The 57,671-nt window shown below is 31.9% G+C and carries 54 protein-coding genes (2 of these 54 only partly in view); 52 read left to right on the top strand and 2 right to left on the bottom strand.

Translation table 11 applies throughout. The annotated features are described in order from the left end of the window. The 13 genes from secY to ctlX all read left to right on the top strand — a co-directional run. A protein-coding gene (secY, locus tag FNW21_RS07760; protein ID WP_144256167.1) for a preprotein translocase subunit SecY crosses the window boundary here: on the top strand, window positions 1-771 show its 3' portion. The gene continues 576 nt to the left of window position 1, outside the view; 771 of the gene's 1,347 nt are visible here — the last part of the coding sequence; the start codon falls outside the window, past its left edge; it ends in the stop codon at window positions 769-771. A gap of 3 nt (window positions 772-774) precedes the next feature. Next, window positions 775-990 carry a translation initiation factor IF-1 gene (infA, locus tag FNW21_RS07765; protein ID WP_007136545.1) on the top strand — a complete coding sequence of 72 codons (216 nt, stop codon included), beginning with the start codon at window positions 775-777 and terminating at the stop codon, window positions 988-990. An 11-nt stretch (window positions 991-1,001) separates the two neighbouring features. Beyond that, window positions 1,002-1,118, top strand: a complete 117-nt coding sequence (gene ykgO / locus FNW21_RS07770; RefSeq protein WP_073370549.1) for a type B 50S ribosomal protein L36 — start codon at window positions 1,002-1,004, stop codon at window positions 1,116-1,118. Window positions 1,119-1,120: 2 nt separating this feature from the next. Next, a complete protein-coding gene (gene rpsM / locus FNW21_RS07775; protein ID WP_073018962.1) occupies window positions 1,121-1,495 on the top strand; it encodes a 30S ribosomal protein S13 in 375 nt (124 codons plus the stop codon). A gap of 9 nt (window positions 1,496-1,504) precedes the next feature. Further along, complete coding sequence (rpsK, locus tag FNW21_RS07780) at window positions 1,505-1,888, top strand: 30S ribosomal protein S11 (RefSeq protein ID WP_024981527.1); 384 nt, start codon at window positions 1,505-1,507, stop codon at window positions 1,886-1,888. A 92-nt stretch (window positions 1,889-1,980) separates the two neighbouring features. Continuing rightward, the gene (gene rpsD / locus FNW21_RS07785; protein ID WP_144256168.1) at window positions 1,981-2,586 is read left to right on the top strand and encodes a 30S ribosomal protein S4; all 606 of its coding nucleotides are present in this window, start codon (window positions 1,981-1,983) and stop codon (window positions 2,584-2,586) included. Between the two features lie 21 nt (window positions 2,587-2,607). Continuing rightward, window positions 2,608-3,600, top strand: a complete 993-nt coding sequence (locus tag FNW21_RS07790) for a DNA-directed RNA polymerase subunit alpha (protein WP_144256169.1) — start codon at window positions 2,608-2,610, stop codon at window positions 3,598-3,600. Between the two features lie 36 nt (window positions 3,601-3,636). Next, window positions 3,637-4,125 (top strand): 50S ribosomal protein L17, encoded by a 489-nt coding sequence (gene rplQ, locus FNW21_RS07795; protein ID WP_144256170.1) that lies wholly within the window; start codon window positions 3,637-3,639, stop codon window positions 4,123-4,125. A 166-nt stretch (window positions 4,126-4,291) separates the two neighbouring features. After that, window positions 4,292-5,401 carry a glutamine-hydrolyzing carbamoyl-phosphate synthase small subunit gene (gene carA, locus FNW21_RS07800; protein ID WP_144256171.1) on the top strand — a complete coding sequence of 370 codons (1,110 nt, stop codon included), beginning with the start codon at window positions 4,292-4,294 and terminating at the stop codon, window positions 5,399-5,401. A gap of 110 nt (window positions 5,402-5,511) precedes the next feature. Next, window positions 5,512-6,804, top strand: a complete 1,293-nt coding sequence (gene eno / locus FNW21_RS07805; protein ID WP_144256172.1) for a phosphopyruvate hydratase — start codon at window positions 5,512-5,514, stop codon at window positions 6,802-6,804. 153 nt (window positions 6,805-6,957) lie between these two features. Next, window positions 6,958-8,241, top strand: coding sequence for a citrate synthase (locus FNW21_RS07810; RefSeq protein ID WP_144256173.1), 1,284 nt, complete (start codon window positions 6,958-6,960; stop codon window positions 8,239-8,241). A gap of 66 nt (window positions 8,242-8,307) precedes the next feature. Further along, on the top strand, window positions 8,308-9,222 hold the full coding sequence (locus FNW21_RS07815; protein WP_144256174.1) for a dimethylarginine dimethylaminohydrolase family protein: 915 nt from the start codon (window positions 8,308-8,310) through the stop codon (window positions 9,220-9,222). Window positions 9,223-9,265: 43 nt separating this feature from the next. Further along, window positions 9,266-10,204: a citrulline utilization hydrolase CtlX gene (gene ctlX / locus FNW21_RS07820; protein WP_144256175.1), complete on the top strand. Its 939-nt coding sequence runs from the start codon at window positions 9,266-9,268 to the stop codon at window positions 10,202-10,204. Between the two features lie 49 nt (window positions 10,205-10,253). Here ctlX and FNW21_RS07825 read toward each other — a convergent pair whose 3' ends face one another. Then, complete coding sequence (locus FNW21_RS07825; RefSeq protein ID WP_144256176.1) at window positions 10,254-10,883, bottom strand: MarC family NAAT transporter; 630 nt, start codon at window positions 10,881-10,883, stop codon at window positions 10,254-10,256. Window positions 10,884-11,035: 152 nt separating this feature from the next. Between FNW21_RS07825 and FNW21_RS07830 the strand changes: the two genes are divergently transcribed. The 37 genes from FNW21_RS07830 to FNW21_RS08010 all read left to right on the top strand — a co-directional run bounded on the left by FNW21_RS07830 (window position 11,036) and on the right by FNW21_RS08010 (window position 54,992). Then, window positions 11,036-11,401, top strand: coding sequence for a CoA-binding protein (locus FNW21_RS07830; protein ID WP_144256228.1), 366 nt, complete (start codon window positions 11,036-11,038; stop codon window positions 11,399-11,401). Between the two features lie 687 nt (window positions 11,402-12,088). Further along, window positions 12,089-13,039, top strand: coding sequence for a GDP-L-fucose synthase family protein (locus tag FNW21_RS07835; protein ID WP_144256177.1), 951 nt, complete (start codon window positions 12,089-12,091; stop codon window positions 13,037-13,039). A gap of 33 nt (window positions 13,040-13,072) precedes the next feature. Beyond that, on the top strand, window positions 13,073-14,170 hold the full coding sequence (gmd, locus tag FNW21_RS07840) for a GDP-mannose 4,6-dehydratase (RefSeq protein WP_144256178.1): 1,098 nt from the start codon (window positions 13,073-13,075) through the stop codon (window positions 14,168-14,170). A 151-nt stretch (window positions 14,171-14,321) separates the two neighbouring features. Continuing rightward, entirely contained in the window at window positions 14,322-15,650 is a 1,329-nt protein-coding gene (locus tag FNW21_RS07845) for a lipopolysaccharide biosynthesis protein (protein ID WP_144256179.1), read from the top strand. A 58-nt stretch (window positions 15,651-15,708) separates the two neighbouring features. Next, complete coding sequence (locus FNW21_RS07850) at window positions 15,709-16,902, top strand: O-antigen ligase family protein (RefSeq protein WP_144256180.1); 1,194 nt, start codon at window positions 15,709-15,711, stop codon at window positions 16,900-16,902. An 89-nt stretch (window positions 16,903-16,991) separates the two neighbouring features. Then, window positions 16,992-18,353, top strand: coding sequence for a lipopolysaccharide biosynthesis protein (locus tag FNW21_RS07855; RefSeq protein ID WP_144256181.1), 1,362 nt, complete (start codon window positions 16,992-16,994; stop codon window positions 18,351-18,353). Window positions 18,354-18,405: 52 nt separating this feature from the next. Beyond that, entirely contained in the window at window positions 18,406-19,308 is a 903-nt protein-coding gene (locus FNW21_RS07860; protein ID WP_144256182.1) for a polysaccharide pyruvyl transferase family protein, read from the top strand. 534 nt (window positions 19,309-19,842) lie between these two features. Beyond that, a complete protein-coding gene (locus tag FNW21_RS07865; protein WP_221932057.1) occupies window positions 19,843-21,450 on the top strand; it encodes a hypothetical protein in 1,608 nt (535 codons plus the stop codon). Between the two features lie 170 nt (window positions 21,451-21,620). Then, entirely contained in the window at window positions 21,621-22,784 is a 1,164-nt protein-coding gene (locus FNW21_RS07870) for a glycosyltransferase (protein WP_144256184.1), read from the top strand. 13 nt (window positions 22,785-22,797) lie between these two features. Then, the gene (locus FNW21_RS07875; RefSeq protein ID WP_235889605.1) at window positions 22,798-23,970 is read left to right on the top strand and encodes a glycosyltransferase; all 1,173 of its coding nucleotides are present in this window, start codon (window positions 22,798-22,800) and stop codon (window positions 23,968-23,970) included. Beyond that, window positions 23,971-24,519: an LbetaH domain-containing protein gene (locus FNW21_RS07880; RefSeq protein WP_144256185.1), complete on the top strand. Its 549-nt coding sequence runs from the start codon at window positions 23,971-23,973 to the stop codon at window positions 24,517-24,519. A 21-nt stretch (window positions 24,520-24,540) separates the two neighbouring features. Then, window positions 24,541-25,371 (top strand): glycosyltransferase family 2 protein, encoded by an 831-nt coding sequence (locus tag FNW21_RS07885; protein ID WP_144256186.1) that lies wholly within the window; start codon window positions 24,541-24,543, stop codon window positions 25,369-25,371. Between the two features lie 30 nt (window positions 25,372-25,401). Further along, the gene (locus FNW21_RS07890) at window positions 25,402-26,148 is read left to right on the top strand and encodes a glycosyltransferase family 2 protein (protein ID WP_144256187.1); all 747 of its coding nucleotides are present in this window, start codon (window positions 25,402-25,404) and stop codon (window positions 26,146-26,148) included. Window positions 26,149-26,229: 81 nt separating this feature from the next. Beyond that, on the top strand, window positions 26,230-27,648 hold the full coding sequence (locus FNW21_RS07895) for an undecaprenyl-phosphate glucose phosphotransferase (protein WP_144256188.1): 1,419 nt from the start codon (window positions 26,230-26,232) through the stop codon (window positions 27,646-27,648). 141 nt (window positions 27,649-27,789) lie between these two features. Next, window positions 27,790-28,341: a DUF3575 domain-containing protein gene (locus tag FNW21_RS07900; RefSeq protein WP_144256189.1), complete on the top strand. Its 552-nt coding sequence runs from the start codon at window positions 27,790-27,792 to the stop codon at window positions 28,339-28,341. Between the two features lie 76 nt (window positions 28,342-28,417). Then, complete coding sequence (locus FNW21_RS07905) at window positions 28,418-29,251, top strand: polysaccharide biosynthesis/export family protein (RefSeq protein ID WP_235889606.1); 834 nt, start codon at window positions 28,418-28,420, stop codon at window positions 29,249-29,251. Between the two features lie 14 nt (window positions 29,252-29,265). Continuing rightward, window positions 29,266-31,686: a GumC family protein gene (locus FNW21_RS07910; RefSeq protein ID WP_144256190.1), complete on the top strand. Its 2,421-nt coding sequence runs from the start codon at window positions 29,266-29,268 to the stop codon at window positions 31,684-31,686. 147 nt (window positions 31,687-31,833) lie between these two features. Beyond that, a complete protein-coding gene (gene recR / locus FNW21_RS07915) occupies window positions 31,834-32,454 on the top strand; it encodes a recombination mediator RecR (protein WP_144256191.1) in 621 nt (206 codons plus the stop codon). 69 nt (window positions 32,455-32,523) lie between these two features. Then, window positions 32,524-33,315: a polysaccharide biosynthesis/export family protein gene (locus FNW21_RS07920; protein WP_144256192.1), complete on the top strand. Its 792-nt coding sequence runs from the start codon at window positions 32,524-32,526 to the stop codon at window positions 33,313-33,315. Between the two features lie 15 nt (window positions 33,316-33,330). Continuing rightward, entirely contained in the window at window positions 33,331-35,793 is a 2,463-nt protein-coding gene (locus tag FNW21_RS07925) for a polysaccharide biosynthesis tyrosine autokinase (protein ID WP_144256193.1), read from the top strand. Window positions 35,794-35,814: 21 nt separating this feature from the next. After that, a complete protein-coding gene (locus FNW21_RS07930) occupies window positions 35,815-36,792 on the top strand; it encodes an SDR family oxidoreductase (protein WP_144256194.1) in 978 nt (325 codons plus the stop codon). A 57-nt stretch (window positions 36,793-36,849) separates the two neighbouring features. Continuing rightward, window positions 36,850-38,241, top strand: coding sequence for a UDP-glucose 6-dehydrogenase (locus FNW21_RS07935; protein WP_144256195.1), 1,392 nt, complete (start codon window positions 36,850-36,852; stop codon window positions 38,239-38,241). Between the two features lie 283 nt (window positions 38,242-38,524). Continuing rightward, window positions 38,525-39,808: a nucleotide sugar dehydrogenase gene (locus tag FNW21_RS07940; protein ID WP_185963900.1), complete on the top strand. Its 1,284-nt coding sequence runs from the start codon at window positions 38,525-38,527 to the stop codon at window positions 39,806-39,808. 30 nt (window positions 39,809-39,838) lie between these two features. After that, the gene (rfbB, locus tag FNW21_RS07945; protein WP_144256232.1) at window positions 39,839-40,885 is read left to right on the top strand and encodes a dTDP-glucose 4,6-dehydratase; all 1,047 of its coding nucleotides are present in this window, start codon (window positions 39,839-39,841) and stop codon (window positions 40,883-40,885) included. A gap of 32 nt (window positions 40,886-40,917) precedes the next feature. Next, window positions 40,918-41,388 (top strand): UpxY family transcription antiterminator, encoded by a 471-nt coding sequence (locus FNW21_RS07950; RefSeq protein ID WP_144256196.1) that lies wholly within the window; start codon window positions 40,918-40,920, stop codon window positions 41,386-41,388. Window positions 41,389-41,541: 153 nt separating this feature from the next. Continuing rightward, complete coding sequence (locus FNW21_RS07955) at window positions 41,542-43,965, top strand: SLBB domain-containing protein (protein WP_144256197.1); 2,424 nt, start codon at window positions 41,542-41,544, stop codon at window positions 43,963-43,965. A 15-nt stretch (window positions 43,966-43,980) separates the two neighbouring features. Beyond that, on the top strand, window positions 43,981-45,039 hold the full coding sequence (locus tag FNW21_RS07960) for a Wzz/FepE/Etk N-terminal domain-containing protein (protein WP_144256198.1): 1,059 nt from the start codon (window positions 43,981-43,983) through the stop codon (window positions 45,037-45,039). Between the two features lie 56 nt (window positions 45,040-45,095). Beyond that, window positions 45,096-46,523, top strand: coding sequence for a lipopolysaccharide biosynthesis protein (locus FNW21_RS07965; protein ID WP_144256199.1), 1,428 nt, complete (start codon window positions 45,096-45,098; stop codon window positions 46,521-46,523). 3 nt (window positions 46,524-46,526) lie between these two features. Further along, a complete protein-coding gene (locus tag FNW21_RS07970) occupies window positions 46,527-47,114 on the top strand; it encodes an LbetaH domain-containing protein (protein WP_144256200.1) in 588 nt (195 codons plus the stop codon). A 58-nt stretch (window positions 47,115-47,172) separates the two neighbouring features. After that, window positions 47,173-48,267: an EpsG family protein gene (locus FNW21_RS07975; protein ID WP_144256201.1), complete on the top strand. Its 1,095-nt coding sequence runs from the start codon at window positions 47,173-47,175 to the stop codon at window positions 48,265-48,267. Window positions 48,268-48,317: 50 nt separating this feature from the next. Next, the gene (locus tag FNW21_RS07980; RefSeq protein WP_144256202.1) at window positions 48,318-49,190 is read left to right on the top strand and encodes a glycosyltransferase; all 873 of its coding nucleotides are present in this window, start codon (window positions 48,318-48,320) and stop codon (window positions 49,188-49,190) included. Window positions 49,191-49,207: 17 nt separating this feature from the next. Further along, on the top strand, window positions 49,208-50,233 hold the full coding sequence (locus FNW21_RS07985) for a glycosyltransferase (RefSeq protein WP_144256203.1): 1,026 nt from the start codon (window positions 49,208-49,210) through the stop codon (window positions 50,231-50,233). Further along, window positions 50,217-51,251 carry a polysaccharide biosynthesis protein gene (locus FNW21_RS07990; protein WP_144256204.1) on the top strand — a complete coding sequence of 345 codons (1,035 nt, stop codon included), beginning with the start codon at window positions 50,217-50,219 and terminating at the stop codon, window positions 51,249-51,251. Before FNW21_RS07985 ends, FNW21_RS07990 begins: the two co-directional genes overlap by 17 nt. 44 nt (window positions 51,252-51,295) lie before the next feature. After that, entirely contained in the window at window positions 51,296-51,712 is a 417-nt protein-coding gene (locus tag FNW21_RS07995; RefSeq protein WP_144256205.1) for a cupin domain-containing protein, read from the top strand. Window positions 51,713-51,730: 18 nt separating this feature from the next. Further along, on the top strand, window positions 51,731-52,612 hold the full coding sequence (locus FNW21_RS08000) for a dTDP-4-dehydrorhamnose reductase family protein (protein WP_144256206.1): 882 nt from the start codon (window positions 51,731-51,733) through the stop codon (window positions 52,610-52,612). 19 nt (window positions 52,613-52,631) lie between these two features. Beyond that, complete coding sequence (wecB, locus tag FNW21_RS08005; protein ID WP_144256207.1) at window positions 52,632-53,753, top strand: non-hydrolyzing UDP-N-acetylglucosamine 2-epimerase; 1,122 nt, start codon at window positions 52,632-52,634, stop codon at window positions 53,751-53,753. A gap of 36 nt (window positions 53,754-53,789) precedes the next feature. Further along, the gene (locus FNW21_RS08010) at window positions 53,790-54,992 is read left to right on the top strand and encodes a glycosyltransferase family 4 protein (RefSeq protein ID WP_144256208.1); all 1,203 of its coding nucleotides are present in this window, start codon (window positions 53,790-53,792) and stop codon (window positions 54,990-54,992) included. 4 nt (window positions 54,993-54,996) lie between these two features. Here FNW21_RS08010 and FNW21_RS08015 read toward each other — a convergent pair whose 3' ends face one another. Beyond that, window positions 54,997-56,127 (bottom strand): glycosyl hydrolase family 28-related protein, encoded by a 1,131-nt coding sequence (locus tag FNW21_RS08015; RefSeq protein WP_144256209.1) that lies wholly within the window; start codon window positions 56,125-56,127, stop codon window positions 54,997-54,999. A 203-nt stretch (window positions 56,128-56,330) separates the two neighbouring features. Between FNW21_RS08015 and FNW21_RS08020 the strand changes: the two genes are divergently transcribed. Further along, window positions 56,331-57,227 (top strand): NAD-dependent epimerase/dehydratase family protein, encoded by an 897-nt coding sequence (locus FNW21_RS08020; RefSeq protein WP_144256210.1) that lies wholly within the window; start codon window positions 56,331-56,333, stop codon window positions 57,225-57,227. 59 nt (window positions 57,228-57,286) lie between these two features. Then, window positions 57,287-57,671, top strand: partial view of a dTDP-4-dehydrorhamnose 3,5-epimerase gene (rfbC, locus tag FNW21_RS08025; protein WP_144256211.1) — the 5' portion only. It continues 167 nt past the right edge of the window; only the first 385 of its 552 coding nucleotides appear in the window; the start codon lies at window positions 57,287-57,289; the stop codon falls past the right edge of the window.

The following is a 57,671-nucleotide window of genomic DNA, read 5'->3' on the forward strand; positions in this document are numbered from 1 at the left end:
GGAATTTTAGCTAGATTGCCACAAGCTTTTATTCAAGAATTTACGACTAGAGTTACAAACAACAATGGAGGTCCAATGTTATTGGTTGTTGAAATTATTGTTTGGTTATTGGTTATTATTTCTTGTGTATTATTAGTTATGGCTGTTCGAAAAATCCCAGTACAGTACGCTCGTCGTACAACATCAGGCGATTTTGAACAAGATATGATGGGTGGAAATAGACAATGGATTCCTTTGAAACTTAATGCTTCAGGAGTTATGCCAATTATATTTGCACAAGCTATTATGTTTATTCCAGCTGCTGTAGCAGGTTTGTCTAAATCAGATACTTCACAATCTATCGTTGGTGCTTTTAGTAATATGTTTGGGTTTTGGTATAATTTTGTATTTGCAACTCTAATAGTTGTATTTACTTTCTTTTACACTGCCATTACTGTTCCTACTAACAAGATGTCTGATGATTTAAAGAGAAGCGGTGGTTTTATTCCAGGGGTTAGACCTGGTGCAGAAACTTCTGATTATCTTGATAAAGTGATGTCCTTGATAACCTTTCCAGGATCTTTATTTCTTGCTTTGATAGCTGTGTTCCCAGCAATTGTTGTAAGTATTATGGATGTACAACAATCTTGGGCAATGTTTTTCGGAGGTACTTCATTGATAATTATGGTAGGTGTTGCCATTGATACAATTCAACAAATTAATTCATACCTGTTAAATAAGCACTATGATGGTTTGATGAAAAGTGGTAAAAATAGAAAAGCAGTAGCTTAACTTATGGCAAAACAATCAGCAATAGAACAAGACGGATCCATCATTGAAGCATTATCGAATGCGATGTTCCGAGTAGAATTAGAAAACGGGCATATTGTAATTGCTCATATTTCTGGAAAAATGCGAATGCATTATATCAAATTATTACCTGGTGATAAAGTGAAACTAGAAATGAGCCCTTATGATTTGTCTAAAGCAAGAATTACTTATAGGTATTAAAGATATTCAAAATGAAAGTAAGAGCATCAGTTAAAAAAAGAAGTGCCGAGTGCAAAATTGTACGAAGAAAAGGCAGATTATACGTAATCAACAAAAAGAATCCTAGATTTAAACAAAGACAAGGATAATTATGGCAAGAATAGCAGGGGTAGATATCCCAAAAAACAAGAGAGGTGTTATAGCACTTACCTACATCTTCGGATTAGGAAAAAGTAGAGCTATTGAGATTTTAGAAAAAGCTCAAGTTAGCCAAGATAAAAAAGTTCAAGATTGGAATGATGACGAAATCGGAGCAATTCGTGAGGCGGTATCAACTTTTAAAATTGAAGGAGAATTACGTTCAGAAGTTTCTTTAAACATCAAACGTTTAATGGATATTGGTTGTTACAGAGGAATTCGTCATAGATCTGGTCTTCCTTTAAGAGGACAAAGAACTAAAAACAACTCTAGAACAAGAAAAGGTAAAAGAAAAACTGTTGCTAACAAGAAAAAAGCAACTAAATAATAAGTAGATATGGCTAAAGCAACTGCAAAAAAACGTAAAGTTATCGTTGAATCAACGGGAGAAGCTCACATTTCTGCTACCTTCAATAATATCATCATTTCTTTGACAAACAAAAAAGGTGAAGTTATTTCTTGGTCTTCAGCTGGAAAAATGGGTTTTAGAGGTTCCAAAAAGAATACTCCATACGCAGCCCAAATGGCAGCAGAAGATTGTAGCAAAGTAGCTCTTGAGGCTGGACTTAAAAAAGTAAAAGTGTATGTTAAAGGACCAGGAAACGGACGTGAGTCTGCTATTCGTTCTTTACATAACGGTGGAATTGAAGTTACAGAGATTATCGATGTTACTCCAATGCCTCACAACGGATGTCGTCCTCCAAAAAGACGTAGAGTTTAATACTCAAAAAATATTATAGTATAACCTAGATTGAATATCGATTATTGAAGGATAAGACCTGAATTCATAATCTCAATCTTAAACAATTTAAAATGGCAAGATATACTGGTCCTAGTACAAGAATCGCTCGTAAATTTGGCGAGGCAATTTTCGGTGATGATAAAGCATTCGAAAAAAGAAATTATCCTCCTGGTCAACACGGGATGGCTAAAAAAAGAGGTAAAAAATCTGAATTTGCTGTTCAGTTAATGGAAAAGCAAAAAGCTAAATATTCTTACGGAATTTTAGAAAAACAATTTAGAGGTTTATTCAAAAAAGCATCAGCTACCAAAGGTGTTACTGGTGAAGTTTTGTTACAATTGTGTGAAGCAAGATTAGACAATGTTGTTTTTAGAATGGGGATTGCTCCATCTAGAAGAGGTGCTCGTCAAATCGTTTCTCACCGTCACATTACTGTAAACGGAGAAAATGTTAATATTCCTTCTTACCACTTGAAACCAGGTGATGTAGTAGGTGTTCGTGAAAAATCTAAATCTTTAGAATCTATCGAACGTTCTTTATCTAATTCAAGTCATGTTTATGAATGGATTACTTGGAATAATGAAACTAAATCAGGTACTTTTGTTACTGTTCCTGCTAGACTTCAAATTCCAGAAAACATCAAAGAACAATTAATCGTAGAGTTGTACAACAAATAATAATTGACTTAGTCGAAATTTATGGCAATATTTAATTTTCAGAAGCCCGATAAAGTTATCATGATCGATTCAACCGATTTTGAAGGTAAATTTGAATTTAGACCTTTAGAACCAGGTTACGGATTGACCGTTGGTAATGCACTTAGAAGAGTTTTGCTTTCAGCATTAGAAGGTTATGCAATTACATCTGTTCGCATAGAAGGTGTAGATCATGAGTTTTCTACTATTTCAGGAGTTGTTGAGGACGTTACCGAAATTATCCTTAATCTTAAACAAGTACGTTTTAAACGTCAAATTGAAGATATCGATAATGAAGCAGTTACTATTTCTGTTTCGGGTAAAGATCAATTAACAGCCGGTGATTTTCAAAAATTTATTTCAGGTTTCCAAGTTTTGAATCCAGAACTAGTTATCTGTAATTTAGACAGTAAAATCAAGTTGAGTTTCGATTTAACCATCGAAAAAGGTAGAGGTTACGTTCCTGCTGAAGAGAACAAAAAACAAAATGCTGCGATTGGAACCATTTTTACGGATTCTATTTTTACTCCTGTAAAAAATGTAAAATATTCAATTGAAAACTTTCGTGTAGAGCAAAAGACAGATTACGAAAAATTAGTTTTTGAAATAAAAACTGATGGTTCAATCAATCCAAAAGATGCTCTTACTGAAGCTGCTAAAGTTTTAATTCACCATTTCATGTTGTTCTCTGACGAAAGAATTACACTCGAGGCTGACGAAATTGCGCAAACAGAATCGTATGACGAAGAGTCATTACACATGAGACAATTGCTTAAAACCAAGCTTGTTGATATGGATCTTTCTGTAAGAGCATTAAATTGTTTGAAAGCGGCTGAAGTTGATACACTTGGTGATTTAGTATCGTTCAATAAAAATGACCTAATGAAATTCCGTAATTTTGGTAAAAAATCTTTAACAGAACTAGACGAACTAGTAGCTATTAAAAATTTAAACTTCGGAATGGATTTGGCAAAATACAAACTAGATAAAGAATAATTCAGTCCGCTACGGCGGATTAAATTTAAAATAGCAATGAGACACGGAAAAAAATTCAATCACTTAAGCAGACAGACTGCACATAGAAAATCTATGTTAGCTAATATGGCTTGTTCTCTAATTGAGCACAAACGTATTAACACTACTGTCGCTAAAGCAAAAGCGCTTAAACAATTCGTTGAACCGCTTATCACAAAATCAAAAGAAGATACAACTCACAATCGTCGTATCGTTTTTGCTAACTTACGTAGTAAATATGCTGTAACTGACTTGTTCAGAGATGTAGCTGCTAAAGTAGGTGACCGTCCAGGTGGATACACTCGTATCATTAAAGTTGGAAATCGTTTGGGAGATAATGCTGATATGGCAATGATCGAACTTGTAGATTTCAATGAACTTTACAATGGTGGTAAAAAAGAAGTTAAAAAAGCAAAAAGCCGTCGTGGTGGAAAAGCAAAAAAAGCAGATGAAGCTACTGAAGCTCCAGCCGCCGAAGCTGAACCTACAACTGATGCTGCAGAGTAGTTATGAGAATAACTATTTTATAAAATGTAAGGATAGACTATTTTTAGTTTATCCTTTTTTTTTGTTTTTTTTGGAAACAATTTTACTGTTTATGTTGAATAATTTACACGAAATTTTTGTTTTCGCTACTTTTAAAAATTAAATTTGCATAATATCTTATATACAAATGAAATATACAACTAGAAAAAGCGCCATACTTTTATTAAGCGATGGTACTATTTTCCATGGTAAATCTATTGGAATTGCTGGAACTACTTTTGGTGAAGTTTGTTTTAATACAGGAATGACTGGTTATCAGGAAATTTTTACAGATCCCTCTTATTTTGGGCAATTAATGGTGGCTACCAATGCGCATATTGGTAATTATGGTGTTAATGAAAAAGAAGTAGAATCTCAAAGTATTAAAATCGCTGGATTGGTATGTAAAAACTTCAGTTTTAATTACTCAAGAGCAGATTCTTCAGAAAGTTTAGAATCCTATTTTATCAAACAAAATCTCATCTGTATTTCGGATGTTGATACAAGAGCATTAGTGAGTTATATTCGTGACAATGGCGCAATGAATGCGGTTATTTGTACTGATGGTACACCCCTAGAAGAGCTGAAAAGTGCATTGGATAAAACTCCTGATATGGTTGGATTGGAGTTGGCTTCTCAAGTTTCAACTACTTCCCCTTATTTTTACGGTGACGAAAATGCGACCTATAAAATTTCAGCTTTAGATTTAGGAATTAAAACCAACATACTTCGAAATCTAGCCAAAAGAGATTGTTATATCAAAGTATTCCCTTTTGATGCTTCTTATGCTGATCTTGCTAGCTTTAGTCCTGATGGTTATTTCTTGTCTAATGGGCCTGGTGACCCAGATCCACTTTTTGGTGCTATTCAGGTTGCAAAAGAAATTTTGGAGCACAACCATCCTTTATTTGGTATCTGTCTGGGTCATCAAGTAATTGCATTAGCAAATGGCGTTTCGACTTATAAGATGTTCAACGGTCACCGTGGAATCAATCATCCAGTTACCAATTTGATAACGGGTAAAGGGGAAATTACTTCTCAAAATCATGGTTTTGCTGTAAACAAAGAACAGTTAGAGAATCATCCCGATTTAGAAATTACTCATTTGCATCTTAATGATGGTACCGTTGCGGGGATGCGATTGAAAAGCAAAAATTGTTTTTCGGTGCAATACCATCCTGAAGCCAGTCCAGGACCACATGATTCTGCTTATTTATTCGATCAATTTGTCGAAAATATTAAAGCTGCCAAGAACTAAAACGTTATCGTTAATAAAAAAATAATTTAAACGATTTAGAATTAAAGACTACTAGATTTTTTCTTTAATTTTGATTAAAATACAAATTAATAACATAAAAAATAAGAATAATGAGTATTATTATAAAAATCCACGCAAGACAAATTTTTGATTCAAGAGGAAATCCAACTATCGAAGTGGATGTAATTACTGAAAACGGTGTTTTAGGTAGAGCTGCGGTACCATCAGGAGCTTCAACCGGTGAACATGAAGCTGTTGAATTACGTGACGGAGGTAAAGCTTTTCTAGGAAAAGGAGTCTTGAACGCTGTGAAAAATGTTAATACTCTTATTGCTGAAGAGTTAATTGGTACTTCTGTTTTTGAACAAAACGTAATTGATCAAATGATGATTGATTTAGACGGAACGCCAAACAAATCAAATTTAGGAGCTAATGCTATTCTAGGAGTTTCTCTTGCTGTTGCCAAAGCGGCTGCTAATGAGTTAGGATTGCCTTTGTATAGATATGTTGGTGGAGTTTCTGCTAATACGCTTCCAGTGCCAATGATGAATATCATCAACGGTGGTTCCCATTCTGATGCGCCTATTGCTTTTCAAGAATTTATGATTTTCCCTGTAAAAGCGACTTCTTTTTCACATGCTATGCAAATGGGAACTGAAATTTTTCATAGTTTGAAAAAAGTTCTTCATGATAGAGGACTTTCTACAGCTGTAGGTGATGAAGGTGGTTTTGCTCCAAATTTAGCTGGTGGTACCGAAGATGCTTTGGATACTATTAAAAAAGCGGTTGAGAATGCTGGGTATACTTTTGGCGATGAAATTATGATTGCGCTTGATTGTGCTGCTTCAGAATTTTATGTTGATGGTAAATATGACTATTCTAAATTTGAAGGCGAGACTGGAAAAATTAGAACATCAGCAGAACAAGTTGATTATTTAGCGGAACTTGCTGCTAATTATCCTATTATTTCTATTGAAGACGGTATGTATGAAAACGACTGGGATGGATGGAAATTACTAACTGAAAAAATTGGTGATAAAGTACAATTGGTAGGTGATGATTTATTTGTTACCAATGTAGAACGTTTGTCAACTGGTATCGAAAAAGGAATTGCTAACTCTATTTTAGTAAAAGTAAATCAAATTGGTACTTTGACGGAAACAATTGCTGCTGTGAATATGGCCAAAAATGCAGGGTACACATCTGTAATGTCACACCGTTCTGGAGAGACTGAAGATAATACAATTGCTGATTTAGCTGTAGCTTTAAATTGTGGTCAAATCAAAACGGGTTCTGCCTCGCGTTCTGACCGTATGGCGAAATACAATCAATTGTTAAGAATTGAAGAAGAACTTGGAAATACTGCTTATTTTCCTGGTAAAAACGCTTTCAATATCAAATAACTATTAATTATTTTATAAAAAAGCCATTCGTCCCAAACGAGTGGCTTTTTTTATGAATTTTTAACAATTTCAATGCAGTATTGCCTTTTTAATTAGTGTTAAATTGATTAGATTTGAGAAATATTTATTCAAAAGTTTTATTCCTATTATAGTATGTCAAAAATAGCAACATTAGAAATTGACGGTAATAAATTTGAGCTTCCTATCACTGTAGGAAGCGAAAATGAAGCAGCCGTTGATATTAGTAAATTAAGAGATTTATCAGGTGTCATTACATTAGATCCTGGTTATAAAAATTCAGGTTCTTGTAAAAGTGAAATTACTTTTTTAGATGGGGAACTAGGGATTTTAAGATACCGAGGATATTCAATAGAAGAATTAGCAGATAAAGGACATTTTCTTGAGGTATCTTATTTGTTAATTTTTGGTGAACTTCCAAGCACTAAAGAGTTAGAACAGTTTGAAACCGATATCAGGAAATATACCTTGGTTAATGAAGAAATGAAAAACATCATTGATGGATTTCCTAAAACGGCTCACCCAATGGGTGTACTTTCGGCATTAACAAGTGCGTTAACAGCATTTAACCCTAAATCAGTAAATGTTGATAACGAAAAAGAAATGTACGAAGCGGTATGTAAAACTATGGGTAAATTCCTAGTTATTGCAACGTGGACGTATAGAAAAAGCATGGGATTCCCTTTGAATTATTATGATAATACCAAGGGATATGTAGAAAACTTTATGCGTTTAATGTTTGCATTGCCTACAGGGCCTTATACTCCAGATCCAGTTATAATAAGTGCCATTGACAAGTTGTTTATTTTGCATGCGGATCACGAGCAAAATTGTTCTACTTCAACGGTACGTATGGTAGGCTCTTCTCATGCGGGTTTATTTGCTTCTATCTCTGCGGGAGTATCCGCACTTTGGGGACCTTTGCATGGAGGTGCTAATCAAGCAGTGCTCGAAATGCTAGAGGAAATTCATACTTCTGGAGCTGATACCGAAACGTATTTGGCTAAAGCCAAAGATAAAAATGACCCTTTTAGATTAATGGGTTTTGGACACAGAGTATACAAGAATTTTGACCCAAGAGCCAAAATTATCAAAAAAGCAGCCGACGAAGTTTTGGCAACATTAGGAGTGGAAGATCCAATTCTAGAAATTGCCAAAAAACTTGAAAAAGCAGCCTTGGAAGATGAGTATTTTAAAGCTAGAAATCTATATCCTAATGTCGATTTTTATTCAGGTATAATTTATAGAGCTTTAGGTATTCCTACAGACATGTTTACGGTAATGTTTGCTATAGGACGTTTACCAGGTTGGATTGCACAATGGAAAGAAATGCGTGAAAATAAAGAGCCAATAGGTCGTCCGAGACAAATATATACAGGACATCCTTTGAGAGATTTCAAGTCCTCGGACAAAAGATAAATTCAATTTCAAAAAGCTTCACATATCGTGAAGCTTTTTTTTATCTTTGGCAAAATTAAAGACAAAATGCTACAATTAAATATAAAGAATGAAACGTCAAGATTGCGTGCTGTCGTTCTTGGGTCAGCCGTAAATAATGGACCTACGCCTAATGAAAATGAGGCTTATGATCCTAAATCTCTGGAGCATATTCTAGCGGGTACCTATCCAAAAGAAGCGGATATGATTCCTGAAATGGCTGCTTTTAATGCCGTTTTTGAAAAATATGATGTGACTGTTTTTCGTCCAGAAATGATTGAAAATTACAATCAAATATTTGCTAGAGACATAGGTTTTGTTATTGATGACGTGTTTGTTAAATCTAATATTTTGCCAGACCGAGAACGCGAACTGGAAGCTATTGAGTTTGTTTTGAATCAAATAGACCCTCTCAAAGTGGTTCGTCCTCCAGAGGAAGTGCACATTGAAGGTGGTGATGTGATGCTTTGGAACGACTACATATTTATAGGCACTTATAAAGGAAGCGATTACAAAGAGTATATTACGGCCAGAACCAATTGGCAGGGCGTGCAATACATCAAAAAGTTGTTTCCTAATAAAATCATCAAAGAATTTGATTTGGTTAAATCAAAAATTGAGGCACGAGATAATGCGCTACATTTAGATTGTTGCTTTCAACCTGTTGGAACAAATAAAGGGATTATTTATAAAAGTGGTTTTCGAGAAGAAGCTGATTATATGTTTCTAGTACAATTATTTGGAAAAGAAAACCTGTTTCATATCACCAGAGACGAAATGTATCATATGAATTCAAATGTGTTCTCTATAGCACCAAATGTAGTGGTTTCCGAAAGAAATTTTACACGATTGAATAATTGGTTGCGACAAAATGATTTTGTTGTTGAAGAAATCCCTTATGGCGAAATTGCAAAACAAGAAGGATTATTGCGCTGTTCTACCTTGCCTTTGATTAGAGATTAATGCCGTTTTTGAATTACAATTTTTTACTTTTAATAAAAATAAAATGAAACAAACTACCAATTCTATTCTAATGATTCGCCCAGTAGCCTTTAGAATGAACGAACAAACCGCAGTTAATAATTATTATCAAAAAGTTTTAGACGGATTATCTCCTGAAACGGTCAATGCCAAAGCGCAAGATGAATTTGATGTTTTTGTCACTAAATTAAAAATGGTTGGTGTTGATGTAACAGTTGTTGACGATACTTTAAATCCAGACACGCCAGACAGTATTTTTCCAAACAATTGGATTTCTTTTCACGAAAGTGGCGATGTAGTTTTGTATCCTATGTTTGCTGAAAATCGTCGTTTGGAACGAAGAGAAGATATTTTAGAAATTCTAGAAGACAAAGGATTTGTGATCAATGATTTTATCACGGATTATACCATTGCCGAAGACGATGGTTTTTTTCTGGAAGGAACAGGAAGTTTACTTCTTGACAGGGCTAATGGCAAAGCGTATTGTGCACTATCGCCAAGAGCCGACGAAGAATTATTTATTGAATTTTGCGAGGATTTTGATTATGCACCAGTACTTTTTGAAGCATTTCAAACGGTTAATGGAGAACGTAAATTAATTTATCATACCAATGTGATGATGTGTTTGGGTGAAACATTTGCAATTATTTGTGCGGATTGTATTGATGACAAGAAAGAGCGCAAAATGGTTTTGGATAATCTAAAAAGTGACGGTAAAGAAATCATCCTCATTACCGAGGATCAAGTAAACAATTTTGCCGGAAATATGCTTGAAGTAATAGGTAGCGACGAAAGACGATTTCTAGTCATGAGTGCTGCAGCTCACAAGAGCTTGACCAAAAAACAAGTAGGGCAACTAGAAGAGCATGTGACCATTTTGAGTTCCAGTTTAGATACCATAGAAGCTTGCGGAGGTGGAAGTGCCCGGTGTATGATGGCCGAAATTTTTCTACCAAAAGAATAAATAAAACATAAAAAGCCTTTTTTGTACCAAACCAGAAAAGGCTTTTTTATTAGCTCAAGTTAGCTTTTATAATATTGATAATTGCGCTTACAATATATTGAATTCCTATTGCAATTACTATAAAGCCTACAATTCTAGAAATGGCTACAATTCCAGCAGCACCTAAAAGTTGTGCTAGATAATGGGCACTACGCAAAATAATGAATATGGTGATGCCAATACTTAAAATGGCAAGTGTTGCAATGATAATTTCGGTTGTGGTTTGATGTTCTTGGTAAAAAGCAATTAATAAGGAGATAGATCCAGGTCCAGCAAGCATTGGCATTGCCAAAGGAGTTAAGGCGATATCGTTTCGTTTTTGAGCATCGGTTTCTACTTTTTTATTAACACCTCTTTTTTTGTTGAATTTCCCTGAAAGCAACGAAAAACCAGAGCTTACAATGATTAATCCACCAGCAATTCGTAAGGAATCAATGCCAATTCCAAAAAAAGTTAACGCATATTGCCCGATAAAAAAGGAAACAATAAGAATGATGAATACGTTTATGGCTGTCCATAAAGAAATTCTAGAACGCTCTTTTTTGGATTCATCATGGGTAAGTCCCACAAAAATAGGTACAGTTCCAATAGGATTTATGACTGAAAAAAGAGCCGCAAAAAGGTAAATAAAAAGATCCATATTTTTTTTTGGCGTAAAATTACATTTTTTATAGCCATCCGTTTAATTCGATAGGATTTTTAATTTAGAGTAGATGGAGGATCTATTTTTAAAAATGCGAATCACTCCAAGCATTTTGCTTACTTTTGCATTTGATATATTGATACAAAATGATGAAAAATAAAAAAACGGTAGTTTTAGGAGCTTCTTCTAAACCAGATAAATATGCTTTCAAGGCTATTACAATGCTTGTTGAAAAAGGGCATTCAGTACTTGCTATTGGACAAAATTTAGGAGAAGTAGCTGGGATAAAAATACGAACCAAAGCAATTCCGTTGAAAAACATTGATACAATTACGCTTTATTTGAACCCAGCTCGTCAGCGGGATTATTATAACTATATTGTTGAAACCAAACCAAAACGTGTCGTTTTTAATCCAGGAACCGAAAATCCAGAGTTTTATCAGTTGTTGGAGTTAAATAATATTAAAGTAGAAATTGCTTGTACGTTGGTCTTACTGGCGACAAATCAATATTAGTTTGATGTGAATTCAAATTTATTTTCCCAGAAATCAATGCAAAGCACCTGATTTCTGGGATTTTTTTTGGAAACAATACCAATCTATTTTATGAGAGGTATAGCTATAATGTAGCCTTGAGATAGCAGCATATACTATTGGATTAATGCACTATAAAGGAATTGGTGTTCGCCCAACTTATTTTAATAACAGGTTAATGCTATTTGTTTTTAAGTTATCGGTAAAAATAAAGTTTAATATATTTTGAAAATGTATTTTTCCAGAATAGTTTTTTTTGTTAGAAAGAATAAATGAAACTAAAGTAAAGTTTTATTAAAATCTAAAAATGTCCTTTTGTAAATTGAAGATTTATGAGTATTTTCTAATTTAATTATTGATTTGGTGGTAATCATTAGGTAAGATTATTTTGTGTACATTAAGTTATAATTATGTTTAAGATTTTAACTTTGTAAAAAGCATTGATTTTAAATGGATTACGTTCAAAAAGTATTAAAGTCAGTATGAACGTATATAGAACTTTTTTATTGTTAAAAAAAAATTAAAATTTTCTAACTATATTTGCCAATACCAATATAAGCATATTCTATTTCCCCTTTGGGAGTAGGAGTAGCGAAGCTATGAAACGATATAGCGATATTTTATAATTTTACTGAATCTAATTTTTGTAATAGTTCCAAAAAAGTACCTATGAACACCAATACTAAAATTTATATTGCAGGTCACAAAGGAATGGTAGGAAGTGCCATTTGGAGAACACTCGTTTCTAAAGGATATACTAATTTAATTGGCTCTTCAAGTGCCGATTTGGATTTGAGAAACCAACAATTAGTTGCTGCTTTTATAGCCAAAGAAAAACCAGACGTAATAATCGATGCCGCTGCTAGGGTGGGAGGGATTTTGGCTAATAACAATTTCCCTTATCAATTTATAATGGAGAACATGCAAATCCAAAATAATTTGATTGATTCGGCTTTGCAATCAGGTGTTGAAAAATTTATTTTTTTGGGTAGTTCTTGTATTTATCCCAAGTTAGCACCACAGCCTTTAAAGGAAGATTATTTGCTGACTGATACTTTGGAGCCAACCAACGAATGGTACGCCATTGCTAAAATCACAGGCGTAAAAACCTGTCAAGCCATTAGGCAACAATTTGGAAAAGATTATGTGAGTTTAATGCCAACCAATTTATACGGCACACACGATAATTTTGATTTGAATACCTCGCATGTTTTGCCTGCAATGATGCGAAAATTTTACGAAGCCAAAATGAACAATCATGCCGATGTAACCCTTTGGGGAAGCGGAACACCTATGCGTGAGTTTCTTTTTGTAGATGATATGGCACAATCAGTAGTTTTTGCTTTAGAAAATAAATTGCCAGAGTACCTCTATAATGTTGGAACTGGCGAAGATTTAACCATAAAAGAATTGGCTGAAACCATTCAGAAAATTATAGGGCACGAAGGCAAAATTATTTGGGACGCAAGCAAACCTGACGGAACACCCCGTAAATTAATGGATATTTCCAAGATGCATGCACTAGGATGGAAACATCAAGTGGCACTTGAAGAAGGAATCCAAAAAACCTATAATTGGTTTTTAGAAAATATAGAAAACGTAAAAAAAGTCAAACTATAATTGAGTTAATAAACTCAATAAGAAAAAAGTACTATGGCAGCAACACAAAAAGTAGCCCTTGTAACAGGAGTTACAGGACAAGACGGGTCTTATTTAGCAGAATTATTATTAGAAAAAGGGTATCAAGTTCATGGGGTAAAAAGACGGGCGTCATCTTTTAACACCCAACGTATAGATCATATCTACCAAGATAAACACGAGAATCATGTTGATTTCAAATTGCATTATGGTGACTTGACTGATTCTACTAATATTATAAGAATCATTCAGGAAGTGCAACCTGATGAAATATACAACCTAGGCGCTATGTCTCACGTGAAAGTCTCTTTTGATTCTCCTGAATATGTGGCTAATGTAGATGGAATAGGTACTTTACGAATATTAGAAGCCGTTAGAATACTTGGTCTTGAAAAAAAGACGAGAATCTATCAAGCATCAACTTCTGAATTGTATGGTGGTTTAGCAGAAAATAAAAATGCTGCAGGTTTCTATGATGAAAACTCGGCATTCTATCCTCGTTCTCCTTATGGTGTAGCCAAGATATATGGCTTTTGGATTACCAAAAATTACCGTGAAGCTTACGATATGTATGCGTGTAATGGCATCTTATTCAACCATGAATCGCCTAGAAGAGGAGAGACTTTTGTTACTCGAAAAATTACAATGGCAACTGCAGCCATTGCTTTGGGGAAACAAGATTGTTTGTATTTAGGGAATTTGAATTCACAAAGAGACTGGGGACATGCCAAAGATTATGTCGAAGCTATGTGGAGAATCTTACAACAAGATGTGGCCGAAGACTATGTAATTGCAACAGGCGTAACGACTTACATTCGTGATTTTGTGCGTTTTTCTTTTGCTGAAATAGGAATAGAATTGGCCTTTGAAGGCGAAAATGAAAAGGAAATAGCCAAAGTTGTAGCCTGTAATAATCCGGACTACCAATTAGCAATAGGAACTGTAGTGGTACGAGTAGATCCTCAATATTATAGACCAACAGAGGTTGATTTATTACTTGGTGATCCAACAAAATCCAAAACGCAACTAGGCTGGGAACCACAATATGACCTAGCTGGATTGGTAAAAGAAATGGTGGCTAGTGATTTGGAAATTTTGAAAAGACAACGATAGATTGGTCTTTTTTTAATTGTTTGGATAATAAAACTTAAATATTTAAAAAATTTATTTTTTAAGATTTGTTAATTTTAAAAGAACTTACCTTTAGTAAACAGATTTTCAAATTAATTAAAAAAATAATCTAAACAAAACAGTAATTAATTTAATGTCAGTTAAAAAACGTTTATTAAAAAACGGAATATCTTCCCTTTTTTTAAGATTAGTTACTATATCCGAACAATTTTTATTGGTGCCTATTTTTATTAGTGCTTGGGGTGCAGATTATTATGGAGAATGGTTAACCCTTACAATTATCCCTTCAATAGTAGGTTTGTTAGATGTAGGTTTTGGTTTAGCAGTAGCAAATACTTTTATATTAAACTATGTTTCAGGTAATAAGCAAGCCGCTGCAAATACATACAAAAGTGGGATGTTTACCTTGCATTTAATTGTATTTTTAAGCATGCTTGTTGCTTTTGTTTTTGTTTTTACACTTAATTATTTTGATATATTTGATAAATTATTAATACCTAAAAATGAAGCTATAATTGCAGTTTCTATTCTAATATTTTCAAAAATTATATTATTTTATAAACAACTTTTCGATGCGATTTTTGTAGCCTCTAGAAAGTTTAACATAAGTGTAAATTTACAAGCGATATATTCTACGTTATTAATTATTTCTAGTGTTATTATACTACTTTTCAAAGGAGGAATTGTTTTGTTTTCTTTGGTTAACCTCATTGTTACCTTGTTTTATGTTTTTATTTATGCAATAATTGCAAAAAGAATACTCCCTTTGAAATCTTTTAATGGACAAGTTGTTGTTTCAGAAATTAAGAACTTGTTCAAAGTCGGAATTGGTTACTTACTTGCAAAAGTTTGGGAGGCTATTTTTTTTCAAGGAACTACTTTTGTGGTAAGAGTTGTACTGGGTCCAATTGCAGTGACAATTTTTAATACGGTTAGAAAATTATCGCGAACTATATTTCAAGTCAATACTTTAGTTGTTAGTTCTGTAATGCCCGAATTGCAATATGCTCTTGGAAAAAGACAATTTAATCAGGCAAGAAAACTGTTCAGATTTAATGTCTTTATTGTTTTATTAATGTCAGTTTTAGGAGTTTTGTTATTAATTTCATTTGGATCATGGTTTTATCAAGTTTGGACTAGAAAGGAATTAGCGCCACCCAATGTCATGTGGTATGTTTTTATTTTTGGAATAGTATTTAATTCTTTGTGGGCTATATCTTCTGAAGTGATTTTAGCTGCTAATAAACCTTACAGCTTTACTATTCCAGCAACAGTAATGGCAATAGTTTCAATTTTAATTTCTTATATTTTTGCTTTGAAATTTGGTCTATCAGGAGTTGCGATTGGAAGTTTAGTTATGGATATTACATTGTGCATGTATTTACTACCGTTTAGTTGTAGATTACTTCACCAACCTTTGAATGAAATATTTTCAACTATTAGTTTAGATTTTAAAATTTGAAATAATCAGTATTTTTTTAGCAATAATTAGACTCAACTAGATATATTTAAAATAAAAAATGAAAGGTTATAAGTTTATATTAAATAATTTTAATTATTTGTCAGTTTCAATAGGTATTATTTTAAGTGTGATAGCGTTTGTGCCTTTTAAAACTGTTTTTTTCGCAATAGCTGTAGTTTATATGTTAGGTTATCTTTTTTCAAATGGTATTATGCATATTAAAAATTTTCTTCATTATGGGTTGTTTTTATCGGCTATACTTTTGAGTTGTTTATATAACAATACTTTTAACATTAGGTATATTTATTTTATTTGTCTTATTTTGGTTTGTAGTCCATTGTTTTCATCTGAGCAAAATTTCAATTTTAAGATTCGTTTTTTATATGTTTTTTTTCATTTAATTATTTTCATAACAGTATTAAATTTATTTTGTTTTTTTTTGGATGTGAATGCTGCTCCTTATTTGTTTAAAGATCAAGCTGCAAATTATTTTTCAGGGATTACGATTCATTCTATGTGGTTAAGCGCTTTATCTGGTATATCGATCATAGTTTCATTCTATTTTTTTTTAAAAAGTACCAATAGAAATTTTAAAATTACCTATTTAATTTTAGTCTTTTTTTCTGTATTTGTGACGCTTGTATCGGCTTCACGCATTGCTTTAGTTGCTTCATTAATTGTTGTTTTGTTATTGTTACTGTTTTATGAAACAAAAAAAAATATTTTAAAATATTTAATTTTACTTTTATCTATTTTTGTTATTTGTTATCCACTTTACAAAAATAATTTAACAGGTTTGCAAAATAAATTTCAAGAAGACAAACATTTTGGGGTTAATTCTAGGCATAAATTGTGGAATGCAAGAATTCATGAATTCGAGTCTTCTCCCTTTTTTGGTATAGGATTTTCATCTCACTTAAGAAAAGGCAAGATGTATCGAGGCCGAATGGAAAGTGGTAGTGGATGGCTTTCAATAGTATCACAAACAGGTTTGTTGGGTTTTTTTTGTTTTTTACTTATTTTAATAAAAGCTATTAAAAGTTATATTTATATAAAACAAAATAAGGAGATATTGCTTTTCTATAGTGTTTTTGTTTTTTTATGCATTCACTCTTTGGCTGAAGGATATATTTTGACACCTGGGTATTATTTATGCCTTTTATTTTGGATTAATATAGATGTATTGGTACAATATGATTCTTTTGGAAACTTGTTAAGTGATTCTAATAAAACGGTTCCAATCTTTAAATAAATTAATAAACAATATCTTACACTTGGTTTTTATTAAAACTAATAGTGTTTTTGGTTAATAATCTTAAAATTAATAAATTAAGTATCAATATGTCGGTTTATAAATCAATTGCCAAAAATCTTGCTGCCAGTACTTTTGGTATGGGTGTGAATTTCTTAAGTCAAATTGCTATGGTGCCATTATTTATTTCATTTTGGGGAATTGATAAATATGCCGATTGGATATTGATTACTGCTCTTTCTACAATTTTTATGATGTCGGATATGGGTTTGAATTTAGCTAGTAACAATGAATTTGTTATTAAATACCATAAAAAGGATTATGAAACTTGTTCAAAATTACAAACCAATGGCTTTCTATTTATTTTGTTTGTATTCACAGTTTTTTTTATGATTTCGGTTTTTGTTTCTACATTTTGGGGATTTAAAGAGATACTTGGAGTAAAGCAGTTTTCAGAGCAAGAGACCTCCATAGGATTTATCTTGCTATTAACCGATGTTTTTGTAATTATGTATGGGCGAGTGTATCACGGTATTTTTAGGGCTACTTCAAGGACTCATGTTGTCATTGTTATAGATAATATGTCTCGTTTAGGGAGTTTAATGGTAATGTTTTTCGGAATTTATTTTGGAATGAATATAATTAATATGCTTATATTGTACATTATACCAGATTTATTAGGTGTTTTATATAAACATTTTAGTTCTAGAAAAGCATTTGATTCAGGACTTTCATTATCTAATTTCGATAGTGGTGTTTTTAAATCAATTGTTAAACCATCGCTTGCATTTATGTTATTTCCCTTGGGGCAAGCAGTTTCAAGTCAAGGAATGGTTTTTGTTGTTAATGTATTGCTTGGTGGAACTGTTCTGGTCGCATTCACTACAACTAGGACACTTGTAAATTTTTTGCGTCAAATGGTTAATATGCTATCTATTTCAATTAATCCTGAAATTTGTTCAGCATACGGAAGAAATGATTACAAAACTATATTAAATATTTATAATAGATCTTTGGTAATTACATTTGTCGTTACTGTAGGATGTATTATTTTTTTGCTTCTTACGGGAAAATTTATATATACCGAATGGACAAAACACACTATAGTTTTTAATTATGGTTTCTTTGTAGGAATGTTATTCGTGCTTTTAATTTCTTGTTTGACGAGTTTATCTGGAGTAATACCACTTTCTACGAACACACATCTTCGATTCACTACTGCATTTCTTATATCCCAAATTTCGGGTGTTCTTTTATGCTTTATATTCCTTAAGATCAATCCTAATATTTTATTTATTCCATTTACATTAATAATAACTGAACTAGCACTTTTTATTTATTCTTCAAAAGAAAATAATAAATTTCTTAATATTACCTTAAAAGAAATGTGTTATATACTTTGGTACCAGTCAAAATTTATTTTCCGTAAAAGCACACAATTTTCTAGATAATTACATTAAAAAAATAACTACAAATAAATTTTATATATTAAATTTTATTATTATGGAGATAAAAAAAATCTACAGGAAATTAGTAGATAATTACGAAGTATTTACTCGTTTTCAAATTTGGAGATTTAGAAATAAGTACCCTGTGAAATATTTAAATGAAAATTATAATACTGATACACCTACAATACATTTTTTACATAGATATATTACAGATAATACAGGTGATCTAGCGTGTGGTTACTATAGATATTTTCTTTATAAATTTGAAAATTACAGATGTATAATTCATGATATAAATTGTGTTAATTTTTCATTGATTAAAAAAAATGATTCTGTTATAATAGGAGGTGGTGGACTTCTTAATAATTTAGCTGAATGGAACTATAATATTAATAAAGCAGTTTCTATATCTAACAAATCTGTTGTTTGGTCTGCTGGATTTAATTCTTATTCAAAAAAAAAAATCTGGAATGTTGTTAACGTAAATGATTTTAAATTGTTTGCTGTTCGTGATTTTAATTATAAAGGCTATCGTTGTGTTCCTTGTGCTACTTGCTTTTTACCAGAATTAGATAAGAAGTACCCAATTATTAGGAGAATTGGAGTCGTAACTCACAAAGACATTCCAATTCATCTTCCAAATGAAATTCATAAACTTGAACGAATATCAAATAGTGACTCGCTTGACGATATGATTGAATTTATAGGAAATTCAGAAGTAGTACTTACAAATAGTTACCATGTTGCCTATTGGAGTGCTTTATTGCAGAGAAAGTGTATATTGTTTGAAACCAAATCTGAAAAGCATAAATATCACAAATACCCACCAGTTTTTTATTCGGGTGTTTTGGAGGACGATATTTCAAGAGCGCATATTTATCCAAATGCTTTGGAAGACTGTAGGACTTTAACAAAAGAATTTGTAAATGAAATTTTAGTATTAATTTCTAAATAATTTAAGTGTTAAAATAAATAGTGCTCATTTGCTGTTTTTTCATTTATTTGTGCTTTGAGTGATTAATTGTCTTTACATTATTAATCCTGACAAGTAGAAAGCTAAAATATTGGTAGTTGAAATGCTATTATAAAATGAGAAATTTTTTAAAATTTAAATGAAAGTTAATTTTATAAATTATTTAAATGAACTTGTATTTTTTTTTAATTTAATTTTTATCACTAACAATAAATTTTGATATCCAAAAGTTGTTAATTGAATATTAGGGTATTATTCACAGGTTTAACGAAATAAATTGATTAAGCCATTATAATAAATAATAACATTATCAATTATTTTAGTTAAAACAGGTTTTAAATTAATGACTAATAAATACTCAATATGTTCTCACTAATAAATGATGTTAATTAGTAATGTCGCATAAGTACTTATAAAATAGAAAAAAAATTAGTTGTAATAAAAATTTGTGCAAAGTAAGAGAGTATTATTAAGTTGATAGTACTTTTTAAATAATAATTAAAACTAAAGTTCATAATGATTTATAGTTTGAAAAAACAAAATAAAGAAGAAATCTTAAAGCTTTTTATCAAGTATGGTAACATTGTTATTGTATTTTCAGTTATTGGAGAAATTATTTTTTTTCCATCGTGGGCTAATGTAGCAGGCTGCGCAATGGCAGTTATTTCTTGGATAATTTTCAATGTTTTATTTTTAAAAAAACGAATAATTTTATTTCATACATTTTCTTTTTTGGCCTATTTGAGTATGTTTTTAGCTTGTTATATTCCATTGCCAGCAACATTAATTGAAGCTAAACCAATCAGTTATGGTTTTCAAAATCCGCTTGAAACTTTTTTTTATCAAACACTAATCTTTATTGTTGCCTCCTTAGCATTTTTTGCAGTTATTTATAAAAAAGCTAGACGCAATAATTATTTGCAAAAAACTTTATACAGACTTAATTTTTTTAATACAAATCCAACTGTTTTATGGGTTTTAGGTATTATAGGTTTGTTTTCACGAATACAGACTCTTGCTGTTGTGAATGAAGTTCAAATTGGAGATGTAGGCAGCAAGTTTTTAGATGGCTTTGTATATTTACAATATGCACCTTTGATTTTACTTTTTCCAACTTTGTCTGGTGTTTCCAATAGTAATAAAGGAAATAAATCCATATTTGTGTATGTAATTTTTTTGGTTGTTTTGAGCTTTGCTACAAATAGTCGACAGCAAATGATTTATCCGCTTTTAACAATTTTATTGTTGTTTTCCATATATTTGTTAAAAGATAATATTTCAGTTTTTAGTCTTTTTTCTCCTTCAAAAATAGTTTTCGCCCTGTTTTTTGTTTTTTTTGGTTTGGGGTTTTTATCTGATATTTCGTTAGCAATGCTTGAAAATAGAATTTTGCGAAAAGACAACATCGATAGAATGGAGTTATTGACAAAGACTTTTGAAACTCTACAACAAGATGACGTTATGGAATCGCTTAGAGCTAAATCTCTAGAAAATCAAAGTAGTGTTGTGACTTATGAAACTACATGGGATGAAAATTATTTGAATAATTTTATGCTAAATAGATATGGTAATCTTAGAGTTGTTGATGAAACTATTTATTATGCCAATAAAATAGGATTTGCAAACAGTAAGATGCAAGAAACATTTTTGACCAAAACATTTGCGATATATCCACTTCCAATATTAACCGCTCTTGGAATAGATGTTGATAAAACCAATTTAGATTTTTCTCCAGGTGATATGCTTTATTTTATTGGTACGGGAAATCCCAACGCACTCGGAGGACATAGGGTTACTAGTTTGATAGGAGACGGTTTAGCTACTTTTGGGTATTGGTGCTTTCCTATTGTTTTTGTTCTATTATTTTTTTCTTTCAAACTGATGGACAGTTTTATATATTTTACCAAAACCGATATTGTTTTTTCAACTTTAGGGTTAATTAATATTTTTGGTTTTTTTGGTATTTTTCGTAATTCTATCGGTTGCATTGTTCCGTTAGAATATCTATTGAGAGGTTTTTTTCAACAATGCTTCACGTTTTGGCTGTTGGTTTTTATCATTGGAAGAATATTCGGTTTGAAAAAGAACTATAAAAAAATTTCTTTACAAGCTATAAATTTTTAATTATTAAAATTCCATAGGTGAGCCTTATAGCTAGTTTTTAGTTAACAAATCTTTAGTAAAAATAAGACAAGAGTTGGTCAAATTAGTAAGAAGCACAACAGTAATTTTTCAAAATTTTTAGCGAATAAAAATGTATTTAATACTAATATTTCAAAAATATAAAATTAATAATGAAAATTACTCTTTTTGTTCATCCTAAATTTCTTGGTTCCCAAAGTATGCCTCGTTATGCAAAAATGTTAGCAGCAGGAATGCTAGAAAGAGGCTATGAGGTAATGGTTTGGAAACCTAAAGCTTTTTTTTATAGACTACCATTGCAATTCATGAAAAAATGGCTAGGTTATATAGATCAATATATTGTTTTTCCGTTAAGAGTAAAGCAGGAACTTCGTAACAGTTCAAAAGATACTCTTTTTGTTTTTACTGATCAAGCCTTGGGTCCCTGGGTATCATTGGTAAAAAATAGACCACATGTGATTCATTGTCATGATTTTTTAGCCTTGAATTCTGCTTTAGGTAATATTCCTGAAAATCCAACAGGAATAACTGGAAAAATTTACCAAAATTTTATTAGAAGAGGCTTTTCTAAAGGAAAACATTTTATATCAATTTCAAAAAAAACACAACAGGATTTACATGAACTACATAGTGATGAAATTAAGTCATCTGTTGTTTGTTATAATGGTTTGAATAGGTCTTTTGGAGTATTGGACACAAATATATCTCGTTCTTTTTTAGGCAATTACCTTAATATCGATTTGTCCAAAGGTTATATTCTTCATATTGGTGGGAATCAGTATTATAAAAACAGAAAAGGTGTTATAGAAATCTATAATGCATGGCGATCTAAATCAGAATTTACTTTGCCTCTTTTGATGATTGGCCCGAAGCCTAATGGCATATTGGAAAATCTTTATCAAAATTCATTTTTCAAAAAGGATATTCATTTAATATCAGGTTTAGAGGATGAGTTTATTAATTTTGCTTATTCTGGAGCTTGTTGTTTATTATTTCCTTCTTTAGACGAGGGGTTTGGTTGGCCAATAGTGGAGGCTATGGCTTGTGGTTGTCCTGTAATCACTACAAATAGAGCTCCAATGAATGAGGTCGTTGGTATGGCTAATTTTTTTCTAATAGATAGGCGACCTTTTGACGAGACTATAGTTAACAAATGGGCTATTAAAGCTTCTTATCAAATTACAAAAATTTTAAATCTTTCGGATTCTGAACGAGTAAATTGTATAAACATAGCACTAAAATCTAATCAAAGATTTGATGCTAAACTTTTTTTAGATGAAATTGAAAAGTATTATTTAAGGGTTTTAAAATATTAATAATTTCTTACAAATGAAAATTCTGCGTATTATATCTAGTATGAATCCCAAAAACGGAGGGCCTAGCCAAGGCATCCGTAATATCAATCCCCATATAAGAAAATTAGGAATAGAGGTTGAAGTTGTATGTATGGATAATTGTATGGATAATTATGATGTAAACGATGATTTTGTTATCCATAAAATAGGGCAAGGAAGATCCTCTTATCAATACCATCCTCCCTTATTTGATTGGCTAAAAGAAAATGCTCTCAATTTTGATGTATTAATAGTACATGGATTATGGCAATATCATAATTTAGCCGTTTATAGAACAATAAAATTTCTCAAGAAAAAAAGTAGAATAGTGCCTAAAGTTGTTATTATTCCACACGGTATGCTAGATCCTTATTTTCAAAAAGATTCTGATAGAAAATGGAAAGCGTTAAGAAATGAAATAGTTTGGCAATTAATAGAAAAAAAATGTATTAATCTAGCCGATGCTATTTTATTTACTTGCCAAGAAGAACTTCGTTTGGCAGCTACTACTTTCAAAGGATATCATCCAAAAAAAACCATAAATATAGGCTACGGAATTCAAACTCCACCACAAAATTCCCAAGAATTTAAAACAGCTTTTGAACAAAAATGTATCACTATTCAAGGAAATAAATATTGGCTTTTTTTAAGTAGAATTCACGAAAAGAAAGGTGTCGATTTACTGATTAATGCTTATTGTAAATTAGCAGTTAATAAATCTACTATTCCTGATTTGGTTATTGCTGGTCCTATAGCATCCAATTATGCGCAAGAAATGATTGCAATGGCTTCAAAGAATTCAAAAATTCATTTTTTAGGAATGTTACAAGGTGCTGAAAAATGGGGAGCTTTTTATAATTGTGAAGCCTATTTGTTACCAAGTCATCAGGAAAATTTTGGTATTGCCATTGTAGAAGCTATGGCGTGTAAAAAACCTGTTGTCATATCAAAAAATGTAAATATTTGGAAAGAAGTTCAAGCTGGTAATGGGGGATGGATATTGAATGAATTAAATGAAGCGGAGATTTACAATGTTCTTTTAGCTATTAGTTATCTTTCCGAAACTCAAATAATACAAAAAGGAGTAGCGGCTTATGAAACTTTTCAAACTAACTTTAATGTTCAAGACCGTGCTACTGTTTTGGTAAAGGTTTTAAATCAATTATAAATGGAAAGTGAAATACCAAAATATATAGATACCATCCCTAAATCAGATAAATTGTACCGTTTGCTTTGGAGGATAGCTTCTTTATTTTTATTCAAACCTTTTTCTTTGCCTTTTTTTAATGCATGGCGTATTTTTTTGTTGAGATGTTTTGGAGCTAAATTAGGTGATAATTGTAACGTTTATTCTTCTACATACATACCTTCGCCTAAAAATTTGATTATGGGTGTGCATTCAACACTAGGTCCTGAAGTAAAATTGCATTTTGGAAAAACAATTATAGGAAGTAAAGTTACTGTTTCTCAAAGAACTTATTTGTGTAGTGCTACACATGACACAGCTTCTATTAATACACCACTGCTGACAGGGGTTATAACAATCAATGACTTTGTTTGGATAGCTTCAGAAGCTTTCATAATGACTAATATTACCATTGGAGAGGGTGCTATTGTTGGTGCTAGAGCAGTTGTTTTTAAAAATGTCGATTCTTGGTCAATAGTTGGAGGTAACCCAGCAAAATTTATTAAAAGTAGAATTATTAACGAAAAATAGAAATATTAATAACTAAATTGTATGGTTTCAGTTCTCATTTTAACCAAAAACGAAGAGCAAGATTTGCCTGATTGTTTAGCATCGGTTTCATGGTGTGATGATATTCATGTATATGATTCTTTTAGCGAAGATCAAACTTTAGAAATTGCCATTAAAGCAGGTGCAATAATCACACAGCGAATTTTTGATAATTGGTCAGCTCATCAAAATTGGGGATTAGCAAACATTCAGTTCAAACATCCTTGGGTGTTATATATTGATGCCGATGAAAGAGTTTCAGAGTCCCTTCGTAATGCAATTCAATTGCTGGAGCTCCCTGCGACAGGCGATGTTGTTGCATTTGAGTTGCAAAGGAGAGATTTTGCATGGAATGGGCAATGGTTAAGGCATGCACAAATGTCACCTTTTTATTTGCGTTTATTTCGGCCGGATAAAATGCGTTACGAAAGATTAGTTAATCCAGTTTCTATTCCCGATGGTAAAACGGATAAAGTAGGTGGTTTCTTGGATCATTACCCTTTTAGCAAAGGTATTAAATATTGGATTCAACGTCATTTAAGTTATGCTGATATGGAAGCATTAACTAGATTAAAAGATGTAGACCAAGGAGTCTCTTTTTCTATAAAAAAAGCGCTATTCAGTAGTGATTTTACAGAGAAAAGGTATCATCAAAAAGGGCTTTTTTATCAATTACCAGGACGACCTTTGATTAAATGGTTGTACATGGTATTAGTTAGACGTGCTTTTTTAGACGGCAAAGCGGGAATTACTTACGCTTCATTACAAGCAATTTATGAATACTTCATTGTTTTAAGAAGTGAAGAATTAATCAATCAAAAAAAGGTTAAGTAGCCTTTTTATTTGTTCTTAAGAATAGTTTTTATGAAAGTATCTATTATAACCATTTGTTACAATCGCCAAGAAACTATTGCAAAAGCGATAGAAAGTGTTTTGAGTCAGGATTATTCTACTATTGAGTACATTGTTATAGATGGGAATTCTAAAGATGGTACAAAAGAAATTATAGAGTCCTATTCTAGAAAAATAGCCCATTATATTTCTGAACCCGATAAAGGAATGTATGATGCCATTAACAAAGGATTAAAATTAGCAACTGGGGATATCATTGGTTTAATGCATTCCGATGATGAATTTTATAATTCTAACGTTGTTTCAAAAATTGTAAATGCTTTCAAAAATTCTCTGGATACCGATGGTATTTATGGAGATGGAATATACGTTACAAATGATTCCGAGGAGAAAATAGTCCGCAATCGTATAGGTGGAAATTATGATATTAAAAATATAAATAAAGGATGGTTGCCTTTACATCCTACGGTCTATCTAAAAAAAGAGATTATAGAACGCTATGGTCATTATAATTTAAATTTTAAAATTGCATCCGATACCGAATTTTTATTACGGTATTTATTTCGACATAAAATAAAGATGGTTTATATTAGCGATTATATTGTAAAAATGCGGATGGGTGGAATGAGTACCAATTACAAAAGAGCTTTTGAGGTGCTATATGAAGATTATAAAATTTATAAGTTTCATAACCTTTCAGCAGTTAAAGTTGTTCTTCTAAAAAAAATGTACGCTTTATCGCAATATTTAAAAAAATAATCATGTTACATACAAAGCAATCAATAATTTTTTGTTTTGGCTATTTCATTATCAATAAGAATTAAAAAAAGAATATTATAGATGCCCTTACTCAAGTTTTTATCTTCTATTGGTTTATCCCGCTACTTTAAAATAGGTTTTCTTTTAGGGGATATTATAATACTAAATGTTGCTTTTATAGCATCCTTCATTCTGCGATATGGCAATTTAGAGCGGTTGAATCTTCAAGAAGTGAAGACTATTTACTTGCTTTCTAATGTGCTTTGGATCATTTTGTTATTGTACAAAGATTCGTATAGAATTGTTCGTATAGAACCTTTTGAGAACGTTATCCTTAGGACGCTGCGTTTAGTAACTATTCATATTGTAATTATTGCCTTATTTGTTTTGGTTTTGAAATACGAGCAAATTTCTAGATTGAGGGTTTCTTATTTTTATGGATTATTTTTTTTATTACTGATAATATCCAGATGGTTGGTCATGGGAGTGTTAAAATGTATCCGATCAAAGGGATATAATTTTAGAAACGTTATTATTGTTGGTGCTAATGATGCTGGGGAAAATATGCGTAAAATTTTGTCCAAAGACTTAACCTACGGCTATCGATTTTTAGGTTTTTTTGACAATCAGGTAGATCCTTTTGCTTTTATTTCGACCCCCATTTTAGGAGATTTGAATGCCATCGAAAACTATATTATGAATCATTCTGTTGACGAAATGTACATTGCTCTTCATATAGATAAAATTAAAACTATTAACGAATTGACTTTGCTATGTGAACGACACATGATTCGTATAAAGTTCATTCCTGATTTTCAGCAGTATACCAAGTCACGTAAGGTTGAGGTTAATTTTTATGAAAATACGCCTGTATTGATGTTACGCAAAGAGCCTCTTGAAATTACTTTCAATTTAATCACAAAAAAAGTTTTTGATTTTGTTTTTTCGTTAGCGGTAATTATCTTTTTGTTTCCATTTTTGTTTCCAATTTTAATTGTTTTAATAAAATTAAGTTCATCTGGACCCGTATTTTTTGTGCAAAAGCGCTCCGGTAGAGACAACAAATCTTTTAAGTGTATTAAGTTTAGAACGATGCGTGTTAATACCGACTCGGATAAAGTGCAAGCAACTCTTGGCGATAGTCGTATTACTAAAATTGGGGCTTTCATGCGTAAAACTAATTTAGACGAATTGCCCCAGTTCTTTAACGTTTTGTGGGGAGAAATGTCTGTTGTTGGTCCGCGACCGCACATGATTAAACATACGGAACAATATTCGGAACTAATAAATAATTATTTGGTGCGTCATTATGCTAAACCAGGCATTACAGGCTGGGCACAAATAAATGGTTTTAGAGGAGAAACTAAAGAATTGATTGATATGAAAAATAGAGTGGAGTATGATATTTGGTATATTGAAAACTGGAGTTTACTACTTGACATTAAAATTATTTGGAAAACAGTTTTCAATACTTTTAAAGGAGAGAAAAATGCGTATTAATTTAATTTTAAAAAGGAAGTTTTTATTTAAGGTTCAAATTTTTTGTCTTCATCAATTTATAATTAGATATGAGTATTTATAAAGTCAAATATCTTTACATTTGTCGAAAATTATAATTTTTAATATTCTAGAATTACAAAAATGAAAAAATTAGTTTTAGTTGTTGTTTTCTTTTCATCAATAGCATCCTTTGGACAAACCTATATTAAAGGAAACGCGTTGACTGCTTTGATATTAATGCCCAACTTTGGTGTTGAAACTAGTATTGGTAAAAAAACAACGTTTCAGTTTGATATACTAGCCTTTCCTTGGAAATCAATTAATGGTAAACCAAGACAATTTTATACGTTCACTAATGAAGTGCGGTACCATTTTAATGAAAAATACAATGGTTTTTATGCAGGAGGCAATGCAGGCATGTCCAAATTTAATTTTCAAAAGTGGAATTATTTAGATTTAGGTAAATATCAAAAAGGATTTGGGTATTTTTTTGGGGCTACTATTGGCTATGAAAAAAAGTGGAATGATAAATTTATTATTGATTATTTTGTAGGTGGCGGTTGGCATCAAGGTTTTTATCACGGATATGAACTTTCTACTGGCATCCGAAGTGATCATGCTACAAATTGGAATAAAAGTGGCGAATGGTTGCCTTTTAGAGGGGGTATTATGATATCCTACAAACTTGATTAAAGTAAAGAATCGATTAACAGTTTATTTTGTTCCCTATTAATTTATTTTGTGTAAGTAGTAATTAAATACAATTTGAATGAAAAATAATACGCTAAAAACCTCTATAATACCCAAAACAATGATTTCGAAAAAAAACATATTATTTAAAATAGGAATATTACTTTTTTTGGCTCTTGCCTTTTTTTCTTGTGCGTCTCGAAAAGATATTGTTTATTACCAAAACATCGACGGAACGGCTTCTAAAGAAAAAACAAATTCCTATGAAGTTACAATTCAACCCGATGATTTATTGATGATTATTGTTTCTACTGAAGATCCCGAAATTGCGATACCTTTTAACTTAAAAACAGTAAGTGTTGTTTCTCCTGGTAAACAAGATTTAGTTAGAGGTGCAGAAAGTAATCAACTTTACCTTGTTGATAGTGCAGGATTTATTGATTTTCCTGTGATTGGTAAATTAAAAATAGGGGGTATGACCCGAACAGAAGTGTTGCAAATGTTGCAGGATAGAATAACCGTTTACATTAAGAATCCGGTAATTAATTTGCGGATAATGAACTTTAAGGTTTCGGTGCAAGGTGAAGTGGTTTTTCCTGGAACCTATCCCGTAAATTCAGAACGTATAACCTTAATTGAAGCTTTGGCTATGGCCAAAGACTTAACTATTTATGGTGTCCGTAAAAATATTTTAATTATTAGAGAAGTAAATGGCATTAAATCATATAACAGAGTAGATATTACAAAAGCTGATTTTATAAATTCACCTTATTATTATCTAACACAAAACGATGTAATATATGTTGAGCCTAACAAAAATAGAATAAATGGTGCTGCCATAGGAACGAATGCAGGAATCATTATTTCAGTTACATCTTTGTTGATAACTTTAATTACACTAATAGTTAAATAAAAAATAGTATTTTAATGAAAGAACATTTTATAGCAGGCGAAAGTCAAGAAGAAGAGGATTTTAATTTAAGAGCTATTATTGACAAGTACAGTATCCATTGGAAATGGTTTGTGCTTTGTGTGCTTGTCTCTATGATAGTTGCTTTTATGTATTTGAGATATACCGCGCCGCAATATAGAGCAACCACAACAATTTTAGTTAAGGACGATAAAAAAGGGGGTATGCTCTCAGAACTCTCCTCTTTTGCTGACTTGGGTTTAGGTGGAGGATTAAAAAGCAATGTGGACAATGAAGTCGAAATTCTAAAATCAAGAACTTTAGTTGAAAGCACTGTTAAAAAATTAAATTTTAATATTAGTTTAATTGTAAAAGGTAATGTTAGGGATGTTGAAATTTATAATGATGGTCCTATTACAGTTTATTTCGTAAATACTATTGCTGATTTTGATAAAGTCAAAGTGAGTTTTGATTTTATCCCTGTTACTGCAAACACCTTCAAATTAGACAGGCATCTGAGTGTTGATAATTCTAAATTTGTTTTAGGCGTAAAAAAAGAGTTTCAATATGGAGAAATCATCAAAACTATATATGGTGATTTACAAATTGCCAAAAAGGATTATGATAAAAAGAAATATCCTTTTGATGGAAGTCCAATAAGTGTTAAAATCTATCCTATAGATGTTGTTGTGGATAGTTATTTAGGTCGTTTGGGGGTTACTTCCATAAGTAAAACAAGTAGTGTGGTAGAATTGACTATTACAGACCCCGTTATTGATAAAGCGCAAGATTTTTTAGACAATTTAATTCAAATATACAATCGTGATGCGGTAGAGGATAAAAATTTTATTTCAGAAAAAACATCGGAGTTTATTTCTAATAGATTAAAATTGATTACCCAAGAATTAGATGGTGTAGAACAGGATGTAGAGAGCTTTAAACAAACTAATAAATTGACTGATATAGAGTCCGAAGCACAACTTTTTATAAAAGGGTCTAACGAATACAGTAAACAAGTCATTGAAACCGAAATTCAAATGAATGTGGTTACCTCGATGCTGGATTTTATGAAAAAAAGTACTAATTCGGATTTATTACCTACAAGTATTATTGCAGGTCAAACAGATGCTACGGGTATGATAAATTCGTATAACGAATTGGTTTTAGATCGAAATAGAATTTTAAAGTCAGCCACAACTGCTAATCCATCGGTAGTTAAATTGGACCAACAAATTACTTCACTAAAAGCGAATGTAGTGGCTAGTTTAAATAGAATTCAAGCTACATTATCCATACAGAAAAGGGATTTGAATAGTAATGAAGGGGTGTTCAATGCTAAAATTAGTAAAATTCCAGTTCAAGAACGGCAGTTTAGAGTAATTGCGAGACAGCAAAAAGTTAAAGAGGAGTTGTATTTGTATTTGCTTCAAAAACGTGAGGAAACTGCTATTTCATTATCAGCAACGGAGCCCAATGCAAGAGTTATTGATGCGGCTAGAGCATCAACTATTCCTGTTGCGCCCAAGAAGAATATTGTTTATTTAGCTGCCTTTTTATTGGGATTATTAGTTCCGTTTGGATTCATTTATGTTGATGATTTATTGGATACTAAAATTAAAAGTCGTCTTGATTTAGAAGGAAGAACCAATATTCCTTTTATTGGAGATGTTCCTACATCAGAAACACCTACAGAAATTATTAAGTCAGAAAATAGAACAAGTACAGCAGAAGCATTGCGAATTATTAGGACTAACCTGGAATTTATGATTAACCAAGTAGATGAGAGTTTAGCGAAAACTTTTTTTGTTACTTCTACATTTCCCCATGAAGGAAAGACTTTTGCATCAGTAAATTTAGCGGCAACATTTGCACTTTCTGGCAAAAAGGTATTGCTAGTGGGTATGGATATTAGAAATCCTAAAATTGATGAATATGTACACACACCTCATATTGTTGGGGTAACTAATTATTTACACTCCAGCGATTATGTTCTTGATGATTTGATTGTAAAACAGGAGGGTTATGAAGCTTTTTATTGTTTGCCAGCGGGTGTAATTCCTCCTAATCCAGCAGAACTATTAATGAGTAATAGAGTGGAATTATTTTTTAAAGAATTGAAATCTAAATTTGATTACATAATAGTAGATACTGCCCCAGTGAGTTTGGTAACGGATACGTTGTTGATTGCTAAATATGCTGATTGTTTTGTTTATGTAGTTCGTGCTAATTTTTTAGAAAAGCGAATGTTAGCTGTGGCAAATGTCTTGTTTAAAGATAAAAAATTACCAAACATGTGTATGTTGTTAAACGATTCTTCTGCTACAAAAGGATATGGATATGGTTATGGTTATGGCAGAGCTAGTAGCTATGGTTATGGTTACGGTTATGGTGTGAAAACAAAAAAACTACCATGGTATAAAAAAATATTTTCAGCTTAATTTTTTAAAATATTAAAATTTAAAAGTTCGTAAAGAATTATTCTTTGCGAATTTTTTTTGTTTTTACAGCATTGTTTTTCATCTATTTTTATGGTTTCTTTGGTAAATAATGCCAGTTTTATAGGTAAATAATATACTTTTGTATTCATGGAATTTTCTTCAAAATTAATTGAAAAAGCAGTAAACGAAATGTCGCAATTGCCTGGAATTGGTAAACGAACAGCGCTGCGATTAGTGTTGCATTTGCTAAAACAGCCCAAGGAACATACTGGGTTTTTGGCTCAAGCATTGGTAACCATGAGGGAGGAAATTAGATATTGTACAACTTGTCATAATATTTCTGACTTTGAAACCTGCGAAATTTGTAAAAACCCCAATAGAAATCATCAAATAGTTTGTGTTGTAGAAGATATTCGGGATGTTATGGCAATAGAGAACACCGGACAATTTAGAGGAATTTACCATGTTTTAGGTGGTAAAATATCCCCTATTGACGGTATAGGTCCTAGTCAGCTCCATATAAGTACTCTGGTCGAAAAAGTAAAATTAGGTACCGTAAACGAAATTATTTTTGCGTTAAGCTCAACAATGGAGGGCGATACGACGAATTTTTATATTTACAAACAAATTGCAACTGCTTCCATTGTTGTGTCAACGATTGCTAGAGGTATAGCCGTTGGAGATGAATTAGAATATGCTGATGAAGTGACTTTGGGGAGAAGTATTTTACATCGAGTTCCTTTTGAGAATTCCTTTAAAAATAATTAAATAATTAATAAATCGTGATGCTTTTTAAATCGTAAATGAAAAGCTATATTTGCCACTAAAAAAATCAAAATGAGTAAATCAGTAGGCTTTTTATTTATAGTCATAACCTTGTTATTTTCCTCTTGTATCCCTACTAAAGATTTGATATACCTTCAGAAGAAAGACGGTACAGGTACCGAAAATACTATTTCGGAAGTGGAATCTAAACCGTATAGATTGCAAACTAACGATGTCTTGAGTATTACCATAAAAGCAATAGATCCTAAATTGGTAGCCATATTTAGCCCGACAAATAGTGCAGGAGACGGCGGTAAATCTGAAATAGGAGCTTATTTTGATGGTTTTACAGTAGATGAGCATGGTAATATTCGTGTTCCCGTTTTGGGAGAAATAAATGTTATTGGCTATACAATTGACGAAGTGCGTATTAAACTCGAAAAACAGTTACTAGCTGAATACTTTAATAAAGAAGCCAATATTTTTGTAACGGTAAGATTAGCGGGTTTTAAATATACAATCAATGGTGAAATTGGGAGTGCTGGTACTAAAACATTGTATCAAGAGCATGTGACAATTATGGAGGCTATCGCCAATGCGGGAGATATAACCATTACTGGGGATAGAAAAACAGTAACAGTTATGCGTAAATCTCCAACTGGGGTGCAAATGCATGATTTGGATTTAACCAATGTTAATGTCATGCAATCACCTTATTATTATTTGCAACCTAACGATTACATTTATGTAAAACCGTTAAAACAAAAAACATGGGGAACAGGAAAAACGGGAATCGAATCGCTAACCAGTTTGATTACGATATTGTCATTAGGAACAACTGTTTTTTTATTATTGAAAAATTAATATACATTTAAAAAAATGTTAGATATAAAAGATTTTGCGATTTTTGAAAGCCAAACTAGTTTTGATTTTAAAGGCTTTTTAATTAAAATTGGAAGTTATTGGAGATGGTTTTTGGTAAGTTTGTTCATTGCATTTACCATTGCTTATCAAGTAAATATTCGTAAAGAAAAAATTTACGGTATCGAATCCCTTATTGAGGTAAAAGAAGAAAATAATCCTTTATTTACCTCTAATACCAGTTTGACTTTTAATTGGGGAGGAACTTCAGACCAAGTACAATCTATTGGGACTACACTACAGTCACGTTCCCATAATGAATTAGTTGTTGATAAACTGCAATATTATATTGACTATTTGGCACAAGGCAAATACAATATGGTTGACGCTTATGGAGTGGTCCCTTTTTATGTGGCTATTGATAAAAGTAAAGGACAATTAGCAGGGGGATTAATTAGCATTAAGTTTTTGAGTGACACCGAATACCAAATCAAAATTCCTTTCGAAAGCAATTCGGTTTCATTGATTCATTATGCCGATAATTCGTATTCAACCACAGCAGTTGCTATTGGCGAATTTGTAAAAAAATACAAAGTTGGGGAACAGGTTTCGCTGCCTTTTTTGAATTTGAAACTACAAATTAAAGACAATCCTGGATTTTATAAAGGAAACGAATACTTTATTCGTTTCAATGATTTTGATGGTACCGTTTCTGGATATAAAGGAATAATCGTAAAAACAGATGACAAAGGGGCGTCAATAATTACGTTAGGCATGCAAGGCACCAATAAGGCTAGAATGGTTGAATACTTGAATGCTACTGTTAAAATGCTTATTAAAAGACAGTTAGATAGCAAGAATCAATTTGCTACCAATACTATAAGCTTTATAGACAGCACCTTGGTCGCCATGGAATCGCAACTTAAGGAAACAGGTAATGAACTTAAAATATTTCGAAAAGACAAAAATGTAGGTGACGTTGAAGATGGAGGGATTAAATTTTCGGAAAAAATGTTGGAGTTTGATGTAAAGCGTGACGAGATTACTCGTAAAATGGCGTATTACAATTCCTTAAAATCCTATTTGAAAAATAGTGTTGACTATGCCAAACTTCCTGCTCCATCAGTCGCTGGAATTGAGGATCCTAATGTGATGGTGAATGTTTCTAAATTAATTTCACTTTCAACGCAGCGATCAGAAATGGCCTATGCTGTTAAAAGTGATAAAATTTTCAAGGATTTTGACAATCAAATGGTAGCCGTCAAAAATGTACTTTTAGAAAATATAGCTACTGCCAAAGCATCTTTGCAATATGATTTAGCTACAATTAATAGTAAAATTAGTGAATCAGAGAGTACGATCAAACAATTGCCAGATGACCAACAAGAGTTAATTAAGATTAAACGTAAATACGATTTAAGCGATAATATTTACAGCACTTTTTTGCAAAAAAGAAGCGAAGCCGATATTGTTAAAGCAGCCAATTTATCCGATATTCATTTTATTGATCCTGCCAAAGACGTTGGTGGTGGACTCATAGGACCCAAAACATCGGTTAATTATGTTTTAGCATTATTTCTAGGACTTTTAATTCCGTTACTTTTTGTTTTTGGTATTTTCTTCATTAATAATTCGATTCAAAACACAGAGGATGTTAGTAAACTAACTCAAATTCCTTTGATTGGAGTCGTTGGTGTGAATAGAGAAATTTCTGAACTTGCTGTTTTTGATAAACCTAAATCGGCTTTATCAGAATCCTTTAGAGCCATTCGTTCTTCGTTGCAATTTTTGTACAAAAAGCAGCATGTCGATGGGGCAAAAACTTTAATGATTACCTCCTCTGTCAGCGGTGAAGGAAAGACTTTTTGTTCTATAAATATTGCTACGGTTTTTGCTTTAAGCGAAAAAAAGACTGTGATTATTGGTCTAGATTTGAGAAAACCCAAATTATTTGAAGAGTTTAATTTATCTAATGAAGTTGGAGTTGTAAACTATTTAATTAAACAAAAATCGTTAGACGAAATTGTTAACCACACTCAAATTCCATACCTAGATGTTATTCTTTCTGGGCCAGTACCGCCTAATCCAGCCGAAATGATTTTGAGTGATGGAATGAGAGAATTAATCGAAGAGTTGAAACAAAAATACGATTACATCATCCTGGATACTCCTCCTGTTGGACTGGTTTCTGACGCCTTGGAATTGTCCCAATATTGTGATGTGACTTTGTATATTGTGAGACAAAATTTTTCTAAAAAAGAAATGATTACCCTATTGAATAATAGAGTAAAAAGAGGGGAACTCAATAATACAAGCATTATTTTAAACAGTTTCGAAAATAAAGCTAAATATGGTGCAGGCTATGGTTACGGCTATGGTTACGGCTATGGAAATGCTAGTTATTCCAGTGGGTATCATGATGAAGAAATCAAAAATGGAATTCTTTCTAAAACAATCAAAAAATTCAAGAAAAACAAGTAATTTTTTAGTATTTTAAACACAATGAAAACTCAAAAAACGCTTTTGATTACTGGTGGAGCTGGATTTATAGGGTCGAATCTATGTGACTATTTTTTGGCTAAAGGATATGAGGTAGTTTGTTTAGATAACTTTGCAACTGGACATCTCCATAATTTAAAAAACTGTATTAATCATCCTAATTTTCAATTAATAGAGGGCGATATTCGCAATGCTAGTGATTGCCAAAAGGCAGTAAATGGTGTGGATTATATTTTGCATCAAGCCGCTTTAGGATCGGTTCCTCGTTCAATTAGTGACCCAATTACGACTAACGAAGTCAATGTTTCTGGATTTTTGAACATGCTCGTTGCTGCTCGTGATGCCAAAGTAAAGCGCTTTGTTTACGCCGCAAGTTCTTCGACTTATGGCGATTCTCAAGGATTACCAAAGGTTGAGGAAGTAATAGGAAAACCACTTTCTCCTTATGCTATTACTAAATATGTTAACGAATTATATGCGGATATTTTTAGCAAAACCTATGGTTTGGAAACAATAGGTTTGCGTTATTTTAATGTTTTTGGGCGCAAGCAAGATCCTAATGGTGCTTATGCCGCTGTAATTCCAAAATTTGTAATGCAATTAAAGGCTTTACAAAGTCCAAAAATAAACGGTGACGGTAATTATTCCAGAGATTTTACTTATATTGATAATGTAATTCACATGAATGAGTTGGCCATTACTACGACCAACCCAGATGCTTTGAATACGGTTTATAATACTGCTTATGGCGATCGAAATACTCTGAATACTTTGGTCGCTTATTTAAAAGAGTATTTATCTGTTTACGACGAACGAATTGCAAATGTAACTATAGAATATGGCCCAAATAGAGCTGGTGATATTCCGCATTCTTTGGCTAGTATTGATAAAGCTAAAATACTTTTAGGATATAATCCAAAATTTTCAATGCAGGAAGGATTGCAACAAGCGGTTGCTTGGTATTGGGAAAACCTTAAATAAAGTTTGATTTTTTAATTTTGAAAATCAAGTAACAACCCATTTTTAAATTTGAAATATATGAAAATTACAAAAATTTGCTGTATTGGAGCTGGTTATGTTGGTGGACCAACAATGGCAGTTATCGCTCAAAAATGCCCTCATATTCAAGTTACAGTTGTTGATTTAAATAGTGAAAGAATTGCAGCTTGGAACGATGACGATGTGAATAATATTCCTATTTATGAACCAGGGTTGTCCGCAGTAGTTCAAGAGGCCAGAGGACGCAATCTTTTTTTCTCAACAGATGTTGAAAAAGCAATTGATGAGGCTCAAGTGATTTTCATATCAGTAAATACGCCCACTAAAACATACGGAAAAGGCAAAGGAATGGCTGCAGATTTAAAATACATTGAATTGTGCGCCAGACAGATAGCTAAAGTAGCCAAAGATAATAAAATAGTTGTCGAAAAATCGACCTTACCCGTACGTACTGCCGAAGCGATTAAAAGCATTCTTGACAATACAGGAAATGGCGTGCAATTTCAAATTTTATCAAATCCTGAATTTCTTGCCGAAGGGACAGCCGTTTCGGATTTAATGCATCCCGATAGAATTTTAATTGGTGGCGACACTACCGAGGAAGGGCAAAAAGCGATTCAAGCTTTAGTTGATGTATATGCAAATTGGGTGCAACCCGAAAATATTTTGACTACTAATGTTTGGTCATCAGAATTGTCTAAATTGACTGCAAATGCTTTTTTAGCGCAACGTATTTCATCTATTAATGCTTTATCAGAATTGTGCGAAAAAACAGGTGCCGATGTCAATGAAGTAGCCAAAGCAATAGGAATGGATAGTAGAATTGGTTCCAAATTCCTTAAAGCATCTGTTGGTTTTGGAGGTTCTTGTTTTCAAAAAGATATTTTGAATTTGGTGTATATTGCTAAATCGTATGGTTTGAATGAAGTAGCTGATTATTGGGAACAAGTTATTATTATGAATGACCACCAAAAAAGGCGTTTTTCTAATAGAATTGTTCAAACGCTTTACAACACAGTTGCCGATAAAAAGATTGCTTTTTTAGGTTGGGCTTTCAAGAAAGATACCAATGATACTAGAGAATCGGCGGCTATTTATGTGGCTAATGATTTAATTAATGAGGAGGCAAATATTGTGGTATATGACCCAAAAGTAGCCTTGAAAAAAATTCTTTCCGATCTGGATTATCTCGAAACTAGAGAGGCTGTTTCAAATGCAAAACACATCACTTCGTTTCCTGATGCGTATAGCACCTGCGAAAATGCGCATGCCATAGCAATACTGACCGAATGGGATGAGTTTAAAACCTACGATTGGCAAAAAATTTATGATAGTATGCAAAAACCAGCATTTATTTTTGACGGTCGTAACATTTTAGATGGTGAAAAATTAAAAGAAATAGGATTCATTTATCAAGCAATTGGTTCGTAAAAAGGACCGTTTTGTTGGTTTTTAGTGGCAATTGTTCTCACTAATTTCCGTGATTTTTTTGTTTTTTTAAAACATAATTTTCTAAATGCTTTTGTTTGGTCTTTAGTAATTTAGAGTGTGGTTTTGTTGTTTTTTGCTTTCGTGAGTTGCATTAGAGAAATCAAATAGTAAAGAAGCTCGTTTATATTTAGCTACCTTTGCGATTCGATTTTGTTTATTCAGCCTTTGCATTTTTTTTAGAAAATAAATAAAATTGATTAATCCCTATTAAATAATAGAAAAGTTGGATCAAAATATAAAAATTGCAGTCATTGGATTAGGGTATGTAGGTTTACCTTTAGCACGACTATTTGCTACTAAATATCCTGTAGTTGGATTTGATATTAATAAAGATAGAGTTGCTGCATTGCAATCAGGTAGTGATAGTACACTTGAAATTGATGATGCTACTCTTCAAAAAGTATTGCTACAAACCAATGGGAACGAAAATGGTTTGTTTTGTTCTTGCTCCATAGCAGATATAGCGGATTGTAATTATTACATCGTTACTGTTCCAACACCAGTTGATAAAAACAACCGTCCTGACTTAACTCCTTTGTATAAATCGAGCGAAACGGTAGCCAATGTTTTAAAAAAAGGAGATATAGTTATTTATGAATCTACAGTTTATCCTGGTGTTACCGAGGAGGAATGTGTTCCCGTTTTAGAAAAAATTTCAGGATTGCGATTTAATGTTGATTTTTTTGCGGGTTATTCTCCTGAACGAATAAATCCCGGCGATAAAGAGCATACCGTAGAAAAAATATTAAAAATAACGTCTGGCTCAACTCCAGAAATTGGACTAAAAGTAAACCAACTATACCAATCTGTAATTACCGCTGGAACACATCTAGCACCATCTATAAAAGTGGCCGAAGCAGCTAAAGTTATCGAGAATTCGCAACGAGATATTAATATTGCTTTTGTTAATGAATTGGCCAAAATATTCAATCTTTTAGACATTGATACGGCTGAAGTTTTGAAAGCAGCAGGCACAAAATGGAACTTTTTGCCCTTTAAACCCGGTCTCGTTGGTGGTCATTGCATAGGCGTAGATCCTTACTATTTAGCTCAAAAAGCGCAAGAAAAAGGCTATCACCCTGAAATAATTTTGGCAGGACGACGTTTAAATGATAGTATGGGCGAATATGTAGCTTCGCAAGTAGTTAAATTGATGATTAAAAAAGGGGTTGCCATTAATAATGCGCGCTTATTAATGCTCGGAATTACGTTCAAAGAGAATTGTCCAGATGTTCGGAATACCAAAATTGTGGATGTCATTGCCGCACTTCAAGAATACGGAATTACCGTTACGATATACGATCCATGGGCAAATCCTATGGAAGTATTGCATGAATACCAGCTTACAACAACCAACCAATTGCCAGAATCAAAATTTGATGCAGTAATTTTGGGAGTTGCTCATAAAGCCTTTTTGGACATCGAGTTTCCAACACTTTTGAATACACCGAGTGTTTTATATGATGTTAAAGGAGTTTTGAATATTCAAGTCGACGGAAAATTATAATAATTTTAGGTAAAGATGTAATTTATAATGATGAAAAAAATACTTATAACCGGAGGAGCAGGTTTTATTGGCTCTCATGTCGTAAGACGGTTTGTAGAAAATTATCCAGCGTATCATATTTTTAATCTGGATGCGTTGACTTATGCTGGAAATTTAGAAAATATTACTGATATCGAAAAGAGGCCCAATTATACATTTGTAAAAGGAGACATCACCGATGAGCATTTTATAGACACATTATTTCAGACGCATCATTTTGAAGGCGTTATTCATCTAGCAGCCGAATCTCATGTGGATCGTTCCATCGAAGATCCATTATCATTTGTTAAAACTAACGTTTTTGGGACTATGAATCTTTTAAATGCAGCCAAAAAACAATGGTTAGGCAACTTTGAAGGAAGACGATTTTACCATGTAAGCACAGATGAAGTTTACGGTTCTTTGGGTTCCGAAGGACTTTTTACTGAAACTACGGCTTACGACCCAAATTCTCCCTATTCGGCTTCCAAGGCAAGTTCGGATCATTTTGTTAGGGCTTATGGTGAAACCTATGGTTTACCGTACGTTATTACGAATTGTTCTAATAACTATGGTCCCAACCATTTTCCCGAAAAATTAATTCCCTTGTTTATCAATAATATTATCCATAAGAATCCTTTACCTGTTTATGGTGATGGGAATTACACTCGTGACTGGCTTTTTGTAAAAGACCATGCTGTGGCAATTGATTTGGTTTTTCATAAAGGAAACAATCATGAAACCTACAATATTGGTGGATTTAACGAATGGAAAAATATCGATTTAGTCAAAGTTCTTTGTGAGTTGATGGATCAAAAGTTAGGAAGAACAGCAGGAGAATCTGCGGAGTTGATTACCTATGTAAAAGACCGACCAGGACATGATCTACGGTATGCAATTGATGCTTCAAAAATAAATTCTCAATTGGGTTGGAAACCTTCGGTAACTTTTGAACAAGGACTAGAAATCACAATTGATTGGTATTTGAACAATCAAGAATGGCTAAATAATGTAACTTCAGGTGATTATGCCTCGTATTACGAAAAACAATATTCTTAATTTTTTGGTTACAAAAGAGCAAATAAAAAGCAATGAACTGGTATGTAGTCTACACAAAACCAAAATGGGAGAAAAAAGTAGCCGAACGATTAAATGCTATTGGAATTGTTACTTATTGCCCATTGGTAAACAAAATCAGTCAGTGGTCTGATCGCAAAAAAACGATTCAAGTTCCCTTGTTTAATTCTTATATTTTTGTTCAAATACTTGAAAAAGAGAGGAATAAAATATTTGAAGTTACAGGTGCCGTTCGGTATTTATTTTGGTTAAGTAAACCAGCTATTGTTAGAGATGAAGAAATTAAAGCCATTCAAAATTGGCTTTCGGCACCGGAATGTTATAAAGTTGCTGTCGATAAATGGCAAAGAGGCGATAAAGTGATATTGGATTCAGGCCCTTTTGTCGCACACGAGGCAACGGTGCAAGAGGTAAAACAAAACTATTATGTTTTGGTTTTAGAGTCTTTGGGATGTATTCTTAAAGTAGAGAAAAGAGAAGAGTAGTAAATTAAAAAGGAGTAAACGCTTCTTTTTTTAGTATAAATAACAGAATAATTGAATTCCAAAATGGGATTCACAAGGGCGAAGCCGTAGCGTTTTTAGGGTATTTCTCCAAAATTAAATACAAATCATTTTCCGATTTTAATACGACAAAGTATGAAAAAAATAGTTGTCATTTTAGTTTTATTGCTGGCACTTTTTAAACCAAATACAGCAGTAGCTCAAGATTTATTAAAAAGTACCGATTTGAGTACGCTCAAGGTTGATTATTTATCGGATACTGATATTGCAAAAATCAAATCACAACTACAAACGAATAATGTAACCATTGATCAAGCCGAACCTATGGCATTGGCCAAAGGTATGAGTGCTACCGAATTTGCTAAATTAAAAATACGATTGGGTGGAACTACTATGGTCAAAAGTACTACTGTTAAAACAGAAAATATAGAGGACGATCAACCAGAACTAACCCGCAAGCAAGAAAAAATTGTTAATAAAAAAGTCAAGGACACCCTAAATTCATTGGTTTTTGGTTCAGAATTGTTTGATAATCCCACTTTAAATTTTGAACCTGCTTCAAAATTAGCCACTCCAGTAAACTACATACTTGGTCCTGGTGATGAGTTACAAGTTAGTGTTTATGGAGTGCAGGAATACAATGCAAGTGTTCCAGTATCTTTAGAAGGAAAAGTGACCATACAATATGTAGGACAAATTCCAGTGTCGGGAATGACAATCGAGGCCGCTACCCAAAAAATTAAAGGCGCTATAGCAAGAGTCTACAGCACGGTGCGTTCTGGACAATCTCAAGTAGGGATTAGTTTAAGCCGAATTCGAACCATAAAAATCACGATAATAGGGAGTAAACAACCAGGTAATTATTCGGTATCTTCGTTGTCCTCCGTGTACAATGCGTTATTTCTTGGAGGTGGTCCAAGTAAAAACGGGAGTTATAGAAATATTGAGTTATTGCGTAACAATAAAGTATTCAAAAAGATTGATATCTATAATTTTTTAGTCAACGGAAATCAATCGGATAATATTGGTTTAAAAGACAATGATGTGATTCGGATTCCTGCGTATATCCAGCGAGTAACAGTAGAAGGTCAAGTAAAAAGACCTGGAATTTTCGAAATGAAATCAGGCGAAACCTTTAAGGATTTAATCAATTTTGCTTCGGGATTTAATGAATTTGCATACACGGCTTCGGTAAATGTGTTGCAAAAAACCAGTAAAGATTTTAAGGTAAAAGACATCAAAGCCTCTGAATATGGAATTTACAAACCACTTGCAGGCGATGTGTATCGGGTTTCTAAAATTTTGAATCGCTTTGAAAACCGAATTAAAATAGAAGGTGCTGTATTTAGACCGGATACTTATTCCTTTTATGAGGGCATGCGAATTTCTGATTTGGTTAATCAAGCCGATGGACTCAAAGAAGATGCCTATACCAATCGTGCAACAATTGTTCGTTTAAAATCTAATTTGACTACCGAGGTGGTAAATGTCAATTTAGCAGCAGCTTTGGCTGGAGATGAAGCGAGTGATGTCGCTTTGAGCAAAGAAGATGTTGTTACGGTCTATTCTATTTTAGATTTCAAAGAAGATTATAAAATCACTATTGATGGCGAAATAAAAAAACCGGGCGTTTATGACTATCATGATAAGCTAACCTTGAATGATTTGTTAATTCAAGCTGGAGGATTAACAGGTTCAGCCTCAAAAAGAGTCGAAATTGCTAGAATGACCAAATCCGAAACTATTGATGATGCCAATCCAAACAAAGTTGAATTGTATAATTTAGAAATTACTGCAGATACGAATGAACAAACCAAGAATTTTACATTAAGTCCTTTTGATGTGGTCAACATAAGAAGAATGGCTGTCTATGAGAAACCACAAATGGTTAAAATTAGTGGTGCTGTGAACTATACAGGAAAATATGTTTTAGTACAAAAACAAGAAAAAATTTATGATATTATTCAAAGAGCCGGTGGATTAACGTCGGTAGCCGATTTGAATGGGGTGAAAATTAAGCGACCTATTCAAGCCAAACAAATTGAAGATTTAGAAAATGTAAACCTGAATTTGGGCAAAAAAGATAGCATTCAAAACAAATTAGAGAAAAAATTAAAAGAGGATTTAAAATTCGCAACTATCCCTGTAGATTGGAATAAAATTGTTAAAAATCCAAATAGCAATACCAATGTTACCTTGTTTGCAGGTGACGAAATTGAGGTGGCTACTTATAATGAGAGTGTAAAAATAACAGGAAATGTGCTGCTGACTTCCGAAATTCCTTATGATAAAGGAAAAGGATTTGGATATTATTTAAACTCGGTTGGTGGTACAGATGCCAAAGGTTGGAGAAAAAAAGCGTACATTATTTATCCAAACGGTAAAGCAGGTGTGTCAAAATCTTTCCTTTTTATTCGATCTTATCCTAAAGTATTGCCTGGTTCCCAAATTGTAGTTCCCGAAAAACCCGAAACTCGAAAAATGAGTACAGGCGAATGGGTAAGTATAGGTACTGTTTTGACCAGTTTGGCGTTATTAATTGTAACTGCTTTTAAATAAATTTTGAGCTTGGATATGGAAAATAAACAGCAACAGGAAGGGCAAATCTCCCTGAAGGAATTAATTGGTAAAGTAAAAGAATGGTTTTCTTATTTGTTTACTCAATGGAAAATCATTGTTTTAGCAGGATGCATTGGTGCTGCTTTGGGGCTAACGTATTCGTTTATTAAAAAACCTGTTTATACCGCAAGTTTGTCTTTTGCTTTAGAGGATGACAAAAGTTCCGGCGGTTTGGGTGGCGCATTAGGATTAGCTAGTTCATTAGGTTTTGATTTAGGAGGCAGTGGTGGTAGTATGTTTTCGGGAACCAACTTGATGGAGCTTTTTAAATCCCGTAATATGGTTGAAAAAACCTTATTGGCTCCAGTAAAAAGGAATAACAAAACGATTACTCTTGCAGAAATGTACATTCAAAATATGAAATGGCGGGAAAAATGGGAAAATAAACCTAATTTAAAAAACATACAGTTTTTGCCCAATATAAAACGTAAATATTATACCAGAGTACACGATAGTATTTTAGGAGTAATTTATGAAAATCTATCAAAAGAGTCTTTGTCAGTTGGCCAAAAAGATAAAAAAATAGACATCATAACCATTGATATGATGTCTACCAATGAATTATTTTCTAAATATTTTACCGAAGCGTTAGCTAAAGAAGTATCTGATTTTTACATTGCCACCAAAAGTAAAAAATCACGTATGAACATGCTCATTTTAGAAAAGCAAACGGATTCTATTCGTGATCAACTAAACGGAGCGATTACCGGGGTAGCAGTGGCCAATGATAATACATTTAATCTAAATCCAGCTTTGAATGTTCGTCGAACCCCTTCTGCAAGACGACAAGTTGATGTTCAAGCGAACACCGCTATACTTACCGAATTAGTCAAACAAACCGAATTAGCTAAAGTTACCTTACGAAAAGACACTCCATTGATTCAAATAATTGATCGACCTATTTTGCCTTTGAAAAAGGAAAAAGTAGGCAAGTTAAAAGGTCTTATATCGGGTGCCTTTTTAGGTAGTTTAATTTTAATTCTAATATTAATTATTAGAAAAATAATCCAATAAATTGTATTCCAATACCCAAAAAATAGAATTTAAAGATAAAAAAAGTACTCCTTTTTATGGTTTATAAGAAACAGGAATTTGTAAATGGAATATTTTGGAGTGCTATCGATAAATTTGGTATTGTAGCCGTTCAAATTATTCTTGAAATCGTTATGGCAAGACTTTTATTGCCCTCTGATTATGGAGTTTTGGGAGTTGTGGCTGTTTTTATAGCTATTGGTCAAGTGTTTACTGATGGTGGTTTTTCAAATGCATTAATTCAAAAGCAAGACCGAACCGAAATTGATTTTTCTACAGTTTTTTTTTCCAATATTGCCATTGCAACGGTTATTTACTGTATGCTTTTTTTTAGTGCTCCTTTTATTGCTGTTTTTTATAACTTACCTATTTTAAGTTCAATTATAAGGGTTATTTGTGTTGCTATAATTATTAATGCAGCGGTTATAGTGCATCGTACTAAATTAAGTATTTCATTAGACTTTAAAGTTCAAGCAAAATATTCTTTACTGTCGGTAACTATATCAGGAGCAATTGGTTTGTTTTTGGCTTTACACGGGTATGGTGTTTGGTCACTTGTATATCAATCCGTATTGTTGTACACTTTTAATGCTGTTTTTCTGTTTTTGCATTTGAAATGGACCCCTATATTTATTTTTTCAAAAAAATCATTTAATGAATTATTTTACTTTGGCTCAAAAATTTTAATTGCCTCTTTTATTCAAGCTATTTATAACAATTTATACTCTGTGTTGATTGCGAAAAAATTTTCTACAAAAGAGTTAGGATTGTATTCTAAATCAAATCAGTTTACTTTATTTCCAATTTCCACTTTAACAAGTATGATGCAAAGAGTCGCTTTTCCTTATCTTTCCTCATATCAAAATGATGGTGAAAAATTATTTTCGCTAAATCAGAAGTTTACTAAAATGAATTTGCTACTCATTGCTCCATTTTTTTTTGGATTAAGCGCATTAGCAGAACCGTTTGTTCGGATTGTTTTTTCAGATACTTGGATTGAAATAATCCCTTTGATAAGGATTTTAGCAATTGCATACGTTTTTTATCCTGTTATCGTTAATAATATGTATTTATTTCAAATTATGAATAAGCCAAAGGTGTATTTAGCCCTCGAAGTTGTAACAAAAATATCAGGGATACTTATTCTGTTATTAACAATGAAATATGGTATTGTTATAATGGCTTTTGGACTTTTGACGCAACAATTTTTGCAACTTATAATTACTTCTGTTTATTTAAATAAGCTTTTGGGTAAGAGTGTTTTTATACAATTAAAAATGATTGTACCGCATATTTTAATTTGTTTTGTAATTTTGAGCATTACGTTATTCGGAGTGAATTTTATGACTACAGTTTTACTCAAACTTTTGGTTGGTTTAGCATTAACAGTAATGCTTTATTTTGTTTTTTATTTTTGTTTTCTGAAAGCCGAAATAAAAGAATTATATAGTAGTTTCAAAAAATAAAAAATGGCAAAGTTATATTCTTATATTATTTTTTTGTGTAATTTTTTTAAATATTGTTTTAGAATAAAGCATTCAGGATTATTTTTTATCAAATCAAATTCATCGATTCTTGGATGTGAAAAAATTATTTTCGGAAAAAAATTTTTTGCAAACCGATTTTTAAGATTAGAAGCCATAGGTGACTCCAAAGATATAATTTTAAAAATAGGAGACAATGTTGCTTTAGGCGAAAGCGTTCATATTGGAGCTTTTAATTCAATAGAAATTAAAGACAACGTTTTGATTGGCTCTCGGGTCTTGATTACAGATCACAATCACGGAAGGTATTCTGGTATTCATCAAAGCTCACCATTTGAACCACCAGTGAAGCGCCAACTTTTTTCGAGTGGGCCAGTTGTCATTCACGAGAATGTTTGGATTGGCGATGGTGTAATTATTTTGCCAAATGTTGAGATTGGTTTTGGTACCATAGTGGCAGCAAATTCTGTAGTGTCAAAAAGTTTGCCCCCTTATTGCATAGCCGCGGGGACTCCGTGTAAAGTTATAAAAAAGTTCCATCCTGAAACACAGCTCTGGGATTTAGTGAAGTAATTTAAATCAGTTTCCTATTTACGATAGCGCATTCTTTCGAATATAGAATCACATAAACATGTTAGCAGTAGCTATTTTTTTTCAGTTTTATTTCAGTTTTATCTTTCAGTTTATCGCAGAAATTAAATGGTATAAAAAAACTATTTTTTTTCTTTCGCTTTTTGCCTTTTATATACTCTTTATTGGTATTACTGATACGGCTGATTGGAGAATGTATGACGATTTGTTTAACATTGATGACATAGAAACGGATATTCTATTTCGGTATTTTTCGCTAGTAGTATTTGCTTTAGGATACTCTTTTACCGATTTGTTTCAGGTTCACATACTATTATATGGTTTTCTTCTTGTTCAGTTTATTTCTCGATTTACACAAAATATTTTATTAGTATTAGGCTTCTATGTTTTTATTGCTTATGTCCCATTAGCAAACCAAATACGTTATTATTTAGCCTTAAGCCTTTTTTTAAATGGGTTGTATTTTTTTTATTTTGACCAAAAGAGAAAGAGCTATTACTATTTAGCACTCTCTTTTTTATCGCACTCATCTATGATTGTGCTTTTTGGTTTTTTTGTTTTAGAGAAGCAAGTAGCGATGGCTAATTTTGTTAAAACATGCTTATTACTTTCTGTAGTTATATTTTTTGGTTTTAATTTTGTTGTCACTTTTGGATTACTTGATTTTTTAGGGAAATTTAAGGAGTATATTATTAATGACGATTTAGTAAGTAGTTTTATTGGAGGCGTTTTTAATGAATTACCTTTTATATTGACTTTGATAGTTATTTATTTTTGGATACAAAATGTATTAGTGCAATTGCCACAACTTTTAGACAATAAAGTTTTTGTGTTTTTATACAAGTTAACTTTTTTTTCAATAATTTTTATCCCAATTTCTTTCAACATTCAAGTATTAGGGCATCGATATGTTCAAGCTTTTTTTATTGTGTGGCTTTGTCTTTTTGTTTATGTATGGTCGTTTATCAAATCAAGAGATACCAACATATTCTATTTTTCAATATTGAGTGTATATATGATTTTTTTAGTGTATTATATTTACTTCTTACCACAAATTGTATTAGGAACACAATCAGAATATTTAGTTGAATTTATAAAATCATATAATTCGATTGGGTATTTGCCGGATTTGTAGTTGTGATGGTATTCATTTCAAAATAGTTTCTTTTTTTTAATAATTTCCTAATGAAAAAAATTTCAATAATTATTGTTACTTATAATTCTCTAGATTTAATACAAGATTGTATCGATTCAATTTTTAATTTTAGTGATGTTTTGCAAGAACAAATTGAGATTATAGTTGTTGATAATAGTGATGATGTGGCCTCCTTTGCTCTTTTTGAGTTAATTAAAAAGCGGTATTCTGATAGCGTTTTGTTACTTAAAAATAAAACTAATTTAGGGTATGGTCACGGGAATAATTTAGGTATAAACGCTTCGACGGGCACTATAGTTTGCGTTATGAATCCAGATGTTCGTTTTACAGAGCCTTTACTGAAGGATGTGTTTCAAAAATTTGAGTCCAATCAAAAACTAGGTTTGTTAGGTTATAAGCAAATGGGTGGCAAAAACCTTTCTTTTTATCTAAAACCTGAAAACCAATGGAGTATTTTTAGTTCTGGGATTGTAAAACTTTTTAATCGAATTAATTTTTTTAATTCTAATAATTTTTATCTCTCTGGAGCGTTTGTATTTTTAGATAAAAGCAAGTTTTCTTTGATTGGAAAATTTGATGAAAACATATTTTTGCATTATGAAGAGCCTGATATAGCGAATCGATTTTTAAAAAAGGGTTATGATATATATTTTTCTAGGCAAAAAAAATATCAGCATTTAATAGGAGAACGAAAAACAGTTTCTGATTTTACAATAAAAGTTCAAAGTCAGTCCTTGAAGTATTATCTAGAAAAATTTAATATTGATAAAAGAGGTTTTTGTAATCAAAAAAAAATTGAATATCAGCTTAAAATTAGCATTGCCCGACTCATCAAAGACCATGAACGCGTGGCTAACTTCGAAAATGAGTTGAAGAATATTTTAGAAATATTGAAAGATTAATTTTTTAAAATCAAAACATGTATACAATATTATTTAACTTTAGTTCCTCCTATTCCGGGGGTGGACTCAAAAGGTTAGAAGAATTTTCTAAATGGTTTTCAATAAATGGCGGAGCCACTTTTTTGATTAATGAACGTTCCAAATCTATTGTGGCCAAGTACCCAAATAATGTGTATCACATTCCTAGGATTTCTAAATTATCAAGAATACTCAATAGTGAAAAATATTTTGAAACTTTTTCATTAAAGCAGCAACAATTTGATTTGTATTATTCCTATGGAATTCCAATTACAAAAAAAATAGCTAGAATAAATTTATTGCATATAAGCAACGTGTTGCCTTTTGTAAAAGTAGAATTTGGCTATACTTTTTGGGAACGATTAAAATTTAAATTATTGCGTTTTTATTTCATAAAATCTTTTTCAAAGACTGATGTTTTATGTGCAGAATCTAATTTTTCTATTTCTTTGGTTCACAATTATTATAACGGAAAGACATTAGTGTCCAAGAATGGCTCCGATGAAGAAATGTCACTTTTTTTGGCAAAAAAAACTCCAATTGTTTATGAAAATTATGCGGTCGTTTTAGGAACTCACAAGCATAAATTTGTAGACAACAGTTATTTACTTTTCAAAGAAATTGCCCAAGAAAATCAAAACTTAAAACTTAAAATTATTGGGGATGCTTCAGTAATTTCTCAAAGTATTAAAGCGGATAAAAATGTTGAAATTTTGGGTGTTTTAAATCGTGAAGTTATCATGAGTTTATTATCAAAAGCCAAGTATTATATTTCAACAACCGTACTTGAAAATTCATACAATGCTGCATCTGAAGCTATTTTTTTAGCAGAGGAGTCTTATATATCTACTATTAAACCTCATGAAGAATTATTAGAGAATTTGCCATATTCTATTTCAAATTTCAACAGCATTGCTAAAGACATGATAGTTGTAAAAGCTTCAGAAATCGATATACGAAATCTCGTTAGCTGGGAACAAGTCATACTAGAAATATTAAACACAAATAATGATGTTGCAAAATAAAGTCCTTTTAATTACTGGTGGTACAGGTTCATTTGGGAATGCTGTTTTAAATCGTTTTTTAACCACTGAACATTTTAGTGAAATCCGTATTTTTTCTCGTGATGAAAAAAAGCAAGACGATATGCGAAACAAAATAAAAAATGATAAGGTAAAGTTTTATATTGGCGATGTTAGAGATTATAATAGTGTAGAGCGTGCCATGCGAGGAGTAGATTATGTATTTCATGCAGCAGCTTTAAAGCAAGTTCCTTCTTGTGAGTTTTTTCCTTTAGAAGCAACTAAAACTAATGTTTTTGGGACTCAAAATGTAATTGATGCTGCAAGTGCTAACAAAGTAAAGAAAGTAATCTGCTTGAGTACAGATAAAGCCGCTTATCCAATAAATGCTATGGGGATTTCTAAAGCTTTGATGGAAAAAGTTGCTGTAGCAGCTTCAAGAAATTTGTCTGAAACAACTGTCTGTTTGACTAGATATGGTAATGTAATGGCTTCTAGAGGTTCTGTAATCCCTTTGTTTTTGAAACAAATACGAAGCGGTGAACCCATTACGATTACTGATCCCAATATGACTCGGTTCTTGATGTCGTTGGATGAAGCAGTTGAGTTAGTGTTGTTTGCTTTTGAGAATGGCAATTCTGGTGATTTGTTTGTCAATAAAGCACCAGCTGGAACCATTAGAGACTTGGCACAAGCATTGAAAGAACTTTGCAATGCCAATAATGAAATAAAGATAATTGGAACTCGTCATGGGGAGAAATTATACGAAACATTATGTACTCGAGAAGAAATGGTAAAAGCGGAAGATATGGGAAATTTTTATAGAATCCCCGCGGATAATCGCGATTTGAATTATGCACAATATTTTTCGGAGGGGACACAAAATATTGCAGAAGTTGAAGATTATCATTCTCATAATACTCTTCAATTAGGCGTTGAGGGAACGAAACAGTTATTAGTCAAACTACCTTTAATACGAAAAGAAATATATCAAGAAGATATAGATCAAATGCTTGGTTAGCTTCATGTTGTGATAATAATGTTGAAGTCAATTTTATAAAAATTATGAATCCAATAATAATTAAAGGAGATTCTCATATTGATTCAAGAGGAGTCTTATTTTATAATAATGATTTTGATGCTTCGGCAATTAAAAGGATTTATGTTGTTGAAAATCAAAAAATAGATTTCATTAGAGCTTGGCAGGGACATAAAATTGAACAGAGATGGTTTTCGCCAATTATAGGGTCTTTTAATATTCAGTTGATTAAAATCGATGATTGGCAAAAACCTTTTAAGAATTTGAAACCAACTACTTATTTTGTTACAGCTGAAAAACTTGATGTTCTCCATGTTCCTAGTGGCTATGTAAGCAGTATTCAATCCTTAAAAGAAGGGTCTAAATTATTAGTAATGAGTGATTATTTTTTGGGTGAAATAAATGATGAATATCGCTATCCATTGGATTATTTTATAGAATAAAAATTAATAAAAAGATATATGAGAATATTAATTTTAGGAGTTTCAGGTCTTATTGGACATAAACTTTTACAAGATCTAAAAAAAGATTTTGAAATATACGCGACACTCCATAGAGCAAAAAGTGATTATGGAGATTTACCTTTGTTTTCTGAAAAAAATATTATTGAAAATATTGATGTTTTAGATTATGAAGTATTAAAAGGAGTATTATTTGCAGTAAATCCTGACGTTATCCTCAACTGTGTAGGAATTACAAAAAGAAAAATTAACACGGATAATTTTTTAGATGTACTAATGGTCAATTCAGTCTTCCCGCATAAATTGGCACGTTGGGCCAAAAAAAATAAAAAGAGAGTGATTCATTTTAGTACAGATTGTGTCTTCGACGGAAAAAAAGGAAATTATGATGAAACAAGTTTGACTAATGCAGAGGATCTCTATGGTAGAACTAAAGCATTAGGAGAAATAAATTACAGCCATACATTAACTATTCGATCATCATTTATAGGACAAGAGTTATTTGATAAAACGGAATTACTAGACTGGTTTTTATCGCAAGAAGGGAAAACAATTAATGGTTTTAAAAAAGTACTTTATTCAGGGGTTTCTACACAGTTTATGGCTAGTGTTGTGAAAAACATTTTATTAAATTTTCCGGATTTGTCAGGATTATATCAATTAGCTCCAGAAAATGCTATTCCTAAATATGAATTACTTTCTATTGCAAAAGAGGCGTTTAAGGTATCAGTTACCATTAATGCTGACGAAAAATATGTTCATTTGCCAACTTTAGATGGTTCAAAATTAAAAAATGCAATGGATTTAAAGATTCCTTCATGGAAGGAAATGATGATTGATTTGGCTTTAAATAAAGATTTTTACTCTTACAAAAATAATTAAAAATTTAAAATAAAAGAAAATGAAGGTAATGACAATAGTAGGCACTCGACCAGAGATTATTAAAATGAGTCGTGTTATGGCTGAACTAGAAAAATATACAGATCACGTTTTGGTACATACTGGGCAAAATTATGATTACGAACTAAATGAAATTTTTTTTGAAAATTTAGGGGTTAAGAAACCAGATTATTTTTTAGATGTGGCAGGAAAAAGTGTTGCTTATACCATAGGTAATGTTATTTCAAAATCAGATGATATTTTTGAAATTGAAAAACCAGATGCCGTTTTACTCTATGGCGATACTAATAGTTGTTTGGCTGTAATTTCAGCAAAAAGACGAAAAATTCCAGTTTTCCATTTTGAAGCTGGTAATAGATGTTTTGATCAAAGAGTTCCTGAAGAATTGAACAGAAAAGTATTGGATCATTTAAGTGATATCAACTTCCCTCTCACTGAACATGCGAGGAGATATCTTATTGCTGAGGGAATTAAACCGGATACAATTATCAAGCCTGGATCACCAATGAAAGAAATTTTAGATTTTCATGCTACAGAAATTGAAGCATCAACGGTTTTGGAAAAACTTAATCTAGAAGAGAATAAATTTTTTATAGTAAGCACGCATCGAGAAGAGAATGTAGACTCTCCAGAAAATTTCAGTGATTTACTGGATTCACTGAATGCGATTGCAGAAAAATACCAGTATCCAATAATTGTTTCTACACATCCCAGAACTAAAATGAAGCTGGAGAGTTTAAACAGAACAGACTTAAATCCATTAATTCAATTTTTGAAACCACTTGGTTTTTTTGATTACATCAAGATGCAAGAAAAAGCATTTTGTGTAATTTCTGACAGTGGAACCATTTCTGAAGAATCGTCCATTTTGAATTTTCCTGCAATTACGATTAGGCAAGCACACGAAAGACCTGAAGGTATGGATGAAGGGACTTTGATTATGAGTGGTCTTAAAAAAGATAGGATTCTTGAGTCTATCCATATTATTGTTTCACAGTTTTCAAGAGAAAAGAGAGTTACTAGAATTGTTAGCGATTACAATGTTGACAATTTTTCTCTTAAAGTAGTTCGTACCATTATTAGTTATGTAGATTTTGTAAACAGAACTGTTTGGAAAAAATAACGGTTAAAAGCAAACTACCGATAATAAAAATTAATAATGAAAATACTTATAATATCACAATATTTCTGGCCTGAAAATTTTAAAATCAATGATTTAGCAGTTGGTCTTAAAGAACGTGGGCATCAGGTAAGTGTATTAACAGGAATCCCTAATTATCCAAAAGGAAGTTTTTTTGGAACCTATGCATTTTTTAAAAAAAATGATGAAATTTGGAATGGGATTCCAATATATAGATCTAAAATTTTTCCAAGAGGCAATGGAGCCATACGGTTAATGATTAATTACCTTTCGTTTATGTTTTTTTGTAGTATAAAAGTACTATTCATAAAAGAAAAATTTGACAAAATACTTGTTTATCAACCATCTCCTGTTACGGTAGGGGTTCCTGCAATTATTGCAGGTTTAAAAATGAAGGCTCCTTTTTATTTTTGGGTGCAAGATTTATGGCCAGCTAGTTTATCAGCTGCAGGAGGAATTTCAAACAAAACAATTCTTTCATTGTTTAATACAGTAACAATTTATATTTACAAAAAAGCCCAATTAATCCTCGTTCAATCCAAAGGTTTTGTTGATTATATAGAAAAACAAGGGGACTTTAAACATAAAACCATCTATTACCCTAATACAGCCGAAGCTTTCTACAAACCAGTAGCACCTGAAGATGCTTATTTAAAAAAATTGCCCAAAGGATTTAATCTTATTTTTGCAGGTAATCTAGGAGAAGCGCAAGGTATTAGCACCCTAATTGATGCAGCAAGAATTGTAAAAGATTATGGCATTAGTGTAAATTGGATTTTTTTAGGTGAAGGGAGACAAAAAGAGGCTTATCTTACTGAAATTAAAAGTAAAAATTTACATGAAAATTTTTATTTTCTAGGCTCTTTTTCTGCTGAAACGATGCCGTATTTTTTCGCTTGTGCCGATGCTCTCATAGTTTCATTAAAAAAAGACATCATTTTTTCTTTAACCATACCCTCCAAAATTCAATCTTATTTAGCCAGTGGAAAACCTATTTTGGCCGCTTTGGACGGCGAAGGAGCAAAAGTTATATTAGAGGCAAAAGCAGGATTTGTTTCCCCACCAGGCGACGCTCAAATGTTTGCTCAAAATACTATTGATTTTTATAATTTAGCAACAGAACAAAAAAATATGATGAAAACAAATGCTATTGACTATTTCAACATTGAGTTTGAAAGAGAAATGTTATTGAGCAGATTAGAAAAAATTTTTGCCAACTAATTTTTTAATTTAAAAAAGTTGGAATGAATTTTTGATTTTTATTGTTTTTTTCAAATTTGTTTTTTATAATTTTGTTTTTTTCTTTTCCAAAATCAATAGTATTACTTGAATAATCATCGGTTTCTGATAGGATTATTTTTGTGGCATCGACCTCTGGTGTAGCAGCTACTGTTTTATTTGACAGCAACGTATTATCATTCGATTTGCCATAAAAGCGAACAATAGATTGATTTTTTGAGTTAGTAGTTTGTAAAGCAATAAAATTTGATGAAAATTCATTTGCATTCGACTCCGCAATTACATAATTAATTGTTTGTTGTTCAAAATAATTATTTTGAATAAAATTAGTATTCGATTTGTAAATCAAAATTCCTTTACCACTAGTAAAAAGATTATGATCTTCATCATTTTTTTGAGGTTCTAAAAAATTAGAAATGTTAGATTCTACTATATTATTATTAATGAAATTTGCATACGATTGGTTTGAAATTAAAATTCCAATAGCGTTTGTTCTAATTTCATTGTTATTAATGTAAGTGCTTGTTGAGGTTTTATCGATTGTAATCCCAATACGATTGTTTTTTATGAAATTGTGTGATAAAAAATTATAATAACTAGATGTAATTTCAATACCACTCCATAAAAATCCATCAATTAAACAATTTTCAATTCGGTTTCGTAAACCTAAAATTTTTATACCAACACTTTTAGGATTGTTTAGCTTAACATCTTTCCAAGCAAAAGGATTTTTATTGAAATCAGGACCTAAAATTGATATGTTTTTAATCGTATTGTACCCGTTATAGATGTCTTTTTCTGTCTTGTTTTCCTCAAGAAGAATTCCTTCACAAGAAGTAGAATTGATTTTTATACTTGTCGAGTTGACAAATTCTCCTTCTAAACTTATGTATTTATTAAGTAAAATAGGTTTAGTAATTACATATTCTCCCGATGGAACATACAATATTACATGCTTTTTTTGTAGACTATATTTTTTGTTTATTTCGGATAATGCTATAGTAAAAGCAGCAGTATCGTCAGATTGACCATCGCCTTTTGCACCAAAATTTTTGACATTTATTTGTTGTGAAAATCCAAGTATTGTATAAAAAAGAAGTAATATTAATTGGCGCATGTTTTATATTTTTTAAAGGTAAAAGTATTGTATTTCTTTTGAAGAAAAATTTAGCAGGTATAAATTTAAAATAAAAGAATGATTTCTTTTATTTTAATCATCTAATTTTTTAGTTGTATATTATACTCATTTTTCTAAAAGTATTATTTTTATTAGAAAAATTTAATTTTTATAATGAATCATTAACAAGTATGAATTAAAAAATGAAAGTAACAATTACTGGTAGTACAGGGTTTGTGGGTTTAAATCTTCAAGCATATTTAAAAAAAAGTAACGATGTAATAGGGTTGGCTGTTCGTTATAAGCAAAATCAACAATTTGAAATAAATTCTGATGCGGTAATTCATCTAGCAGGAAAAGCCCATGATCTCAAAAAAGTTGTGAATCCCGTTGAGTATTACGAAGCTAATTGTGAATTGACCAAACAAGTTTTCGATGCCTTTTTAAAATCAGAGGCAGGTGTTTTCATTTTTATGAGCACCGTAAAAGCAGTTGCTGATGAGGTAAAAGGAGAACTTACAGAAGAAATACAGCCAAATCCTAAAACACATTACGGCATTGCCAAGCAACAAGCAGAACAGTATATTTTGTCGCAAGCCATTCCTCAAGGAAAGCGTGTTTATATTTTGAGACCTTGCATGATACATGGAGAAGGGAATAAAGGAAATTTAAATTTATTATACACATTGGTTGCCAAAGGTCTGCCTTGGCCATTAGGTGCTTTTAAGAATAAACGTTCTTTTTTGAGTGTTGAAAATTTATGCTTTGTAATTAATGAGTTGCTTACTCACGAGACGATACCTTCCGGAATTTATAATTTAAGCGATGATGAAGCCTTGTCAACTAATCAATTAATGGGTTTATTAGGAGAGAGTTTAGATAAAAAAACGGTAATTTGGTCGTTGCCTATTTCATTTATAAAAAAGGGAGCAGGTTTAGGAGATTTTTTACATTTACCACTAAATTCAGAACGATTACAAAAACTAACCGAGAGTTATGTGGTTAGTAATGATAAGATTGTTAAGGCTATAAATAAGCCATTACCCGTGAACACGCAACAAGGTTTATTACATACTTTTGAGTCGTTTCGTAAAAAGTAAGTGTAATAAATACTGTTCCGAAATGATTTTTTTTAATAAAGTAAATAGAATACTAGCTTATGAACATCGAACAAACCCCAATTAAAGACTTAGTAATACTAACTCCAAAAGTTTTTGAAGATTCCAGAGGCTATTTTTTTGAAGCTTACAATCAAGAAAAATTTGAGGCAAATGGTATTACTTATAGGTTTATTCAAGACAATCAATCTTTTTCCACTCGGGGAGTAATTCGGGGATTGCATTTGCAAATTAACCCTTTTGCACAAGCCAAATTAGTAAGAGTGTTGCAAGGAGAAATTCTAGATGTAGCCGTAGATTTGCGTAAGAGCTCGCCTACGTACGGCCAGCATTTTAGCGTAGTATTAAGCGCTAATAACAAAAAACAATTGATGGTTCCACCAGGTTTTGCTCATGGATTTTCTGTATTAAGCGATACAGCATCAG

It is taken from the genome of Flavobacterium restrictum (assembly GCF_007097245.1).
GTDB classification, from domain to species: domain Bacteria; phylum Bacteroidota; class Bacteroidia; order Flavobacteriales; family Flavobacteriaceae; genus Flavobacterium; species Flavobacterium restrictum.

Coding starts and splice junctions, on each gene's coding strand:
- FNW21_RS07950 (WP_144256196.1), top strand. CDS start 40,918: ATGAACTGGTATGTAGTCTACACAAAACCAAAATGGGAGAAAAAAGTA.
- FNW21_RS07825 (WP_144256176.1), bottom strand. CDS start 10,883: ATGGATCTTTTTATTTACCTTTTTGCGGCTCTTTTTTCAGTCATAAAT.
- FNW21_RS07955 (WP_144256197.1), top strand. CDS start 41,542: ATGAAAAAAATAGTTGTCATTTTAGTTTTATTGCTGGCACTTTTTAAA.
- FNW21_RS07985 (WP_144256203.1), top strand. CDS start 49,208: ATGTATACAATATTATTTAACTTTAGTTCCTCCTATTCCGGGGGTGGA.
- FNW21_RS07895 (WP_144256188.1), top strand. CDS start 26,230: ATGCCCTTACTCAAGTTTTTATCTTCTATTGGTTTATCCCGCTACTTT.
- FNW21_RS07905 (WP_235889606.1), top strand. CDS start 28,418: ATGAAAAATAATACGCTAAAAACCTCTATAATACCCAAAACAATGATT.
- rplQ (WP_144256170.1), top strand. CDS start 3,637: ATGAGACACGGAAAAAAATTCAATCACTTAAGCAGACAGACTGCACAT.
- FNW21_RS08020 (WP_144256210.1), top strand. CDS start 56,331: ATGAAAGTAACAATTACTGGTAGTACAGGGTTTGTGGGTTTAAATCTT.
- FNW21_RS07995 (WP_144256205.1), top strand. CDS start 51,296: ATGAATCCAATAATAATTAAAGGAGATTCTCATATTGATTCAAGAGGA.
- ctlX (WP_144256175.1), top strand. CDS start 9,266: ATGAAACAAACTACCAATTCTATTCTAATGATTCGCCCAGTAGCCTTT.
- FNW21_RS07835 (WP_144256177.1), top strand. CDS start 12,089: ATGAACACCAATACTAAAATTTATATTGCAGGTCACAAAGGAATGGTA.
- FNW21_RS07925 (WP_144256193.1), top strand. CDS start 33,331: ATGTTAGATATAAAAGATTTTGCGATTTTTGAAAGCCAAACTAGTTTT.
- FNW21_RS07845 (WP_144256179.1), top strand. CDS start 14,322: ATGTCAGTTAAAAAACGTTTATTAAAAAACGGAATATCTTCCCTTTTT.
- FNW21_RS07965 (WP_144256199.1), top strand. CDS start 45,096: ATGGTTTATAAGAAACAGGAATTTGTAAATGGAATATTTTGGAGTGCT.
- FNW21_RS07920 (WP_144256192.1), top strand. CDS start 32,524: ATGAGTAAATCAGTAGGCTTTTTATTTATAGTCATAACCTTGTTATTT.
- wecB (WP_144256207.1), top strand. CDS start 52,632: ATGAAGGTAATGACAATAGTAGGCACTCGACCAGAGATTATTAAAATG.
- rfbB (WP_144256232.1), top strand. CDS start 39,839: ATGAAAAAAATACTTATAACCGGAGGAGCAGGTTTTATTGGCTCTCAT.
- FNW21_RS07815 (WP_144256174.1), top strand. CDS start 8,308: ATGCTACAATTAAATATAAAGAATGAAACGTCAAGATTGCGTGCTGTC.
- FNW21_RS07830 (WP_144256228.1), top strand. CDS start 11,036: ATGAAAAATAAAAAAACGGTAGTTTTAGGAGCTTCTTCTAAACCAGAT.
- FNW21_RS07885 (WP_144256186.1), top strand. CDS start 24,541: ATGGTTTCAGTTCTCATTTTAACCAAAAACGAAGAGCAAGATTTGCCT.
- carA (WP_144256171.1), top strand. CDS start 4,292: ATGAAATATACAACTAGAAAAAGCGCCATACTTTTATTAAGCGATGGT.
- FNW21_RS07980 (WP_144256202.1), top strand. CDS start 48,318: ATGAAAAAAATTTCAATAATTATTGTTACTTATAATTCTCTAGATTTA.
- eno (WP_144256172.1), top strand. CDS start 5,512: ATGAGTATTATTATAAAAATCCACGCAAGACAAATTTTTGATTCAAGA.
- recR (WP_144256191.1), top strand. CDS start 31,834: ATGGAATTTTCTTCAAAATTAATTGAAAAAGCAGTAAACGAAATGTCG.
- FNW21_RS07810 (WP_144256173.1), top strand. CDS start 6,958: ATGTCAAAAATAGCAACATTAGAAATTGACGGTAATAAATTTGAGCTT.
- FNW21_RS07875 (WP_235889605.1), top strand. CDS start 22,798: ATGAAAATTCTGCGTATTATATCTAGTATGAATCCCAAAAACGGAGGG.
- FNW21_RS07970 (WP_144256200.1), top strand. CDS start 46,527: ATGGCAAAGTTATATTCTTATATTATTTTTTTGTGTAATTTTTTTAAA.
- FNW21_RS07960 (WP_144256198.1), top strand. CDS start 43,981: ATGGAAAATAAACAGCAACAGGAAGGGCAAATCTCCCTGAAGGAATTA.
- FNW21_RS07890 (WP_144256187.1), top strand. CDS start 25,402: ATGAAAGTATCTATTATAACCATTTGTTACAATCGCCAAGAAACTATT.
- rpsK (WP_024981527.1), top strand. CDS start 1,505: ATGGCTAAAGCAACTGCAAAAAAACGTAAAGTTATCGTTGAATCAACG.
- FNW21_RS07990 (WP_144256204.1), top strand. CDS start 50,217: ATGATGTTGCAAAATAAAGTCCTTTTAATTACTGGTGGTACAGGTTCA.
- FNW21_RS07900 (WP_144256189.1), top strand. CDS start 27,790: ATGAAAAAATTAGTTTTAGTTGTTGTTTTCTTTTCATCAATAGCATCC.
- FNW21_RS07850 (WP_144256180.1), top strand. CDS start 15,709: ATGAAAGGTTATAAGTTTATATTAAATAATTTTAATTATTTGTCAGTT.
- ykgO (WP_073370549.1), top strand. CDS start 1,002: ATGAAAGTAAGAGCATCAGTTAAAAAAAGAAGTGCCGAGTGCAAAATT.
- FNW21_RS07860 (WP_144256182.1), top strand. CDS start 18,406: ATGGAGATAAAAAAAATCTACAGGAAATTAGTAGATAATTACGAAGTA.
- FNW21_RS07975 (WP_144256201.1), top strand. CDS start 47,173: ATGTTAGCAGTAGCTATTTTTTTTCAGTTTTATTTCAGTTTTATCTTT.
- FNW21_RS07910 (WP_144256190.1), top strand. CDS start 29,266: ATGAAAGAACATTTTATAGCAGGCGAAAGTCAAGAAGAAGAGGATTTT.
- rpsM (WP_073018962.1), top strand. CDS start 1,121: ATGGCAAGAATAGCAGGGGTAGATATCCCAAAAAACAAGAGAGGTGTT.
- FNW21_RS07870 (WP_144256184.1), top strand. CDS start 21,621: ATGAAAATTACTCTTTTTGTTCATCCTAAATTTCTTGGTTCCCAAAGT.
- rpsD (WP_144256168.1), top strand. CDS start 1,981: ATGGCAAGATATACTGGTCCTAGTACAAGAATCGCTCGTAAATTTGGC.
- FNW21_RS07935 (WP_144256195.1), top strand. CDS start 36,850: ATGAAAATTACAAAAATTTGCTGTATTGGAGCTGGTTATGTTGGTGGA.
- FNW21_RS08000 (WP_144256206.1), top strand. CDS start 51,731: ATGAGAATATTAATTTTAGGAGTTTCAGGTCTTATTGGACATAAACTT.
- FNW21_RS07865 (WP_221932057.1), top strand. CDS start 19,843: ATGATTTATAGTTTGAAAAAACAAAATAAAGAAGAAATCTTAAAGCTT.
- FNW21_RS07855 (WP_144256181.1), top strand. CDS start 16,992: ATGTCGGTTTATAAATCAATTGCCAAAAATCTTGCTGCCAGTACTTTT.
- FNW21_RS07790 (WP_144256169.1), top strand. CDS start 2,608: ATGGCAATATTTAATTTTCAGAAGCCCGATAAAGTTATCATGATCGAT.
- FNW21_RS07930 (WP_144256194.1), top strand. CDS start 35,815: ATGAAAACTCAAAAAACGCTTTTGATTACTGGTGGAGCTGGATTTATA.
- gmd (WP_144256178.1), top strand. CDS start 13,073: ATGGCAGCAACACAAAAAGTAGCCCTTGTAACAGGAGTTACAGGACAA.
- FNW21_RS07880 (WP_144256185.1), top strand. CDS start 23,971: ATGGAAAGTGAAATACCAAAATATATAGATACCATCCCTAAATCAGAT.
- FNW21_RS08010 (WP_144256208.1), top strand. CDS start 53,790: ATGAAAATACTTATAATATCACAATATTTCTGGCCTGAAAATTTTAAA.
- FNW21_RS08015 (WP_144256209.1), bottom strand. CDS start 56,127: ATGCGCCAATTAATATTACTTCTTTTTTATACAATACTTGGATTTTCA.
- infA (WP_007136545.1), top strand. CDS start 775: ATGGCAAAACAATCAGCAATAGAACAAGACGGATCCATCATTGAAGCA.